This window comes from Candidatus Protochlamydia sp. W-9 (assembly GCF_001950615.1).
Taxonomy (GTDB): Bacteria; Chlamydiota; Chlamydiia; order Chlamydiales; family Parachlamydiaceae; genus Protochlamydia; species Protochlamydia amoebophila.
In genome coordinates this window covers 57,672-106,689 of sequence record NZ_BCPZ01000214.1, presented here as the reverse complement: position 1 = coordinate 106,689, position 49,018 = coordinate 57,672, and the positions used below count along the sequence as shown (strand labels likewise).

General features: G+C 35.3%; 51 protein-coding genes, 1 tRNA gene and 1 other RNA gene (1 of these 53 running past the window's edge). 12 read left to right on the top strand and 41 right to left on the bottom strand.

Annotated elements, in window-relative coordinates; translation table 11 throughout:
- Positions 1–292: 292 nt before the first annotated feature.
- From BU804_RS07035 to BU804_RS07020, 4 genes are all read left to right on the top strand, one after another.
- Entirely contained in the window at positions 293–1,879 is a 1,587-nt protein-coding gene (locus BU804_RS07035; protein WP_075883518.1) for an ABC-F family ATP-binding cassette domain-containing protein, read from the top strand.
- A 48-nt stretch (positions 1,880–1,927) separates the two neighbouring features.
- Positions 1,928–2,641: a TrmH family RNA methyltransferase gene (locus BU804_RS07030; RefSeq protein WP_079988648.1), complete on the top strand. Its 714-nt coding sequence runs from the start codon at positions 1,928–1,930 to the stop codon at positions 2,639–2,641.
- Between the two features lie 34 nt (positions 2,642–2,675).
- Positions 2,676–3,350 carry a GTP cyclohydrolase I FolE gene (gene folE / locus BU804_RS07025; protein ID WP_011174999.1) on the top strand — a complete coding sequence of 225 codons (675 nt, stop codon included), beginning with the start codon at positions 2,676–2,678 and terminating at the stop codon, positions 3,348–3,350.
- Between the two features lie 79 nt (positions 3,351–3,429).
- The gene (locus BU804_RS07020) at positions 3,430–4,104 is read left to right on the top strand and encodes a CPBP family intramembrane glutamic endopeptidase (RefSeq protein WP_075883516.1); all 675 of its coding nucleotides are present in this window, start codon (positions 3,430–3,432) and stop codon (positions 4,102–4,104) included.
- A 40-nt stretch (positions 4,105–4,144) separates the two neighbouring features.
- Here BU804_RS07020 and rnpB read toward each other — a convergent pair.
- Together rnpB and cdsZ are read right to left on the bottom strand one after the other, a co-directional pair.
- An RNA gene (gene rnpB, locus BU804_RS07015) (RNase P RNA component class A) lies at positions 4,145–4,517 on the bottom strand.
- A 64-nt stretch (positions 4,518–4,581) separates the two neighbouring features.
- Positions 4,582–5,352 (bottom strand): zinc ribbon domain regulatory protein CdsZ, encoded by a 771-nt coding sequence (cdsZ, locus tag BU804_RS07010; RefSeq protein WP_075883515.1) that lies wholly within the window; start codon positions 5,350–5,352, stop codon positions 4,582–4,584.
- Between the two features lie 535 nt (positions 5,353–5,887).
- Between cdsZ and BU804_RS07005 the strand changes: the two genes are divergently transcribed.
- From BU804_RS07005 to BU804_RS06985, 5 genes are all read left to right on the top strand, one after another.
- Complete coding sequence (locus tag BU804_RS07005; RefSeq protein WP_075883514.1) at positions 5,888–6,328, top strand: CBM20 domain-containing protein; 441 nt, start codon at positions 5,888–5,890, stop codon at positions 6,326–6,328.
- Positions 6,329–6,717: 389 nt separating this feature from the next.
- Entirely contained in the window at positions 6,718–8,193 is a 1,476-nt protein-coding gene (locus BU804_RS07000; RefSeq protein WP_075883513.1) for a glycine hydroxymethyltransferase, read from the top strand.
- Positions 8,194–8,330: 137 nt separating this feature from the next.
- The gene (locus tag BU804_RS06995) at positions 8,331–8,933 is read left to right on the top strand and encodes an ATP-dependent Clp protease proteolytic subunit (RefSeq protein ID WP_039356797.1); all 603 of its coding nucleotides are present in this window, start codon (positions 8,331–8,333) and stop codon (positions 8,931–8,933) included.
- Between the two features lie 8 nt (positions 8,934–8,941).
- Positions 8,942–9,748, top strand: a complete 807-nt coding sequence (gene dapF / locus BU804_RS06990) for a diaminopimelate epimerase (RefSeq protein ID WP_075883512.1) — start codon at positions 8,942–8,944, stop codon at positions 9,746–9,748.
- Between the two features lie 136 nt (positions 9,749–9,884).
- Complete coding sequence (locus tag BU804_RS06985; RefSeq protein ID WP_075883511.1) at positions 9,885–11,051, top strand: UPF0158 family protein; 1,167 nt, start codon at positions 9,885–9,887, stop codon at positions 11,049–11,051.
- A 253-nt stretch (positions 11,052–11,304) separates the two neighbouring features.
- On the opposite strand, the gene BU804_RS06980 is transcribed toward BU804_RS06985, so the two are convergent.
- The gene (locus tag BU804_RS06980; protein WP_075883510.1) at positions 11,305–12,063 is read right to left on the bottom strand and encodes a CPBP family intramembrane glutamic endopeptidase; all 759 of its coding nucleotides are present in this window, start codon (positions 12,061–12,063) and stop codon (positions 11,305–11,307) included.
- 668 nt (positions 12,064–12,731) lie between these two features.
- Between BU804_RS06980 and BU804_RS06975 the strand changes: the two genes are divergently transcribed.
- Entirely contained in the window at positions 12,732–13,640 is a 909-nt protein-coding gene (locus BU804_RS06975) for a hypothetical protein (protein WP_075883509.1), read from the top strand.
- Between the two features lie 35 nt (positions 13,641–13,675).
- Positions 13,676–14,719 (top strand): hypothetical protein, encoded by a 1,044-nt coding sequence (locus BU804_RS06970; RefSeq protein WP_075883508.1) that lies wholly within the window; start codon positions 13,676–13,678, stop codon positions 14,717–14,719.
- 41 nt (positions 14,720–14,760) lie between these two features.
- On the opposite strand, the gene BU804_RS06965 is transcribed toward BU804_RS06970, so the two are convergent.
- From BU804_RS06965 to BU804_RS06780, 38 genes are all read right to left on the bottom strand, one after another.
- A tRNA-Leu gene (locus BU804_RS06965) sits at positions 14,761–14,844 on the bottom strand.
- A 121-nt stretch (positions 14,845–14,965) separates the two neighbouring features.
- On the bottom strand, positions 14,966–16,096 hold the full coding sequence (locus BU804_RS06960; protein ID WP_075883507.1) for a hypothetical protein: 1,131 nt from the start codon (positions 16,094–16,096) through the stop codon (positions 14,966–14,968).
- Between the two features lie 971 nt (positions 16,097–17,067).
- On the bottom strand, positions 17,068–18,087 hold the full coding sequence (gene gap / locus BU804_RS06955) for a type I glyceraldehyde-3-phosphate dehydrogenase (protein ID WP_075883506.1): 1,020 nt from the start codon (positions 18,085–18,087) through the stop codon (positions 17,068–17,070).
- A 269-nt stretch (positions 18,088–18,356) separates the two neighbouring features.
- Positions 18,357–18,584: a hypothetical protein gene (locus BU804_RS06950; RefSeq protein WP_143298949.1), complete on the bottom strand. Its 228-nt coding sequence runs from the start codon at positions 18,582–18,584 to the stop codon at positions 18,357–18,359.
- Between the two features lie 460 nt (positions 18,585–19,044).
- Complete coding sequence (gene rplQ / locus BU804_RS06945) at positions 19,045–19,473, bottom strand: 50S ribosomal protein L17 (RefSeq protein WP_039356786.1); 429 nt, start codon at positions 19,471–19,473, stop codon at positions 19,045–19,047.
- Between the two features lie 10 nt (positions 19,474–19,483).
- Positions 19,484–20,599, bottom strand: coding sequence for a DNA-directed RNA polymerase subunit alpha (locus BU804_RS06940; protein ID WP_075883504.1), 1,116 nt, complete (start codon positions 20,597–20,599; stop codon positions 19,484–19,486).
- Positions 20,600–20,749: 150 nt separating this feature from the next.
- On the bottom strand, positions 20,750–21,157 hold the full coding sequence (rpsK, locus tag BU804_RS06935) for a 30S ribosomal protein S11 (protein ID WP_011174982.1): 408 nt from the start codon (positions 21,155–21,157) through the stop codon (positions 20,750–20,752).
- An 18-nt stretch (positions 21,158–21,175) separates the two neighbouring features.
- Positions 21,176–21,544: a 30S ribosomal protein S13 gene (gene rpsM, locus BU804_RS06930; RefSeq protein ID WP_011174981.1), complete on the bottom strand. Its 369-nt coding sequence runs from the start codon at positions 21,542–21,544 to the stop codon at positions 21,176–21,178.
- A 118-nt stretch (positions 21,545–21,662) separates the two neighbouring features.
- On the bottom strand, positions 21,663–23,030 hold the full coding sequence (gene secY, locus BU804_RS06925; RefSeq protein ID WP_420885286.1) for a preprotein translocase subunit SecY: 1,368 nt from the start codon (positions 23,028–23,030) through the stop codon (positions 21,663–21,665).
- Between the two features lie 243 nt (positions 23,031–23,273).
- The gene (rplO, locus tag BU804_RS06920) at positions 23,274–23,726 is read right to left on the bottom strand and encodes a 50S ribosomal protein L15 (RefSeq protein WP_011174979.1); all 453 of its coding nucleotides are present in this window, start codon (positions 23,724–23,726) and stop codon (positions 23,274–23,276) included.
- A gap of 8 nt (positions 23,727–23,734) precedes the next feature.
- The gene (gene rpsE, locus BU804_RS06915; protein WP_011174978.1) at positions 23,735–24,238 is read right to left on the bottom strand and encodes a 30S ribosomal protein S5; all 504 of its coding nucleotides are present in this window, start codon (positions 24,236–24,238) and stop codon (positions 23,735–23,737) included.
- A gap of 35 nt (positions 24,239–24,273) precedes the next feature.
- Entirely contained in the window at positions 24,274–24,645 is a 372-nt protein-coding gene (gene rplR / locus BU804_RS06910; RefSeq protein ID WP_011174977.1) for a 50S ribosomal protein L18, read from the bottom strand.
- A gap of 16 nt (positions 24,646–24,661) precedes the next feature.
- A complete protein-coding gene (gene rplF, locus BU804_RS06905) occupies positions 24,662–25,204 on the bottom strand; it encodes a 50S ribosomal protein L6 (RefSeq protein ID WP_075883503.1) in 543 nt (180 codons plus the stop codon).
- Positions 25,205–25,225: 21 nt separating this feature from the next.
- Positions 25,226–25,627 carry a 30S ribosomal protein S8 gene (gene rpsH / locus BU804_RS06900; protein ID WP_011174975.1) on the bottom strand — a complete coding sequence of 134 codons (402 nt, stop codon included), beginning with the start codon at positions 25,625–25,627 and terminating at the stop codon, positions 25,226–25,228.
- 14 nt (positions 25,628–25,641) lie between these two features.
- Complete coding sequence (gene rplE / locus BU804_RS06895) at positions 25,642–26,199, bottom strand: 50S ribosomal protein L5 (protein ID WP_011174974.1); 558 nt, start codon at positions 26,197–26,199, stop codon at positions 25,642–25,644.
- Positions 26,200–26,212: 13 nt separating this feature from the next.
- Positions 26,213–26,563, bottom strand: coding sequence for a 50S ribosomal protein L24 (rplX, locus tag BU804_RS06890; RefSeq protein WP_075883502.1), 351 nt, complete (start codon positions 26,561–26,563; stop codon positions 26,213–26,215).
- Between the two features lie 20 nt (positions 26,564–26,583).
- Positions 26,584–26,952 carry a 50S ribosomal protein L14 gene (rplN, locus tag BU804_RS06885; protein ID WP_075883501.1) on the bottom strand — a complete coding sequence of 123 codons (369 nt, stop codon included), beginning with the start codon at positions 26,950–26,952 and terminating at the stop codon, positions 26,584–26,586.
- A gap of 190 nt (positions 26,953–27,142) precedes the next feature.
- Positions 27,143–27,388, bottom strand: a complete 246-nt coding sequence (rpsQ, locus tag BU804_RS06880; protein ID WP_011174971.1) for a 30S ribosomal protein S17 — start codon at positions 27,386–27,388, stop codon at positions 27,143–27,145.
- 2 nt (positions 27,389–27,390) lie between these two features.
- The gene (rpmC, locus tag BU804_RS06875) at positions 27,391–27,612 is read right to left on the bottom strand and encodes a 50S ribosomal protein L29 (protein WP_011174970.1); all 222 of its coding nucleotides are present in this window, start codon (positions 27,610–27,612) and stop codon (positions 27,391–27,393) included.
- A gap of 6 nt (positions 27,613–27,618) precedes the next feature.
- Positions 27,619–28,038 (bottom strand): 50S ribosomal protein L16, encoded by a 420-nt coding sequence (gene rplP / locus BU804_RS06870; protein WP_011174969.1) that lies wholly within the window; start codon positions 28,036–28,038, stop codon positions 27,619–27,621.
- A gap of 2 nt (positions 28,039–28,040) precedes the next feature.
- Positions 28,041–28,685, bottom strand: a complete 645-nt coding sequence (rpsC, locus tag BU804_RS06865) for a 30S ribosomal protein S3 (protein ID WP_011174968.1) — start codon at positions 28,683–28,685, stop codon at positions 28,041–28,043.
- A gap of 11 nt (positions 28,686–28,696) precedes the next feature.
- The gene (gene rplV / locus BU804_RS06860) at positions 28,697–29,032 is read right to left on the bottom strand and encodes a 50S ribosomal protein L22 (protein ID WP_011174967.1); all 336 of its coding nucleotides are present in this window, start codon (positions 29,030–29,032) and stop codon (positions 28,697–28,699) included.
- 11 nt (positions 29,033–29,043) lie between these two features.
- The gene (gene rpsS / locus BU804_RS06855; RefSeq protein ID WP_011174966.1) at positions 29,044–29,307 is read right to left on the bottom strand and encodes a 30S ribosomal protein S19; all 264 of its coding nucleotides are present in this window, start codon (positions 29,305–29,307) and stop codon (positions 29,044–29,046) included.
- Positions 29,308–29,309: 2 nt separating this feature from the next.
- Entirely contained in the window at positions 29,310–30,155 is an 846-nt protein-coding gene (gene rplB, locus BU804_RS06850; RefSeq protein ID WP_011174965.1) for a 50S ribosomal protein L2, read from the bottom strand.
- A gap of 17 nt (positions 30,156–30,172) precedes the next feature.
- A complete protein-coding gene (gene rplW, locus BU804_RS06845) occupies positions 30,173–30,508 on the bottom strand; it encodes a 50S ribosomal protein L23 (protein WP_011174964.1) in 336 nt (111 codons plus the stop codon).
- A gap of 14 nt (positions 30,509–30,522) precedes the next feature.
- A complete protein-coding gene (gene rplD / locus BU804_RS06840; RefSeq protein ID WP_011174963.1) occupies positions 30,523–31,206 on the bottom strand; it encodes a 50S ribosomal protein L4 in 684 nt (227 codons plus the stop codon).
- Positions 31,207–31,232: 26 nt separating this feature from the next.
- The gene (rplC, locus tag BU804_RS06835; protein WP_011174962.1) at positions 31,233–31,898 is read right to left on the bottom strand and encodes a 50S ribosomal protein L3; all 666 of its coding nucleotides are present in this window, start codon (positions 31,896–31,898) and stop codon (positions 31,233–31,235) included.
- A gap of 1,374 nt (positions 31,899–33,272) precedes the next feature.
- On the bottom strand, positions 33,273–33,830 hold the full coding sequence (locus BU804_RS06830; RefSeq protein WP_075883500.1) for a hypothetical protein: 558 nt from the start codon (positions 33,828–33,830) through the stop codon (positions 33,273–33,275).
- 113 nt (positions 33,831–33,943) lie between these two features.
- The gene (locus BU804_RS06825; protein WP_075883499.1) at positions 33,944–34,969 is read right to left on the bottom strand and encodes a hypothetical protein; all 1,026 of its coding nucleotides are present in this window, start codon (positions 34,967–34,969) and stop codon (positions 33,944–33,946) included.
- A 97-nt stretch (positions 34,970–35,066) separates the two neighbouring features.
- Positions 35,067–35,963, bottom strand: coding sequence for a hypothetical protein (locus tag BU804_RS06820; protein WP_075883498.1), 897 nt, complete (start codon positions 35,961–35,963; stop codon positions 35,067–35,069).
- A gap of 40 nt (positions 35,964–36,003) precedes the next feature.
- Positions 36,004–37,008: a hypothetical protein gene (locus BU804_RS06815; protein ID WP_075883497.1), complete on the bottom strand. Its 1,005-nt coding sequence runs from the start codon at positions 37,006–37,008 to the stop codon at positions 36,004–36,006.
- A gap of 1,031 nt (positions 37,009–38,039) precedes the next feature.
- Positions 38,040–38,981, bottom strand: a complete 942-nt coding sequence (gene fmt, locus BU804_RS06810) for a methionyl-tRNA formyltransferase (RefSeq protein ID WP_075883522.1) — start codon at positions 38,979–38,981, stop codon at positions 38,040–38,042.
- 14 nt (positions 38,982–38,995) lie between these two features.
- Positions 38,996–39,844, bottom strand: a complete 849-nt coding sequence (gene lpxA / locus BU804_RS06805) for an acyl-ACP--UDP-N-acetylglucosamine O-acyltransferase (protein ID WP_075883496.1) — start codon at positions 39,842–39,844, stop codon at positions 38,996–38,998.
- Between the two features lie 46 nt (positions 39,845–39,890).
- Complete coding sequence (gene fabZ / locus BU804_RS06800) at positions 39,891–40,355, bottom strand: 3-hydroxyacyl-ACP dehydratase FabZ (RefSeq protein ID WP_075883495.1); 465 nt, start codon at positions 40,353–40,355, stop codon at positions 39,891–39,893.
- A complete protein-coding gene (gene lpxC, locus BU804_RS06795) occupies positions 40,355–41,233 on the bottom strand; it encodes a UDP-3-O-acyl-N-acetylglucosamine deacetylase (protein WP_075883494.1) in 879 nt (292 codons plus the stop codon). Before lpxC ends, fabZ begins: the two co-directional genes overlap by 1 nt.
- A 135-nt stretch (positions 41,234–41,368) precedes the next feature.
- A complete protein-coding gene (gene lnt, locus BU804_RS06790) occupies positions 41,369–43,081 on the bottom strand; it encodes an apolipoprotein N-acyltransferase (RefSeq protein ID WP_075883493.1) in 1,713 nt (570 codons plus the stop codon).
- A gap of 187 nt (positions 43,082–43,268) precedes the next feature.
- A complete protein-coding gene (locus BU804_RS06785) occupies positions 43,269–45,512 on the bottom strand; it encodes a hypothetical protein (RefSeq protein ID WP_075883492.1) in 2,244 nt (747 codons plus the stop codon).
- 125 nt (positions 45,513–45,637) lie between these two features.
- On the bottom strand, positions 45,638–48,034 hold the full coding sequence (locus BU804_RS06780) for a hypothetical protein (RefSeq protein ID WP_075883491.1): 2,397 nt from the start codon (positions 48,032–48,034) through the stop codon (positions 45,638–45,640).
- A gap of 224 nt (positions 48,035–48,258) precedes the next feature.
- On the opposite strand from BU804_RS06780, the gene BU804_RS06775 reads away from it, so the two are divergent.
- Positions 48,259–49,018: the 5' portion of an RsmB/NOP family class I SAM-dependent RNA methyltransferase gene (locus BU804_RS06775; protein ID WP_075883490.1), read on the top strand. It continues 374 nt past the right edge of the window; only the first 760 of its 1,134 coding nucleotides appear in the window; its start codon is at positions 48,259–48,261; the stop codon falls past the right edge of the window.

The following is a 49,018-nucleotide window of genomic DNA, read 5'->3' as shown; positions in this document are numbered from 1 at the left end:
AAAAAACCTTAAAAAATAAAAAAATTCAATTAATAAACATATACTCTTTTTGGTTTACTTGTTTATATATCTACTTGTCAACGGTACAAACTTGTGATATAATTCATTCAATTTTGTATAAAAAGAGCCGTATTCGAGAAAATTCTCAAAATCGTGTCATTTTTTCCGAGAGAACCATTTTTTACTCAACCTCTCATTAAAAAAACCTTTTTCGCGATTGTAATTTAAATTAGATTTTCTTTTAGACACCGCTAGAGTGTTAAAATCCAAACCCAAGTACTTAGCAAAAAATATGATTACTCTTTCTAAAATCTCAAAAAATTTTGGTAGTCGTGTTCTATTCGAAGATGTCACAATTACTTTCAATGCAGGAAACCGGTACGGTTTGACAGGTCCAAATGGTGCGGGTAAAACTACACTTCTTAAAATTATTATGGGTTTTGATGAAGCCACCTCTGGAACGGTTACTCTCCCTAATCGAGTAGGAATTTTACGTCAAAATATTGAAGCTTTCAAAAATGAAAAAGTTGTTGATACAGTCATTATGGGTAATAAACGACTTTGGGATGCTATAAAAGAACGAGATAACCTTTATGAAGTAGAGATGTCAGATGATGTAGGTATGCGTTTAGGAGAGTTAGAAGGTATCATTGCTGAAGAAGATGGTTATAGCGCCGAAGCAAATGCTGAAGAGTTTTTAGCAGGAATGGGAATTCTTAATGAATATTTCAATGAAAAGATGCATGCCGTTCCTACAGACATTCAATTCCGTGTTCTACTATGCCAAGCATTGTTTGGCGAACCTCAAGCTCTCCTACTTGATGAGCCGACGAACCATTTAGATTTAGATTCAATTGGTTGGTTAGAAAAATTTTTACATAATTATAAAGGAACATTAGTTGTTATTAGCCATGACCGTCATTTCTTAAATTCTGTTACAACTCACATTGCAGATATTGATTACGAAACCATTATTATCTATCCAGGAAATTATGATGAAATGGTCGTTGCTAAAACATCTGTTCGTGAACGAGCAGATGCCGATGCAAAATCTAAAGAGAAAAAAATTTCTCAATTAAGAGAATTTGTCGCTCGATTCGGAGCTGGAACTCGTGCAAGCCAGGTACAATCTCGTTTAAGAGAAATTGAACGTTTGCAACCCCAAGACCTGAAAAAATCCAATATCCAACGTCCATATATTCGATTTATTCCTACAGAAAAAGCGCCTGGGAAAATCTTACTCAAAGTTGAAGAAATAAGTAAAAGTTATGATAACACTCCTGTTATCAAGCATTTTTCGATGGAACTCGATAGAGGAGATAAAATTGGGATCATTGGAAGCAATGGACGAGGAAAAACAACTCTTTTAAAGATGCTCGCACAAGTTTTACGGCCAGATAACGGTCAAGTTGAACTAGGACATCAAGTTCTAATCAGTTACTTCCCACAAGAACACTCCGATATTGTCGAAAAAAAAGGGCAAAAAACGGCCTTTGATTGGTTGAAAGAAAGACGTCCAGGAATTTATGATCAAGAGATTCGTAGTGTGATGGGTAAATTATTGTTTGGAGGAGATGACGCCTTTAAACCTGTAGCAACATTATCTGGAGGAGAAACTGCTCGCTTAATTTTAGCAGGAATGCTTTTATCTGAACATAATTTAATTATTTTGGACGAACCAAATAACCATCTAGATCTCGAAGCTGTTTCTGCGTTAGGCTGGGGATTAGCAGAGTATAAAGGAACCGTTGTGGTAGCCAGCCATGACCGAGACCTTATTTCAACTGTAGCTAATAAAATTATTGCTTTTGAACTAGACGGCATCCATTTCTTTGAAGGCAATCTGGAAGAGTATTTATTACATAAAAGTCATTCTTAATTTCTAATTATGTACAATTTTACTTCCAGGAAGTTTCTAAATCTCCCTTTGGAAAGACAACATAAAAAATGCGCAGAGCTAGTTCGTTACTTATATGAACTTTCTCTGCAAAATCAACTAAATCTTTCACTCCTTACGCTTTATCATGAATTTCTTAATTGGATGAAAGAAAATCCTCTTAATAATTCTACTATTCAAGAACTTTCTAACCGTTACCATTACCACCTAAAAAAAGCAAAACTTCAAAAAAAAGAACATCACCTTTTATCAACTGTACGCACGCAAGATCGTTCTACAGGAAATCCTAGCTGGCCAATTTCTATCTATCTGGACAACTTACGGTCAGCTCATAACGTGGGAAGTATTATCAGAACAGTAGAAGCATTCTCCTTAGGCAGTATTTATTTTTCTACCCAAACTCCTTATACAAATCATAAACAAGTACAAAATGTTTCTATGGGAGCTTATCAATGGGTAAAATGTTATCAAAATGAAGATTTAAATGATTTGGCACAACCTATTATTGCTTTAGAAACTTCTGAGGAAGCTATTAATTTATACGAATTTATCTTTCCAGAACGTTTCACATTAGTGGTGGGAAACGAGGAATATGGTTGTAGCCAAGAAATTCTTACAAGAGCACATTATTTAATAGAAATTCCTTTAAGGGGCAGAAAAAACTCTTTAAATGTTGCCAATGCTTTCGCTATTACGGCAGGTGAAATCTATCGTCAAAGAAAAACTGCGAAAATTTATGAATAACGTGCCTTAGAACCTAATAATGAGTAAAAAGTTCATGACAAAAAAAGAGTTCCCTCAAAAAAAAATTCCTCCTTCTATCACAAATTTTCCTTCACCGATTCGGCGACATCAAAAGCGTTTGTCGGATCAAGATAAAATAAAGCTAATTGCTGAACATTTTAAAGCCATCATGGAGACACTTGAGCTTGATGTAGAAGATGAATCTTTAGCTCGTACCCCAGAACGAGTAGCCAAAATGTACGTTAATGAAATTTTTTCGGGATTAGATGAAGAAAATTTTCCTGAAATAAGTTTTTTCAAAGATGAAATTCATCACGAACATAAAGCCAATATGGTTTTTGTTAAAGTCGGCTTTACAAGTTTTTGTGAGCATCACTTTGTTCCCATGTCAGGTTTTGCTTATGTTGCCTATATCCCTACAAATCAATTAATTGGGTTATCTAAAATTCCTCGGCTGGTGCGATATTTTGCTAAAAGGCCTCAATTACAAGAAAGATTAACTGCTCAAATTGCTGACTCTTTAGCCCTTCTTTTAAATACTGAGCATGTCGCCGTCTCTTTGACAGCGATTCATTCTTGTGTTCAGGCTAGAGGAATTCAAGATGAATGTAGCCATACGATTACAAATGTTTTACGAGGTCAATTCGGAGCTGATGGAAATTTAAGACGCGAGTTTTTTGAAGGAATCAATCGAAGAGTTTTTGAATAAAAAAAATTATTGGATTAATATGAATTAAAATTAAAAGAAATTCTTATTAAATAAATAACAAATCCAGATAGAGGAAAAAATGTCTACAGCAATATTGTCCTCATCTCGTGTGTTTACCACAATAAATTATTATATGGATCAAGTCACAAACTACCAAATTAATGTATTGGTGGAATATTCAAAAATTACTGATATTAAACAAGTTGCTGGCGGAGCTATTTATGGAGTAACAGCAATAGGAACAGGTTTAGGATGCGCTACTTTAGTCTTAGGCTCTTCTAAAGTATTTCAAATACTTAAGCCTCTATTCAATCCAACATTTTTTCTTATTCCAGCAACGCAAAAAACTCTTATTAAAATTTTATATATTCCCGTACTTAGTTATTACATATTTTCTATATGCATAGTTACTCCCATCCTAGAAGAGATCATTTTTAGGGATTTAATACAAACAAAATTACTTAAAAACAAAGTAACACCTTTTCTAAAAAACCATTGTCCAAGCCTAGCTCAGTCTCAAACAGCTTTAAAAATCTCCCGAATCTTTTTCACTTCAATTTTATTTGCTCTTGTTCATGCTCCTCAAAATGGATTGCAACTTTTCCTTTTCCATCAGTTTGGAGCAGGGCTCATTTTTGGAATTGCCAAAGAGCGAGATGGGCTTTTTTCAGCAACAATGGCTCATTCTACATTCAATTTTATATTTCTCATGTTATTTCAAATAGCTGTCGTTCGTCACATTTACTTTCGCTAAATAAGTAAACTAAAGGGGTGCTATTTTTTGAAGATAAAAAAAGTCTGGGAAGATATTAAGCCGGATTCTGTCGACTAACAAAAAAGTTAGCCTAGTCATCATTCATCTAGGGATGGCGTCGCCGACATCCTCAAGCAACTCTTGAGAGCTCTGTGGAGACAGAATATGCTCTTGTCGGTCTTGCTTCAGATAGGGTTTGTCACTGTTTGAGTTTCCTCAAATCAGGCATAGCTCCCAAAGCTAGCATTTCACCCTGTCTATCAAAACACAAAGTGTTTAATAGCGGAATATTTTCTGTTACACTTTCCGTAGCCTTACGGCCCCCAATCTTTCATTGGTATCTTCTCCTGCGAAGTCCAGACTTTCCTCTCCTCTTCTTTCAACAGAAAAGCAGCGATGACTTCTCTTCCCAGACAAAAATTTTGAAAAACATTTGAAAAACCCTCAAAAATCAGCTTTAAGAGGGCTAAAAAGGCTCTAAGCTGTTTTCGTTGTTCGCCGACGCCGTTGTTTTGTGGCAATCACGCTATCTTCTAAAGCTTTACTTTCTTGCCAGTAGTGAATACGTGAACAATGCTCACAAAATACTAGACGCTCTCCTTTGCGAACGAGATTTTCATGTTGAGCTGTTAACATGATATGACAACCACTGCAGCACCGATTTTCTAAAGGCACAACAACCCGATCTTTTTTATTACGGAGAAGCCTTTCATAAATTTGAAAAACTTCTGGGTCAGCTTGTTCGACGAGTTCATCTCGTTGGGCTTTAAGAACCCGACCTTCTTCGTTAATTTGTCGAATACTTTCATGAATTTCAGTTTCAACAATTTTAGAGTTAACAGCTGTTTCTTCTGCACCCTCTTTCAAACTCTTAAGCATATCTTCTTCAACCGCTAACTTATCATAAAAATCGCTTAAACGCTGCTCTTTATTGAGACGTTCACGATCTGCGGCTGAAATCTCATGTGTGATTGCATTATATTCATCAACTTTTTTAATTGAATTTTGTTGTAACTCAAATTTTTTAATTTTTTCTAATATTTCTGCATGTTCACCTTCGGTCAAGCGAATCAACTTTTTCACTTCAAAAATTTCAGTTTCTTTATCTGTCACACGCTTGTGAAGTGATTCTTGCCCATTGTGAATAAGATCCAATTCTTTTTGTCTTTGTCTTTTTAAGAGCATCAACTGAATCATTTTCATGTCTAGTTCTTGAACTTCTAAAATCACTTTAAGGGCTTCTAGCATAGGTATTCCTTAAGGTATAGGGGTAAGCTTGTCTATCTACTAGAAAGTGCTCAACATTTATTTTAAATGATTTAATAATCTCTCAAATTTCATCTCATTTGAGAAATGCCAAATGCTGTGGAACACAATCTGATCATCCCTTAACATGAATTATTTTAGATTTAACACAATAAGGGACTGTTAAAAGATTTCTACTTAATTCCTGCTGAATGAAACACATTAGATTACGTAGTCGTATTTTGTCATACAGCACAAACTATCGCCTAAATTTAGTTTAATTTAGGATACAAATAACATATCCTGTCGAGAGTTAATATTCAATTAAAAACCTGAGACTTCAAACAGATTTGTAAATTTTTAGTTTTCTTATTTCGCATCACAAACTTATCATTTTTTTTATTGACAGAGATTCATCTAATTTACAATACATAAATAAATTCTTTTATTAACGTAAACATCATTTTTAGACGCTTAATTTATGTCTTAAAAGATGCTTAAGAACTATTTTTTACTTAAGTCAACCGAGAGGTGAACCATGTTAACCAAAAAAGACTCACTTAAAAATCCTGCTAAAACTAAAATAACACAATCCCCGCAACCCAAAGAAACCGATGTTTTTGCTTTAGCCAAAGCTCCGACTCAACATCCCACTAAAATTTATGCAAATCAAAAGGATGAATGTGAACATGGATGCTCTCATTTTGAAAAAAAAACCCTATTTAAAACTTCAGTCTTAGTTAAATATGATGTAGGATTTAACAATCAACTGTACATTCGAGGCAATGGAGCGAACCTAAACTGGAACAAAGGGCAACCATTAAAAAACATTAAAGCAGATGAATGGATTTGGGAAAATGAAACCCCTTTTTCGAGCTGTGAGTTTAAAGTATTAATTAACGATAATCATTATGAAGCGGGTGAAAATCACACCATAACTAATGGCTGTTCATTTATTTATACTCCTTCATTTGCATAAAACTATATTTTGAGTCATTGGCCAAATTTTTCTTGATAGCCCTTAAAACAAATCTATCAATATTTATTTTTAATAATTGATTATGAGCATTTTTTGGGCTTACTTTCAAATTTTAACGCTACTAATCAAGTCCATATTATTTTAAAAAATCTCGTATATCTTGCACAAAACAAGCTTGTCAGACACAATAAATCTCACATCAATTTATTTGTTCAAGCAAAAGAATTTAGCCTAGGTGCTAGGTTTATCTACTTGAAAATCAAATTTTACCAAAATATTGCGCTCATCTACTCACGGTAGTCAACGAAAAATAAATGCAAAAGATGTGGATTTAACGAGTAACTGCATGAAACTCAACAGATTTTCAGTCGTCATAAGGAGAACAGCATATGTCAAGACTTAAAAAATATCTCTCGTCTAAAACGAGCAATCAACAAAATTCAGCAGCGATTGCTTATTTAGCCGCTCTTGATCATATTGAAACTGTCTCCCCTGCTATTTCTTCTAGTATTATTCAAGAATTACAAGATGAACGCTCTCATTTAAAACTTATTGCATCTGAAAACTTTTCGTCTTTGGCTGTTCAGTTAGCAATGGGTAACCTTTTAACTGACAAGTATGCTGAAGGATATGCACATCACCGATTTTATGCGGGATGCGATAACATAGACAGCATTGAAGAAACAGCTAATCAAGAATTGATTCAATTATTTGGATGTGAGCATGCCTATGTTCAACCCCATTCAGGAGCTGACGCAAATTTAGTGGCACTATGGGCCATCTTAATCCATAAAATTCAAAATCCGGAAATTGAAAAATTTGGAAAAAAAACTTTAGATGAGTTAACTCCTGGAGAATATGAAAAAATTCGGCAACTTCTCGTTAATCAGAAACTCATGGGTATGTCCTTAAATTCAGGGGGACATTTAACGCATGGATATCGCCATAATATCTCATCTAAGATGATGCGTTCTGTCTTATATGATGTTGATCCCAAAACCGAAATTCTTGATTACTCTGTTCTTGCAAAACAAGTGCAACAAGAAAGACCGACAATTCTTATTGCTGGTTATTCGGCCCATCCAAGGCGACTTAATTTCGCTAAAATGCGTGAAATTGCAGATAGTGTAGGAGCTACTTTGATGGTAGATATGGCTCACTTTGCGGGTCTAGTAGCCGGAAAAGTTTTCCAAGGCGAATTCGATCCTATTCCTTATGCAGATATTGTGACTTCTACTACGCATAAAACATTGAGAGGCCCAAGAGGAGGTTTTGTTTTATGTAAACAGTCCTTTAGCGAAACCATTAATAAAGGTTGTCCGTCAGTTCTTGGAGGGCCTCTTCCCAACGTTATGGCAGCAAAAGCCGTCGCTTTTAAAGAAGCAAATTCCCTTAATTTTAAACAGTACTCACAAAAAATTGTTGATAATGCTCAATCCTTAGCCAATTGCTTTCTTCAAAATGAAATTCGTCTTGTTACCGGTGGAACAGAAAACCATTTAATGATTCTCGATTTATCTAAATTTGGATTAACCGGCCGTCAAGCAGAAACTGCATTAAGAGAAGCCCATATCACAGTTAACAGAAATGCAATTCCAAATGATCTACAAGGGCCTTGGTATACATCTGGAATTCGTTTAGGAACAGCAGCTTTAACAACCTTGGGAATGGGTAAAGATGAAATGAATGAAATTGCTTCTGTTATTTTCTCTGTCCTATCAAACTCTAAACCTGGCATTGTTCAAAAAACTGGACAACCAAGTAAGGCTTCTGTCATCACAGATTCCACAATTATCAATGAAGCAAAAGCACGAGTAAAAAATTTATTAATTCATTTCCCTCTCTATCCTGAAATAGAAATTTAATAAACTTTACTATCAAATTGATTTAGAGTTTGACACAAACAAACATTTTTTCTTATTTTGCGCCTTTAGAACTTGAAAAAGGATATCAGAAATCATAAGATACAACTAAAAAATGAGTTTTGACTCGGGAGACTTCCATGCCCAAACATGATAAAAACAAAAGTGCCATTCCTTCTAAAATGGCAGATCGTATTGAACATGCTATACTAGATTCTAGAAGAATTTTTATTTCTGATGCTGTTGATAGTGGATCGGCAAGTGAAATTATTCGTAAGCTTTGGTATCTCGAATTAACAGATCCTGGCAAACCAATTTTATTCGTCATTAATAGTCCAGGTGGTGCTGTTGATTCAGGATTTGCGATCTGGGATCAAATCAAAATGATTACTTCCCCTGTAACAACATTGGTTACTGGATTAGCCGCTTCAATGGGTTCTATTTTAAGCCTTTGCGCTTCCCCTGGACGCCGATTCGCAACACCTCATTCTAGAATTATGATCCACCAACCTCTTTTATCCGGAGTAATTAAAGGGCAAGCAACAGACTTGGAGATTCAAGCAAAAGAGATGCTAAAAACTAGAAATGGATTGATTGAAATCTACGTACAAGCAACGGGGAAAAATTTTGCTGCCATAGAAAAAGCAATTGATCGAGATACATGGATGACAGCACAAGAAGCCTTAGAATTTGGACTACTCGATAAAGTGATTAATAGCTTTGAAGAGATTGAATCCACTTAAAAAAACTTATGCAGTGGCCTTTTACTAAATATGTGGGATGTGGAAATGATTTCATTCTTTTTGATAATCGAAATGGTAAATTTCCATTTTCCATCCCTCTTATTCAAAAGCTTTGCCATCGGCAATGGGGTGTTGGAGCTGATGGAATTATCCTTTTAGAAAACTCGACAATTGCTCATGCCCGCATGCGCATTTTTAATGCAGATGGAAGTGAGGCCGAAATGTGTGGAAACGGTCTTCGATGTTTAATCGATTGGATGGAATCTTTAAATATTTTGCATTCCATTTATTCTATAGAAACAAATAACCATGTGCTAAAAGCTTGGAAAAGTGCATCTAATATCACTATTGAAATGGGCTCCCCCAACAAATTAAATTGGAATGTGCCTATTTCATTTGAGTCAAAAATCTATTATGTGCACTCATTAAATACAGGGGTTCCACACATTATCTTATTCGCTGAAAACATTGAACAATTTCCGTTAGAACGAATGGGGCCATTCATTCGTTATCATCCGTTATGGAAACCTGACGGAACTAACTTCTCAATTGTACAGCAACTCCATGGACAAACTTTCATGATTCGCACTTATGAAAGAGGGGTAGAAGCAGAGACATTAGCTTGTGGGACGGGAGCAACAGCAGCGGCTCTAGCAGCAGCTTTTCAATATCGTTTAAATGCTCCCATATCAATGCAAACTCAATCGGGAATTTGTTTAGAAATTGGTTTCACGTTGCTTAATCAAAAATTTACAAATGTGACAATGACAGGTCCAGCATTGGCCGTTTTCAACGGTTCAATCAAATTAGAATAATAACCGAAACTTTAAGAAAAAAATTTAACGCTTAATTGATAAAAATATGCTAGTTAAAAAGCTTTTCGATTGCTTGTAACTCAATCAATTCGATACAATCCCAATCTTATATTACTATTTGAGGAAGTAAACGAATATGTGCGCCAGCAAAACTAAACAAGAAGCTCAAAACCCCCTCATTTTACGCTGTCACCGTTTAATGGAGGCTTTTGCTAAATCGGATGACGAACGTGATTTTTTTATTGATCGATTAGAAGGTTTTTTAATTTATGTTGATCTTGATAAACCTCAAAACGAATTAGACGCTTTACAAAAAGAATTGACAGAGAATTCGGATAGATATTGTCAAATCCCAAAACTATCTTTTTATGAAACCAAAAAGATCATGGAAGGATTTGTCAATGAAAAGGTTTACGATATTGATACAAAAGAAAAGCTCCTTGATATTATTCAATCTAAAGAAGCTCGAGAGAATTTTTTAGAGTTCATTTATGATCATCATTCTGAACAAGAAAAGTGGCAGCAATTTTATCAAGAACGTTCGCGCATTCGCATTATTGAATGGTTAAGGTTAAATCATTTTCATTTTGTTTTTGAAGAAGATTTAGATTTACCCCGTCAACTTGTAGAAAAACTTAAACATTCTCTTTTTCAATCAAAAGTAGGTAAGGATATTCTAACAGCCCGCAAAAACTTATTTGCAAAGGCAAAAACTTACTATTCCAACGAAGCTTTAAATCCCCGTCCAAAAAGAGGTCGCCCACCTAAACAAGCTGCAAAACCAGAAATTGAACCCCAAGTAACAATTGATATTTTTACAACTGTTCCCCCAACGGTTCGCCCTTTTCTCTTCGTACCTAACATTCAATCTTCCCATTTTTCAGCTTTTTCGTCAAAATTTGATTCTGAAGATGATCTTTTAACAAACCGTCGACAATCCTTTGATGATGACACTTCTATAAGCCAAAAGCTTGCATCCTTACGCACTCTTTCTAATCGCTGGGCAGAAACTCAAAATCCTCCGACAGAAAAAGAGAATAATCCCTACGCAATGGATAACAGTTTTGATGACGAAGATGATGATGACGATGATGAGGATTTTACTGAAAAAAAACAAAAAAAAACGAAAGAAAAGCCAACTAAAGCTAAGGCTGCCTCTAAGTCGGCTGTCGTAACTAAAGCTGCAAAGCCAGCCAAACCAGAAAAGCCTAAAGCTAAGCGGATTATTCCGAAAGCAAAAAAAGAAGCCATGCCGACGAAAGGGAAAGTTTTAAAAAAAATCATGCCTAAAAAAGAGTCTTAGGCTTTTAGAAGTGCGATGCTGAATTGTTGACGATTCAGCATTAATTAAACTTTAATTTATTAATATGAGCTCAGTTATTTGCTACAAATGAAGCTTGAAAAATAAAAATTAAATGGCGCAGAGATAAAAATCTACGGCACCTTGTTTAACTTTCGTTCCTATCTGGCCCCATACATGTTTTAAAATCACCCTAAAACATGAAAACGGTAAAATTAAAATCTCTTAAAACCTTCAGTTTTTTTGCTTGTTTTATTTAGACAATCTCGACGGTTTGTGAGGCAGATTTTTTTGAAAAATTTGACAAAGAAACAAAACAGCGCTGGTATAAATGCAATAAAGAAGCTTTAGTTGCTACCATCGTTTCATCAATTACATTATTTGAACTCGTGCCTAAAATATAAAAAGCTAGGTTATTAGCCACTAGGGCTAGTGTCGTTAATTTGTTAAATTTGGGGTAAGCCACCAACGAAATCGCCAAAATATTATTGATGCTGTGTGCCAATATACTAACCGAAAGAGTTTGATATTTTTCACTGAGATACCCATATGCGACACCTCCCATATAAGACCATTCTATTTGAGTAAACTTATTAGCATAATTACTATGAGAATTAGTAGCATGAGCTAATCCAAAAATAATAGCTGTCACATAGATACGCCAAGCTCTTTGGGACACTATTTCTTGCTCTGACAGCTCCCTTTTAACCACAAATCGATTCCATCCCGCTTGAGTTATACCAATTCCTCGCTGCAGCATCCCACGAAAAAAAACTTCTTCAACGACGGGCCCCACAACTGTAATCCACCTTACATTAATCCCTGATAATTGTTTGCTAGAAAAAAGGGCTTTTGTTACTTCTTCCAACAAAATTTTTACAGCAACTATTTTCACCATTTCAGCAAGAACTGAGGCAATTATAACTATTGCTTTTAACCCAATTTCTTTTGCTTGAATAGCGACTGGAGAAAAATGTGCACTCCATGCGTGAAAATCTTCAGAAATTTTATTCATACATTTTCCTAAAGTTTTTTTATTATTAGCTATTTAAGCGCAAAAGTAACAATCATAAAAATAGATAAAGAAGCTTTTGTTTGCGTTACTATTTTATCAAATATGTTGTTGGAAGTAAACTCTATATAATCATTCTTCGGATCAATTAAAGTGCAAATAGTAGTGCTATTTTTGCATAAAAATCGCCGGTAATGTTGAGAGATTACTCATTCCATTTACTAAAATTTTTAAATGTTTTTCGCTTAAACTTTCATAGCTAACTCCATGCAAATGAAATCAACCACTTTGTCCAAACTTAGTATAGCAATTGGAGTGAAAATTCTTGATATAAATAACCTCAAAAAAAATTTTGCACAGCAACCATTTTTACAAATTTCACAGTTATTATGGGTTTAGCGAATTCACTCATTTTCATAGTTATCTATAGGGGGGCTACTTTACCCTGGAGAATATATTGTGTTTGAAAATCATAAAAGTCCCCTAAAATATAACGCACAAATTTTTTAATAATAAAATTTAATAATGAAATATCAATCAATTAATAGTTGTCTTTACAAAGTAAATTCTGCCAAAACATGCTTTTAATCCCTCTATATTTGATTGACAAAAAAAACTTCCGCTTAAATTAAAATAAAATTAGGCCCTCCTCAATATAACGGAATGTGAATATGCAACCTTCCTTAAATTATTCTTGCCAGACAGAAGCTAACTGGATTTCGATTGAAACTTACGTAATGACTGAACCCCCATCAGAGCAAACATCCCAGCAATATTTAGCAAAAGTAACCATAGCATTAGAAACTTTCAAAAAGTTAGAAAAAGAACAAATCCAAAATTTCCTTTTAACTAAAAAGTTTTTTCAAAAATTAGTCCAAGAAAAAACAATTCCTAAAAATGTCATTGATATATACAAAAAGATCTGGAAAAAATACGGTTCATCCATTTCCTCCGATCCCACTCATTTTGTTAAAATTAAGATCAAAGCTTTTAATCCATTTCCTAATATTCCCTCCTATATTCAAGTCCCTAAAAATTTATTGGAGACTTTAGCTCCTTTATTAAAAACTCAATCAGAAGGTGAATGGAAAGATCACAAAGAATTAATAATCGATTTTGAAAAAATAGCGGATATTATTGACACCGACAACCCAGATCTTGCTTCTTTAATCGCGATAGACCTAATTCAAATCCTGTTAGGAAAGAATGTATTATTCACAAAAGACAATTTCATTCCTCTGCTCAAATTGTCTCTCTATTACTTTATTCCTATAAACTACACGCGATTAGCTATTTTACTTAAATCAAGACGAGAAGATGTAAAAAATATTATTTACCTGATGGCAACTGGAAATTTAAACTTAACAAGCAAAAATTTAGAAATAGCGGACCAAAATCTTCTCCCTATTCTTCAATTGTCACATTTTTTAGGAATTAAATTAGATTTGTCTAAGCATTCTAGAAGAAGATTGCCAGTGGATTCGCAAACATTACTACCCCAGCTGAATAAAGAAAATTTTGAAGCGATCTTTGAAGCATTGAGCGAACATATAGATGGTGTTGAACAAAAAAAACGTTAAATACGACTTATTTTTGTTTTTTTATTCTAAGCAAAATGCAAAAAGCGGAAATTTTAAGTCAAAACTGTAAAAGCATTCATGAGGTATGGAAAACGTTTGGTTCAAGTTTAAGCTTAGATTCTGATGGTTTGGCATATAGCCTACAACCAGGCTGCGCGGAATTATTTAACAAGTTAAATTACTTAATTGACATCGTTAAATTTAATTTGTCTTCGCAAACGGGCAATGAGAAAGTGTTAATCAAATACGAGTCTATGCTAAAAGAGGTATATCCAAATGCTTTACTCGTCTGGAACTGCAAATCAGCCAGACAATTTCAAGTTTATTTAGCTCACGAAGCACCTTTTCATAACCTTCGAAAAAAAGTTTATTTGAGAGATGTATCCGATTCAGACATGGAAAAAATCTTTCAGGCCACCTCTCTATTAACAAAGGTAGAGTTTACCCTTGTTTCATCTCACTTAATGCACTTAGTTTATCTTGGGAAAAATCCTATTTGTTTAACCACTAAAAACTTAGAATTTTTTCATGCGCCTAATGCTCGAAGCATCAGCCTCTATTTCTATGATAAATTATTAAATTGGAAAGCAGATAATAGTCAAGACATCGTATTTGGCTGTAACAAAGGAGAAAATAGCTTTTTATCTGATTTTGAATTTAGGAATAAAAATTCCGTTAAATTCCTCTTTTCGAATGTTGCAAGTGTTAAAGCAACTCATATTCAACATCTGGAATTTCAAAACTGTAATAATCTTGACCAATTGACTTGTCAGAGTGTTCAAAATTTGAAGTTAATCAGCACCGCTATCATCGAAATCCAAATCCAGGATAATCATAAAATAGAGTGTAATCATTGCTTCAATCTAGAAACATTAACCGTTGATTCTCGTCAGTTACTTTTTCATCGATGTACACGGCTGAAAACAATTAAAGCTCTTCAAGCTGAAGTTATTGACATTGATCAATGTCCAAATATTAAAGAAATTATTGCTCCTAAAAACACACGCATTCATGTTGAAGGTAAAGCAGTATTAGCGACTGATTTTTGTATTACGCTCGTACACAATGAAGCTGCTTAAGAGAATAAAAAAAGCCGTTAGGGACTCCTAACGGCTTTAAATGCTCGGGAAAGGACTCGAACCTTCACGCCCAAAATGAGCAAGAGATTTTAAGTCTCTTGTGTCTACCATTCCACCACCCGAGCGAAATAGAATAAACAATTTAACTTTTCAATTGATATTTTGTCAAGATTTTTCTATCTTAGCTTAAATGGCCATTCAATTTAACCTCCTGAACTTAATCAGAAGGTTTTGTTTAAATTAAAATTATACCTCTGTTTTATTTTCAGAATGAACTATCTTTTCATTTTCCTCTCGCTTTTGACTTTCTTCGAAAAATACTTCTTCTTCATTCTCAGACTCTTTTTTATAAGCGGGAAAAGATAATTCTCCAGAATATTCAGCAAGATTAGACTCACTTGTTAATGCGATTTCATCGGAAGTTGTATTTTCAGACGGAATTTCTTTGAAAATTTGTTCTTGAGTTTGTTCTTCTCGCTTCAACCCTTGTTCAATAATATTTTCAAAAAGCTCTGTTTTATCACCCGAGAGCTGCTCTGTAGCCCCAGAATTAGAACTTTCTGGTTCCTTTGCAAATGTTGGTTCTTGCAAATAAGGAGCAAAATCGACATCATCATCTTCATTCAGGAGTTCTTGAACCTTGTCATGAGGCTTATACTGTTCCTCTTCAGTTAAGAAAAAAGCATTTTTAAATAACGCATTTTCTCTATAACGGTTAATTGTCTCTGAAATTAATGTAGGTGGTGGTTGTAACAGAGAAGATAGCAAACTAGGCGATAGCGTCGACGTTTGCCCATTTTCTATCACCTCTTCAGGTGGTAAAAGATTAATTTTCTCGTCTTCCAACGATGGAATGTCCGAAGGAGATAAATCATTGATGGCTTCTTTTGCATTTTCTTCTCGCTCTTCCCCCTTACCTCCTCTCCGTTTCCGATAATGGCGGCGTCTATCTCGTTTTTTATCGACTTTAACTTCCTGCCTAGATTCTGGATTTTCGGAAACTTGAATATTCGTATCTTCTTGCTCGGCAACAATTTCTTCCTCTGTTACTCCCTCATTTTTGTCAAATTCTCGATTAGTTGCTTTTAAGTTTCCTTCACGCCCTCCCCCAATTTTAATTGAACGATCTAAACCTGCATTTTTTAAGACCATGCGAGCTTCCCTGACTTCTAAAATTTCATAGTCAGCTACGGGAACAAGGAATGATTTAGGCCTTTCCATGGAACGGAAAAATAGAGCATGACTAAAAGAGACAACTTCTACAGAATCAACAAAATACTCTTCTTGTGCTGATCCTTTACTGCTTCTAACGACTAATTTATATCCTTCTTTAGGAGTAACAATCGTTTCTATGATGGGTTCACGTGTAAAATCCACTTTAGTTATCCATTGTTAAGTGTTTCCATCTGATTTATATTCAGTCAACTTAACAAGTTTTATTAGCTAAAGACTAAGACAACAATATTTGAAGGATAGACTAAAAACTCAAAAATGAGCTGATTAGTGTATTTATATCATGTCTTTAATCTAGTTTATTCAATAAAGAAATCTACTAAACTAAACATACTCTATACACTTTTTAATCGCTTTCTTGATCTTATAATTTTAAAACGATACATTTCTAGTTATTTAGCTACTTCTATTCATGCATTCTCTTCCAGTTTATTTAAAAAGAATTCACTTATCAAAATAGGAATTCGCAATCACCCTTCACATTTGTTTCATCAATTATCTACACTGAATGAATTTCCCAAATTCATTTGTACCATTCAGTATTGATATAATTCGTTCATTAAAATTTATTGATTCAAATCAAATAAAAAAATGGCGAATTTTTTATCAGTTCAGTTAAATCGATTAGAAGTCTTTAAGCCAATAAACATCTTATTAGTTGTTTTTCTTTATTCATTTCATGAATTTAGTGATCTTAATTTTCCTGAGAATCAAACGATTTAAAAATTAATCTCTACATTAAACGAATTATTCATCTAAAATTTACTAGTCATCTTATTCGATGAGCTCGTTGTCCTAAAATTTATTTTATGACAACTATTGTACTATTATGCTGTCACCTAGTAAAATAACTTGCACAAATAAACCGAAAAGTAAAAATATTTCAAATTTTTATTTTTCAAGGTTTTGGACAGATCGATAAATATTCAAAAAATTTATATCTTTACCCTTACTGTCATTAAAAAAATATTCGCACTTTAGTTTACCTATCTTGCTATTTGAAGGCAAACATCCTTTTACTGCGCAAATAGTTCCTGCAGAAAAACAGCAGCTATGTGATAAAAACAAGCGGGGTTTACCTTACGATAGATTCATAACATAGCTTAATCTGTTTTTTAAAGAGAATTGTTGTTACAACAATTCATATAACTCACTAAATCAATAACTCGGCAAGCATATCCCATCTCATTATCATACCAAGCAATTAATTTATAAAATTTCGAATTCAAGGTGATTCCCGCATCTTTATCAAAGATAGCGGAATAGGGGCTACTGATAAAATCACTGGATACAACTTGTTCATCGCAAAATGCTAAAATTCCTTTCATTACTCCTTCCGATGCATTTTTCATTGCTTGGCAAATATCCTCATAGGATGTCTCCTTGCTCAGACGAACCGTTAAATCAATCGCAGACACATCTGCATTAGGCACACGAAAAGCCATTCCAGTCAATTTCCCTTTAACTTGAGGCAAGCATAGGGCAACTGCTTTTGCAGCACCTGTAGAAGCCGGAATGATATTTTGGCTAGCCCCTCTTCCTCCTCGCCAATCTTTTTTTGAAGGCCCGTCAACGGTTGGTTGAGAAGCTGTGACAGCATGTATAGTGGTCATTAAACCTTCGTCAATTCCAAAATTATCTAATAAAACTTTTGTAATTGGAGCTAAGCAATTAGTTGTACAAGAAGCATTAGAAACAATCCGATCAGTTGCTGGATTATAGTTTTTTTCATTCACTCCCATTACAAATGTCGGAACATCTCCTTTAGCTGGAGCAGAAATAACAACACGTTGCGCCCCGGCAATTAAATGTTTACCTGCCAATTCAGCAGTTGTAAACAAGCCGGTAGACTCAACAACGTAATCAATTTTCAAATCATTCCAAGGTAAATTTTGGGGATCTTTCTCAGAAAAAATTAGTATTTTCTTTCCATTCACATGGATAGCATTCTCTTCTACCTTTATCTCGCCCTTAAATCGGCCATGAGTTGAATCAAACTTTAATAAATAAGCTAAATTATCTGCAGGAACTAGATCGTTGATGGCAATAATGCGAATATCTTCTCTTTCAATGGCGAGACGACAAACCAATCTCCCAATTCTTCCAAATCCATTGATAGCTATATTGACCGCCATAAGACCTCCTTTTTATTATTATTTGAAAATAATGTATCGCAAAGAGATTGTAAAGCAAAGAATAGAGGAAGATAATTATTAATTTAGAGCATTAATGGCGGGATAAGATTTATTTACAGAAAAATCATTCAAATCGTTAGTTAATTTTTGATTTTATATTAAATAAACCTAAAACTTGAAGTATTCGTTTCTAAAATGGGTGTTCTCGTTTTTTAAAAATAATCTCCACAGCCGCTTTCTGTCACGCTGTTGAGAATATTCAGACTGCATTAAAAATTACTAAGGAATAAATTGACAAAAACATCTGTCATATATGCTTCAAAAGGAACCATCGTTTGCGTTAATAAAATGCCCATCTGAGCTACATCCATTTCAGTAAAAACTAAATAAGTAACAACAAGAGCATTGAGGATGTTACAACGTATCCCAAATGTAAGTCCTCTGCGAAGAAGTTTTCTCTTACTCTTTTGGCTGAGCAATAGATGATATAACAACAATTGCAGTCCCTAAACCGCTATAAATTCGAAAAGCTTTATCTTTTGTTAAAGAACATATCACTCCTTCAAATTTTTTTTAAAACCTCCTAAAATTCCCAGACTTCCCTTATTTGCGTCATTTGTTTTGTCTGATAAAAAAAAATAAATATTTAACAATTAAACGTTATTATCAAAATTCCCTTTATTAATCTAAATAATTAAAAAAAATAACGTAAAACGCAATTTTATAAAACATGTTGATTCATTGTTAAATAAATTCTGAATATTAATAAAAAAAAGAAATATAGAAAAACTTATGGAAGTGAAAAACTTATCAAGGTATAGAGAGATAGAAATGAATAAGTATATAAGCCAATTTAAATGATTAAGAAATCTAAATAAGAACTTAAAATGGCAAAAAATTAAACAAATTTGAAAAAAGACAGATCTATTAACAGATCTGTCTTATAAAAACTAAAAATTAATCGGTGAGATATTCAATAATACAAGTTTGTGCATTGTCTCCCACACGATGTCCTTGCTTCACAATACGAGTATAACCACCTTGACGGGTAGCAAATCTCGTGCCTAAAACATCAAATAGCTTACCGATGACAAGACGATCATCATTATAAGCTTGTGTATTTCCTTCTTTAGCCGCTCTTTGTTCTTTTGGGGTCAAAGAATTAAAACGGATCATCAGCTCTGCAATCGCTTGACGACGTGCAGACAATGTATTCTTCTTAGCTAAAGTAATCATGCGATCGGCATAGCGGCGCAATGCTTTAGCTTTCGGAACTGTTGTTTCAATACGCTCATTCGATATTAAAGATTTTAACATGTTGGCGAACATGCAACGTCTATGAGACGTGGTTCGATTGAGCTTACATGTTTGATTGAGGTGTCTCATAACTGTTTACCTACTTAGCATCTTCGTGTTTAACTAATTCTTTTTTCTTTTTCTTTTCTTCACGGTACTGCTTGATTTTATCCTTGACATTATCAGGTGAAACCCCAAAACGACTCAAGTCCATGCCTAAGTGCAATGACATTTCATGAAGTTTAGCTTTAATTTCATTTAAGGATTTTTTACCGAAGTTTCTGAATTCTAACATCCTACGTTCTGGAATGCAAACCAATTCTGCGAGTGTCTCGATATTAGCACCAGTTAAGCAGTTAGCTGAACGAACTGATAACTCGATTTCATCAATTCCTAAAGAAAGTTTATCCATTAACTCATCTTGATCACCGTTACGATCTCCATCTTTTTCGTCAAAAGAAAGGGCGTAATTATTAAATTGATTAAACACTTCAAAATGTTTAAGCCCAATTTGAACTGCAAAACTCAAAGCTTCAGCAGGAGTAATACGCCCATCAGTGGTAACTTCCATGATGAGTCGATCAAAATCAGTATCTTGACCTACACGTGTATTCTCGATAAAATAATTGATTAAACGAACAGGTGAAAAAGCTGCATCAACTAAAATTTCATCGGATGTTTTATCACGTACCACGTGACGCTCAGACGGGACATAACCGCGTCCAAAGGCAATTCGAAGATCTACTTGACGACGCATAGGCTTAGTCACAGTAAAAAGATGTAATTCTGGATTAACAATTTCAAAATTGCCTTCTTGAACGACATCTTGCAATGTAACGCAGTATTGCCCTTGATTGCGATCTAAGTCGTCTTGTGTCACTTCGACGACTTTTGTCAAAATACGCGCATCTCTAGGAGTTTCTTCAGTAGGAAGCTTGCGTAGCAAAGCTCCTTTAAAGTTGAGGATAATATTAGTCATATCCTCAGAAATTCCTTCAATAGCCATATATTCGTGAGGAATGCCCTCTACGCGAACAGAAATGATAGCTGGAGCTTCTAAAGACGACAACATCATTCTACGCAATGCATTTCCAATTGTATGTCCAAATCCTCTTTCGAAAGGCTCAGCCACATAACGGGCAAAATTAGATTCAGGAGACTCTTGATCTACTGTAATCTTATGAGGCATTTCAAATTTGCCGTATTTTACTGACATGAAGTGACTCCTAAAAATAGTAATAGTTGAGATGAACGTTTGGCTCTTGATCGTATGAAGCAAATGAGCAGTCTATTAATAAGCCTTTTAATGCTGATACTAAAAATATCAACATAAAAGGCATACCAAACCGTTCATCATAATTTTTCTTTATACACGACGACGTTTACGCGGACGACATCCATTATGAGGTACAGGCGTTGTATCTCTAATTGCAGTAATTGTTAAGCCCGCGCTTTGTAATCCTCGCACAGCAGACTCTCGACCCGCTCCAGGTCCTTTCAAATTTACTTCAACTTCTTTCATACCGAGAGAAGAAGCTGTTTTAGCAGCATCTTGAGCAGCTACTGTGGCTGCAAAAGCTGAAGATTTACGAGAACCTGAAAAGTTAACTTTTCCGGCAGATGCCCAAGAAATCACTCGACCTGATGGATCAGTAATCGCAATAATGGTATTGTTAAAGGTAGCTTTAACATGCGCGATTCCTGATGGAACATTTTGAAAAGCTTTTTTCTTAGCCTTTACAGGTTTTTTATTAGTGGCAGGTTGCTTACTCAAAGTTGAGAACTCCTATTCTTATTTTTTCTTATTAGCAACAGTCTTACGTCGACCTTTGCGCGTTCTAGAATTTGTTTTTGTACGTTGACCGCGAACTGGCAATCCAAGGCGATGGCGCATTCCACGATAAGAATGAATGCTAATTAAACGTTTGATATTATTCTGAACTTGACGACGAAGATCTCCTTCAACCATATATTCAGATGTGAGTAAACCATTTAGACGAGCTAAGTCATCTTGGGTAAGTTTATGAGCACGCATGTTTGGATCTAAACCCAATTTAACAATAATCTCATTTGACAAATGACGACCTATTCCATATAAATAGGTTAAACTGATTTCTAATCTTTTGTTATCTGGTATATCGATACCTATGACTCTAGGCATTGAACTCTCCTAATTTTTCCGAAAACGAACTGTAAATTGTATTGAACTTTTCTTTTTATTGCAACTTTATTTAATCATATTTTGAAGCTTTACACTAATGCTTAAAGCTTTCTTAACATTAACGGCCGCGTACTCGCCCTTTCTTCATGAAACCATCATATCGCTTCATTAAAAGATGCGATTCTACTTGTTTCATTGTATCTAAAACAACTCCAACTAAAATCAACAGAGCTGTTCCACCAAAGAAATAACTAATAGTTGGAGGTACTCCCAGCACACTACCAATCATTGTTGGTAAAATTGCAATTAATGCCAAGAATACAGCTCCTAGTAGAGTCACTCGATTCATTGTACTTTCTAAATAATCTTGCGTTGGTTTGCCTTGTCTTATACCTGGAATAAATGCACCATTTTTTTTCATATCAGACGCAATTTGATCTGGCCTGAATTGTGTTGCTGTCCAAAAGTATGTAAAAAATATAATCAAAGCTACAAATAAGACAAGATATAAAGGTCCACCAGGCGATAGCCAATTAGCCACTTCTCCTAACCAATTTCCTCGTCCAACAAAAGTTCCCAGCGTGGCTGGAAACATTAATAAGGATGAGGCAAAAATAACAGGGATAACACCTGCATAATTAATTTTTAAAGGAATATAAGAACTTCCTCCCTGAACTTCTTTTCTACCTACAACACGTCTTGCATGCTGAAGGGGAATCCTTCTGTGCCCTTGAATTACTAAAATAGTCGCTAGTGTCACAACAACGAAAACGCTGATCAAAACTAAAATTGTTGAAAAATTCATTTGGCCAGGTTCTTGTGAGTCCAGATTAAGTTGTTGAAAAATTAATCCCATTGCTGTAGGGATTTGAGATAAAATACCTAAACAGATGATAAGGCTGATTCCATTACCAATTCCACGTTCAGTAATTTGCTCTCCTACCCACATCAAAAACATCGTTCCAGTTGTCATTGTAGCAATAGTTATCAAATAAAAAAGCCATGGTAGTCCAAATGCAGTAATATCTAACAATTCCCCAGCCACAATACCAGGTCGTGAAAGATTTATTTGAAGCGCATATTTAGCAAAAAGAGCAGATTGTAAGAAAGAAAGGACAATCGTCAAAAAACGAGTCCAACGATTAATTTTTCTCTTTCCTGCATCACCATTTTCACGCAAATCTCTTTGTAAGCTAGGAACAAGAGCAACTAGCAATTGCATAATAATGGATGCTGAGATGTAAGGTGTTACGCCAAGAGCAATCACAGTCATCTGAGAAAAAGCACCGCCAGAAAAAATATCGACCATCTGAAAAAGATTTTGACTTCCACCGGTCGCATGTCTAAAAAAGCTAACTGCAACTTCTCCATTAATTCCAGGAACTGGAATAAAACTTCCAAGTCTGCAAACAGCAAGTAAAAGAAGCGTTATAAGAATTTTCGTCTTTAGTTCAGGTATTTGAAAAACACGTCTTAATCCATTCAGCATCTCTATATCTTTGGGTAATAGGTTGCTTTTTTTCCTCAAAAGAAAATTTCTTTTGCGTGATTTGAATATAAATTCATCCAAAAAATCACTTATAAAAAGTGAACTTTGCAAGAGACCTAATGAAAACCACAAAAATAAATTTTTATTTTTGTGGTTTAAATTTATCAACGTTTCTTTAGTAAAAAGAAATACTTTTATCTTAAGTTACGTTATTAGATGAGCATCAGTCTATAAATTAAGCTATTTTACAATTTCAAATGAAACTTTAGCTTGAGTTAATTTCTCACGAGCGCTTTCCGAAATTGCATGAACATGAATCTTAACTTTTTTTGTTAAATCACCATTTCCTAACAATTTTATCCCGTGAGTTCTGCCGCTGATGAATCCTCGTTCTCTCAAAGAAAGTTCATCAACAGTTTCACCATCTTTAAAAACAGCTTCGATTTGATCTAAATTGATTACGTCAAATTGACGACGAAATTGTGCATTGCTAAACCCACGCAAAGGCAATTTCATAAACAAAGGCATTTGACCGCCTTCTTTACCTAAACGTCTTTTATAACCAGAGCGAGCACCAGCACCTTTTTCACCACGGCCACAAGTTTTTCCGTGTTTAGAACCAATACCACGACCAACTCGTTTGCGAGGTTTACGTTTACGCGTAGAATCTTTGAGTGTATTTAAAGTAATCATGAGTCTTTTTATACCCCTCTTCTCTGCTTAATTTCATCACGTGTAAGCAACTGCTGAATAGCTTGAAATGTTGCCTTCACTTGGTTAATTGGATTGCTTGAACCTAAGTTCTTCGCCATCACATCTTTGATACCAGCAAGTTCAAGGACGGCACGTACTTTAGAACCAGCAATCACACCTGTTCCAAAAGGAGCTGGTTTCAAAAGAACACTTGCTCCATCCCATTGAACAGTTACTTCGTGAGGAATGGTTGTACCTTCAGTTGGGCAAGAAATCATATTCTTACGAGCGGCTTCTCCGCCTTTACGAATGGCATCTGTCAACTCATTTGCTTTTGCAAATCCATAACCAATACGGCCTTTACCATCACCGACTAAAATAAGAGCAGAGAAACTGAATTTACGCCCACCTTTAACTACTTTAGAGCAACGGTTGATGTGTAAGACTTTTTCAGTCAAATCACTTTCTGCTTTCTCTCTCTCTTTTTTTGGAGACTCATTATTTTTTGCCATGACTCTTCCTTACATCTTTTTTCATTGTCATCCCTCTAGAATTGGAGACCACCTGCGCGAGCTGCATTAGCTAACTCGGCAAGGATACCATGATACTTAAAGGGTCCACGGTCAAAGACCACTTCTTTAATATTTTTGCTTTTGGCAATTTCGGCAATTTGCTCACCTAGTTTGCGAGCAGAAGCCTTATTTTTTTTGCAGAACTCCGTGTTCCGATATTCTTTAGCAAATGTTGCTGTTCCACCAAGTGTTGTGCCAGTTTCATCATCAATTAATTGCGCTTGAATATGGCTATTGCTTTTTACAACACATAGACGCGGCTTTAGGCCTGTCCCACGAAGATGCTTACGAACTCTAACGGCACGTTTAACACGTAGTTTTGCAGTTTTATTAGCTTGATTAATCATATCATTCCTTCAGCGATTACTTCTTAGCAGCAGCTTTACCTGCTTTCTTACGTACAAATTCTCCTGCATAGCGAATCCCCTTACCCTGATAAGGTTCAGGTGGACGTTGGCTGCGCACAGTTGCGGCAAATTGGCCGACTAAATGTTTATCGAAGCCTGAAATAGTAATTAAAGTATTTTTATCTACTTTAACGGCCAATCCTTTCGGAATAGGTAACTTACATGGATGCGAAAATCCTAACTGTAAATCAAGCAGATCACCTTGCACAGTTGCACGATAACCAACTCCAATCATTTCTAATTTTTTCTCAAAACCTTCAGTTGTCCCAACTACCATATTATGGATAAGAGTACGGTAAAGGCCGTGAAAATGAGCAAGTTTTGCTTCTTCATCAGCTAACGAAACGAGAACCTCGTTTCCTTCTACATTAACGTTAACTCCAGGAATTAGTTTTTGTGTTAAAGCGCCTTTAGGCCCTTTAACAGCAACTTCTGTGTTAGAAACTTTAACCTCTACACCATTTGGGAGAGAAATAGGAAGTTTACCTTTACGAGACATTGTCACTTTCTCCTTCGATCATTACCAAATCAAACACAGAAGTTCACCACCGATTCCACGCTGAGTAGCTTCATTGCCTGCCATGACTCCTTGCGAAGTCGAAACAATGGATAAGCCCATATTACCGTAAAAGCGTGGGATATCTTGGTGCCCAACATATTTGCGTAAGCCGGGTTTTGAAATTCTTTTTAGGCCTTGAATAACAGGACGACGTCCGTTAGTATATTTCAAAAATATACGTATCGTTCCGCGCTGACCTTCATCAACTTTTACCAGATAATTTTCGATAAATCCTTGATTTTTGAGGATCTCAGCAAGCGTCTGCTTCATTTTGCTCCAGTTTACATCGACATAGCGATGTTGAGCTTTTGTACCATTGCGAATTCTTGTGAGGAAATCGGCTACTGGGTCGCTGACTACCATGATTTCGTCTCCTATTAAGCTGCTACCGAAATCGGTAAGTTTTTAAATGGAATGCCAAGTAACCTTAAGAGCTCAACACATTCTTCATCTGTTTTAGCACTTGTTACAAATGTAATATGCATTCCTTGCGTTCTTTTAACTTCGTCTAAATTAATCTCGGGAAAGATTTGCTGATCATCCAAACCTAATGTATAATTTCCCATTCCGTCGCATTTAGAAGGAAATCCTCTAAAGTCACGAATACGAGGACAAACAATGTTAACAAAACGGTCAATAAAATCAAACATTCTTTGACCACGTAAAGTTACTTTAACACCGATTGGTTGATCTTCACGTAGTTTGAAGTTAGAAATCGCTTTCTTTGCTTTTGTGATCACTGGTTTTTGACCAGAAAGCATTGTCATTTCTTTGACGCAATCCTGGATAGAATTTTTGTCTTTTGATGCTTCTGCAATACCCATATTGATCACGACTTTGACTAAACCAGGTACCTGCATCAGGTTCTTATATGCAAATTTTTTTTGCAATTCTGGTTTTACATCAGCTAAATATCTTTTCTTTAACCTGGACATTGGCTTTTTCTACTCACTTAGGTTTTTTGACTGAACGGTAGACTACTTCTTGATCGTCTTTGTGATAAACAAATTGACGATGTCCTTGTTCATTAGTACGAATTTTCAACTTTGCCGTTGTTTCTCCTTCCACACAAACTTTCAAATTTGAAATGTGGATCGGTCTTTCAATTTCAACAATTCTGCCCTTAGGAGCTTCTTGGCTTCGTTTAACGTGTTTCTTGCGTACATTAAGGCCTTGAACTATTACTCTATCACCCTTACATGATTGTACAGTTCCTATCTGACCTCGGCTGTTACCAGCAATAGCAACAACTGTGTCACCTTGGCGAATTTTTTTTGATCCACTTGGCTTATTATCCATTTTCGTCATTGCCTCACTTATTAAATCACTTCTGGTGCGAGAGAACTAATCTTTAAAAATTCTCTATCGCGCACTTCACGTGCAACAGGTCCAAAGATACGAGTTCCCTTTGGGTTCTTCTTGTCGTCAATTAAGACGCAGCTGTTTGTATCAAACCGTATTTTCGTACCATCTTTACGTTTAATGTATGATTTTGTACGAATGATAACAACTTTAACAACATCCCCTTTCTTAACACTTCCTTCAGGATGAGCATCTTGAACAGAAGCAACGACAATATCCCCAACATGGGCATAACGACGCTTTGATCCACCTAATACTTTAAAGCATTTGACTCGTTTTGCACCCGAGTTATCAGCTACTTCTAGCTCGCTTTCTTGTTGAATCATGGTTTACAAACTCCAACGATAATTAACTTTTGCTTAGGTGTAACTTATTGTCTTCACCTGTTTCGGATTTAGGCCTAACTTTTTGATACCAAGTTTAGAGAGTAGTCTGACAATGAATGCTTATATTTCTCTATCCTTTTACCAAGTGAGCGTAACCTAAACGCTGAGTTGATACTCATAGAATTAAATTCTATGCAACTACACGCCAACGCTTTAATTTTGATAAAGGGCGTGTTTCCATAATTTTTACTTCATCACCGATCTGTAAATCGCCTGATTCATTGTGAGCATAATATTTCTTGCCACGAGTGACAATTTTACCATACTGAGGATGAGCAAAAGTACGCTCAACTTTCACAACAACGGTTTTTTGCATTTTATTAGAGACGACGATGCCTTTTTTAACTTTACGGCTTCCTCTTTCTTCTTGTTGCATGATTATCCTTGATTAGTCTGATTTTGATTTTCGCGACGCTTCTCTGTAATCACTGTTAACAAGCGAGCGATATCTTTGCGAGTATGTTTCATCTCATGTGGTTTTTCTCTCTTTTTTTGAGAGCGAAACTCGTTGTTGAGTTCAAACAATTTTCTGCGAGACTCGTCGTGGGTTGCTTCGAGTTCTTCTAAACTTTGATCTCTTAAATCTTTCGCTTTATACATATAACCTCAAACTTGTTCTACGCGTTCAACAAATCGTGTTTTTAATCCCAATTTAGCCGCTGCTCTGCGTAAAGCACTTTGAGCCATATCTTTGGGCACATTAGCCACTTCAAAAAGGATTCGGCCAGGTCTGACGACTGCTACCCAATGGTCAACTGCACCTTTACCTTTACCCATTCTCACTTCGGCAGGTTTCTTTGTAATTGGTTTATCTGGAAATATTCTAATCCAGACTTTACCACGTCTTTGAAAGAAACGGTTGATTGCAACACGGCAAGCTTCGATTTGTTGGTTTGTAATCCACCCTCTTTCTAAAACTTGAATTCCATATTCACCAAAGTGAACGAAATTAGCACCTTTGCTTAATCCAGCAAATTGCCCTTTTTGCATCTTACGATGCTTTGTCCTTTTTGGCATTAAAGGCATGTTTAAGCCTCCTTCTTCGCTAAGTTGTCTTCACCGCGATAAATCCAAACCTTCACACCTATACTACCATAAGTAGTTTCAGCTCGACCTGTTGCATAATCAATATCGGCACGAAGCGTATGAAGAGGCGTGCTACCTTCTTTATACCATTCTGTACGAGCAATCTCTGCACCACCAATACGGCCAGACAACTGAACTTTAATACCGAATGCACCAGCATCAATTGATGATTGCATCGCTTTTTTCATTGCGCGACGAAAAGGAATACGTCTTTCAAGTTGCTTTGCTATACTATCTGCAACGATTTTCGCATCCATGTCTGGCCGTTTCACTTCTTCAACAGCTACCCAGACTTCTTTTCCTGTTAATTTACTTAATTCCCCTTTCAATACATCGATCTCAGCACCTTTTTTCCCGATCACAAGACCTGGACGTGCTGTCACAATTGTGACTTCGACTTTTCCGCTCATGCGCTTAATTTTGATTGCTGAAACACCTACTAAGGCAGGTTTTTTCAATAAATAAGCACGAATGATTTGATCTTCAACTAGAAGATCTCCAAATTCTTTCTTATTAGCAAACCATTTGGAGCGCCAATCACGTGTACGAACAAGGCGGAAACTTATTGGGTTGACTTTTTGTCCCATTCCATGACTCCTTAAAGATTGCTTACAATCACGGTAAAGTGGCTTGTTCTTTTCATAATTGGATGACGTCCGCCTCGGTTTTTAGGTTTCGCTCTTTTTAGCGTAGGACCTGCATCCACACGAACTTCTACAACTTTGAGATTTTCACGTCTCATATCTAATTGCGTTTCCGCATTTGCCACGGCACTATCTAATGTCTTCTTTAATAAGCGTCCACCCTTTAGACCGCTAAATGTCAATTGAAGGGAAGCGTCAGAAACAGATAGTCCGCGGATTAATCCTGCAGCTAAACGAGCTTTGCGAGGACTGATGCGTATATATTTGCTTATTGCTTTAGCATAACTCATCTTAGCAACCTTTACTTCTTAATTGGATGTCCTTTAAATGTACGCGTGGGAGAAAATTCACCCAAACGATGACCAACCATGTTATCTGTAACAAAAACAGTGAGATGTTTGCGGCCATTATGTACTTCAAACGTATGTCCGACCATATCAGGTGTAATCATTGAACGTCTTGACCACGTTTTGATCGGCTTTTTTGTTCCTTCTTTATTTTGAACGTCCACTTTTTTTTGTAGATGGTGGTCAACAAAAGGACCTTTTTTCAACGATCTTGCCATAACTACTTCTTCCTTCGACGTTTCACGATAAGCTTGTTAGACTTCTTATTGGATCTTGTTACAAGTCCTTTTGTATAGAGACCCCAAGGAGTTTGTGGTGTGTTACCTTTATGTTTACCTTCACCACCACCGTGTGGGTGGTCAACAGGATTCATAGCAGTACCACGAACAGTTGGACGAATCCCCTTCCAGCGCATACGGCCAGCTTTTCCTTCAACGCGCAAATTGCGCTCTGGATTAGAAACTGCGCCAAATGTTGCTCGACAGTTTTCATTGATCATACGCACCTCACCTGATGGCATACGAATTGTAGCATAACCACCACTTCGTGCCATTAGCTGTGCAGATAATCCAGCTGAACGAACAAGTTTTCCGCCTTTTCCAGGGTATAATTCAATATTATGTATAACAGAACCAAGTGGCATAAGTCTTAATTTCATGCAGCAACCTATATGAAAAGGTGGCTCATCACTTGTCTGCACTTTATCCCCAGCTTTTAAGCCTTGCGGAGCTAAAATATATCGTTTTTCCCCGTCAGCATAATTTAGCAAAGCAATATAAGCTGTGCGATTTGGATCATACTCGATAGAGGCAACTTTAGCAGGAATATTTTCTTTATCCCGTTTAAAGTCGACAATACGATAGTGTTGTTTATGTCCTCCACCTTTATGGCGGCAAGTAATGTGACCATTGTTATTACGCCCATTTGTTCGTCTTTTTGGTAATAAGAGCGATTTAGTGGGTTTAACAGTGGCACGTGAGTTTTCGCATGGACGAGTCAATTGCTCATTAGTTGGAAGTGCTAATTGACGAGTTCCAGGTGTTACAGGTCGATATTTCTTAAACATCTACTCTCAAGCTCCTATTATACATTGTCTAGGCTATCGCCAGCACGAAGCGTGACAATCGCTTTTTTGAAAGCATTTTTGAAGCCGGGTCTCCCACGTACACGTCTAGCTTTCGCTTTTACGTTAATGGTGTTAACCGCCATAACTTTTACATTTTCGTTTTTGTAAATTTCTTCCACAGCTTGCGAAATTTCTTCTTTATTGGCATTGCGATCAACAATAAAGACATATTTCGGAGATTCACAACGTTTGACTGAAGGATTGCTTTCTGCAGTTTTCAACTGTTGAAGCACCATAGACTTTTCAGTCACATATTGATATTTTACTACTTGGTATGGGCTTTTTTTTGTCATGGACCTTTACTCCCTCAATTCAACCACTGATTTAATTCATTCAGCGCTGATTCTGTTAACACAATCTCACGAGCAATCATGACATCATAGCCATTAATATTCGAAGCTAACATAAAATTTGCACGTGGCAAATTACGCATGCTTTTAACAAAATGGTTATGCTTGTCAGTGCTAATGCTAACGCGCTGAACTTTTCCTTCCGTTTCGACATCGGTAAAGGTAGTTTCACCTAAAAACAGCACACGTCCTCGCAAGTCAAATCCCCTAAGGAATTGAGCTAAAGTTTTTGTTTTTGGTGCATCCATTGCCGTATCTTCAATCAACCAAACTTTATTTTCTTTTAATTTTTCAGATAAAAGAAAACGGATAGCTGCTTTTCTTTCTTTTTTATTAATACGAACATGCTGATCAAATTTTGGTCTTGGCCCAAATGCACGACCACCACCTCTATATTGTGGAGCAACAGTTGATCCGTGACGAGCGCGACCTTGACCTTTTTGAGGATGAGCTTTTTTCGTCGTATGCTTAACTTCAGCGCGCGTTTTGGTACTAGCTGACCACTGTCTAGCATTTGCTCTAAGTGCAACAATATAATCTTTAATCATCTGTCCGTTGGCTTCAACATTGAGCCAGGTATCATCAATATTTACCTGTCCAATTTCTTTACCAGCAAGATTGTACTTTTTTAGTGTAGCCACAATTTAACTCCAGAAGATCTTATTTCTTATGACTTTTTCTTTGCCAATTTTTTGGCTTGAGTAATATAAACCAAACCATTGCGTGGACCAGGAACCTGTCCTTTTACCACAATCACATGGTTTTCAGAATCAACTTTTACAATACGTAAGTTCTGAACAGTTACTCTCTCATTACCCATCTGACCTGCTTTTTTCCCACCAGGTAATCCACGTCCAGGAGTAGAACGCATCCCAGTTGAACCTGCGTGTCTGTGATGTCCAGAACCGTGGGAAGCAGGGCCTCCCGCAAAGTTGTGACGTTTCATCACCCCTTGATATCCTTTACCTTTTGAGATCGCTGTCGCATCAACGAATTCGATACCATTAAAAGTATCGACGCTAATTTCTTGACCTAGTGTATACTCTTCAGTTGAATCTAATCTAGACTCTACTAAGAAACGTCGAGACTCCACCCCAGCTTTTTTAAAATGTCCTAACCGAGGCTTACCTGTTCTCGCTTCAATTGTGTGCTGCGTTTTACCAGTCACTTTTTCAAAACCAAGTTGTAGAGCTGTATACCCATCTGTTTCTTTAGTTTTGATTTGAGTGATAACATTTGGCTCAGCCTGGATCACTGTGCACACGATTGCGTTACCTTTTTCATCAAAAAGCTGAATCATGCCACGTTTTTTACCCATCATTGTAAGCGCCATATAATCAATCCTTAACCAAATTAATGATCCGCTATTTCAACAAACACTAAGCTTGCTGTACTTTTAAAATATAAATTGCGGCTTTGTTTCATGTGGCAAGTTACGTACGAGATACGTTCTCACCAGAGCTAACAAAGCAAATATGAATGATCAGCGATCTTTTTAGAAAGCTAAAACAGCGAGGTTAGCAAATTCTGCCAATTTAATACAAGCGAAATTCCATCTTTTATTATAATCCTCACCATTTCTTTCTGTGGGGCGTTGCAAGACAGAGATAATTTAAAGCGAAGTAACAAAATACGAGTTGAAAATAGCAACGAAATTTTTAGTCATAAAAAACTTAAATTATTTATCACGATCAATTTGCATTATTTTTAATGATTTAAACACATTAACGCTTTACTTTTTTGCTAACAATACAGCAAACAGTGGTCTGATATGTTCTTTCCATATCTTATTTTTAATCAACACAAAATAGATGGAATCCTTTAAAAATCAAAATAATAAATCCTGGGCCTTCTTCTAGATTCTCCCTCTTCTAACTTTTGTACATTCTTAGACGAGTTAACTTTTTTATAAAAAAAACAAACCTTAAAAAGCCGTTCTGAAGTTTCCGCAAAACCTTCCATTTTCATTTTTGAGTAAATTTTTTATCCCTTAATAAATTGGATAACTAAGATTGAAGGAAAAATCTTACAACTTCCTCATATTCAAGCTCATGTAAAAACTGTGAGTACATTGCCAAATGATCTTACTGGCTTTCCCTCATATCATTTGAGGGAAAGAAAGAATAAAAAAATATTGCAAATTTCTGATTTTATAAACTTATCAACTGATTAAAAACGTCAAATTTTTATTTGCATTTTCTATTTATTCAGCATAGGGAAAATTTTTTACTCACCTCATATAAAAAAATTGTGCAACAAAACTTCAAATCATTATTAAGAGAAGCAATCTACTATTGCTAAAATGTTCGAAAGGGTAGAATAATTTTTATATTTATTAATTACAACTTGTGAGTCATTTAAAGGCCAAAAAAACGTCAAAAAAATAGCAAAAATGACTCCTCTCTTTTTGATCTGTTAAATTGATTTAACTTTTATAAATGGGCAAGCAACCTTTCTTCTCGGCATCACTCAATAAATTTTATTAAAATTCAATAATTGAATTACATCACGTTGGTACTCTCGTTAAAACTTACCACACCAAAATCCGCAATCTGCTAATCGTTTCTTCTGCAACTTATTTTTTTGGTAACCTTCCTGGTAGGAAGAAATTAAAAATCAATGCCTTGGTTCCCAAGAACTCTCAAAAATGATTAAAGAAGAGATTCAGTTTTTATAAATTCAATTACCTTTTTGACGTCATTGTTATTCACTCAACTTTAGGTTCCACTTTTTTATTTAATATCTTTTGTGCATTTTTAGAGATTTTTTTAGATCGAATGTGAATGACTTCTTGATCTTTTAAACGACGCTTTGCATTTAGAATTTTGATATCCGCATCTCTTTGCAGCACAATCATGTCTTTAAGATCTTTGAGCTGAGTTCCTTTTAAAACGTGAAGGGCCTCTTCTTGTTGAACGGCTCCCTTAATATAAACCGTCAAATATTCTTTCAAAGGAATTTTAACCACTTGTCCATCACGCAAAAGTTGATTAGGTTTAAAACTGCTTAAATCAGCATCAAAAGTTGGTTTACATAAGCTCCAAAGATCTTTTATCCTAGCTCCTTTACGGAGTTCAAAAATCCCTATATGCTCGGCAGCTCCCTGAACAGTAACATCCACCAATTCTGTTGTTAACAAGTGTTCTGTCCGAGGTATTGGCAAAACTCTTTTTTTTGAAAAAAAAGCCATACCAATCAATAAAATTAGAGTTGTGATAAGAATAGAGACGATTAGCCATTCATGCCGTTGTAGTTTTGAAGACATAAGATTCTCTCCTCTGCAAGGTTTTGCAAAGAGTCTACTAGATGAATTGTAAAAAAACATTAAGTTTTTTTTGAATAAAATATCTAAATATTTTTCTTAGTAATCGGTAAGCCTCAAGTAGAATGATTTTCAAAGAAAGGGGTACTGGGCCGATAAACCAGACTTGCAATCCCAATAGATTTTGCTATGAAAGTCAGAAAAATAACGGCGGGTTCTCGTACTTGGCTAAAAGCAGAAATATTAAAAGCAAATTCTGTAATAGAAACAGCTAATTCCCAATATGCACGTTTCTTTGTGCTTTCTCCTAGACGATCGTATTTTAATGTTCGACAGGTTTCTAAAAATCGAACAAAAAATCCTACACATAGACCCCCTCGTACCCAAGTATCTAGACTCTGTCCAGGCACCCAAGAAAAGAGTTTAAATCGACCTAAAGAATTGGCATAAGAAGCAAGTTCAAGCAAGTTTAAATCTCGTAGAAATGTAGGTACGCACATTACATCTACAGTTAAAAATGTCAAGTCTGTGAGATTTTCAAGCCAGGTATTTTCTTTTTGAATCACTTTAAGGTTTTGTAAATCAATTTGATGAGCAGCGCACCCGTTAAGTAAACGATCAGGCTGGGCAGTTAATTCTCCAACCATCCATTTTTGTAAAACTTGACTAAATTCTTTATCGTCTATCCAAGCTAAATCATACGCAGACATTTGTTTTAAAAAAGTTTTTAAAGAGGCCTGAGAAAAATCGTGAACAGTAGAATTTTGCTTAAAACCCTCTTCATTTTCTTGACCGATTCCCCAATTTAAACATAGTTGGTGCTCTAATTGTTTTTGCGTACGAAATTCATCAATTTTATTGGAGTCTATCGCATGAAAAAGTTGATAAGGAATTTTAAGAAATCCATAAAAATCAAGCGTGTTTGAAATGTCTAAAATAGCCACTAATTGAGGTAAATACGGACGCTCACAATAATAATTAATTCCTTGCAAAATTGATAGTGCCACAAGGCAAATTCGTTGAAAACCTTCAGGATCCAATCGAATTTCGTTAATTTCAAGAATGGTTGTTAATATAGTTTGTTGAGCTTTTTCACAATAATTTGTTAAAGATGTGCATACTGCGTGGCAGTAAGTCTGCATGCAAACTCCTTTTTTCTGCCTTGTACGAACGACGTAAGAATATTTACGAATAATCACTCAGAATAAGAGTCTTATTCTGAGTGTAAATAAAAGCAATTTACGCTGCTACTGCTGGATTATTAAAGCGAACCTCTCTATCTCTAGAGCGATCTTTCCAATATCTAATTAAACCAGCATTTTGTGTAATTACATCCACTAATGTGAACCAAAATGCAGTTCCATAGCGACTTCCACAACCAATTAAGATCATTTTACCAATGCTGCCAGTCAATTTAAGCCAGATACTTACATCCGATAAAATTTCTTTTCTCTTTCTTGTACGATCTTCACCTGTCTCTCCTTCAACATTAACGAACTCTCTAACAAAGCGCGAAATCTCAATTCCAGAGGCAGCAAAAATAAATATATCTTTTGGCGAATAAAAAACATTGCTAAGCACGGGAATTTGATCTAAAGAAATTTGTTCTAAATGTTTACCTTTTAAGTAAGATATTTTAATAGAACCAATTGCAGCACCTAATCTAGAAACAGTTTGAAACGCAACAACTTCATGTTTTTGCAAAAATCTTGCAGTATCTAAAAAATTGCCTATTCCATAGAGAACCGCGACCCAATTTGTTCCTTCTTTATATTTTGGAATTGTCAAACTAACTTTTTTTGTCAGTTTATCACGCTGAATAAAGTCACAGGCTGACCCAATAAATTTTGTTGCATAGTAGAGGTTTTTTTGACCCTCTAAAGTTTCAATGGCTGCATTAAATACGTTTGTATGCTTTATGCGCCCAATTAATTTTAAATTGGCAATGGCGGCTTTTGTCCATTTTTCAAACCCTTCGTGACGTAAGTCATAAATATCGTAAGCAGCTCTGCTCGGACCTTCTCCTACGTACCTAATTCCTTTTTTAACTTCACTGGAAACTAGACTAACTCCCTCACCAATAGTGAAAAGAGCGGAGTTAACCCCATGAGAGATATGGGAAGTGATGGCATTCATATTAAATCCTTATATCGTTATATTTCTGATGATTAACCGCCTAAGCAGTCATTGTTTCAAAATAATTTGGTTTTGGTCTTGCAAGGATGCAGGCAATACCAACTCCTTTTGTAATAATAGCCCCTGCATAAAAAAGTCCTGGAGAAACTTTTAAAATATTTCGATGATTTAAATAGCCAACTCCTTGGTAAACAAATTCAAAAAGAGAGCTGATGGCGTCAATTTTAGTATTTTTTCTTTCTGTTGGCGTGAGTTTTTCATCTAATAATTTACGCGTTGCTTCAAATAATTTAGCACCGAAAGCAAACGTTACACCACCTCTCACCCAAGTTTCTAATGACTGATATTTTACCCAGCCAAATCCACTATTCTGTCCAATGCGCATTGCCCAAGCACCTGTATCAACTAGATTCCAAACTCTGGTATAAAGACCTACGCAACCCATATTAATAAAAAGCCCTGTCACATCAACAATTTTATCTACAAGTGTTCGATGGTTAACAGGGATTGTCACACCGTTTAAATTGACTACATTCAGAGTAGGGCTACTTGTTAAATCAGCTATAGGTTTTTGCAAACGATTTTGCAGTGCTAACGCAAAATCTTCTGGGGAAGTATAAGCATCGTCATTAGCAACCATTGTGTCTAGCTGAGCTTGCAAATGCTTCTGAACAGTTTGTCTTAAAGCCTCCTTATCACAATCTGGAAAAATTGCATATAGCCTGTTTAAGATATTTTCTAAAGCTTGCGGAGCATTAATCGACTCAGCTTTTATAGGACATAAAAAACCACGTGGTTCTTTTAAAATCTGATAAAAATCATGCATGTTCGCAGTGGATAAAGTTCGTTCTAATTTTGGAAAAACAACTACCCCATAATGCCAATTATAATATTGGATAATACTGATAGCTATCTGCGCAGTTTTTTGAAAAATTTCTGGATTATTTCTATATTCATTGAGCTTAATAACACCTTTTCCTATTGACTGTAAGGCAGCCTGAGGGAAATCTATCACTGCATTTGAGCATCTACTTAAGAGATTCATTTCTTACTCCTCGAGAAATTTTGTAGGAATTTTATCATATTCAATCCCTGGATTAAAAATCAAGGTACTGATTAATTTAAATAAATACCAAAAAATTATAAATCGTTCTATGTTAGTTAGAATTTTAATATAAAATAAAAGTTGGTTATCAATATCAACCGTTTTTGGAAGCAAAGATGTAAATTTTTGTATTATTTGTCAATGCACTTGCACAGAAACTGGATTTATTAAAAAGTAGGCCTAGCTTGTTAAACTTATAAATAAAACTAATTAATTAATTAATTAAAATGGAGGCAAATTTCCTTTAAAAGAATCCCACTTAAAAGTGAGATTTGATTGGCACAAGATAAACGTCAGTTCTAAGACGCAGCTTTTGTTTATTCTTCCAAATTAAAAGCTTAATAATGATCCATTGCCAACACCCTATACAAAAAATAGTTCTCATTGCTATCCAGATATACCTAGATTGAACGGTTAGTATTTTCCAAGTGACTTTTAAAATCGAAAATTCTTCTCATGAAAAAGGCTGACCATGACTCCAAGCAAACTGACGACAGTAAAACATGCCATAAAAAAAATTTATAAAATAGATTCTGATTTTTTCGAATTAGCACATAAGAAACAATTTGGGATGCTTTTTTTTATTTTTGATCTAAACAAACTCTTTTTAAAGCATTTAACACTTCAATAGAAATATCATAATTTTTTATCATTATTTAATAAATTCATGATTAATTGTTGAGATTTTGCTTAATCTCTCCATTAAACAATTCTTCTTTCTTATATGCATGTGCTAAGTGTTTTTTAAATCGATATATTGCTTTAAGGAATAGATATTTGACAAAAGCGTCTTATTACAGCAAAAATACTACCTGTAAATTGAAATACTTTTTCTTCCAGGGCTGCAGCAGGATTTCGAACTATTCTATTTGAATGCTATATTCAAATTAGAAGATAAAAAAGAATAGAAACATTAGATTAATTAATAATTAAAAAAATTATATAAAATAAATTATATTAATTCGCTTATATTAATTAACTAAGAATTTTAACTGATTTTTTGACATCCCTCGGATCCATTGTTCAGAAGACATTGTTTTTTTTCCTTCCAGTTGAACCTCCACAAGTTCTAATGCTTGATCGCCAGTCAAAATTTTCAAATTTCCCTTAGAACTATCTAAAATAGTACCAGGACAGTTTGATGGATAAGGGATTACTCGCGTACGGCTGATTTTTAATCGTTTTTGCTCTCCATTAACTTTGACATAACACCAAGCTCCAGGATAAGGATTAACTCCTCTCACCAAATCGTGTAAATGTTGAGCTGATTGGTTCCAATCTAACTCGCAATCCTCTAGTTCAATCTTTGGTGCGAATGTTGCTAAATGAGAATCTTGAATTTGACGAGATGGTTCACCCCGATCAAACTGCTTGATTACTTCTAGCAAGGCATGCTTTCCTATTTGGCAAAGAACTTGTTCGAGCTCACCATAAGTCATTTCCGAAGTGATTTGCACTGATACTTTTTTGATCATGTCACCTGCATCCATTTTTTTCACCATATGCATGATCGTTACGCCTGTTTCCGTTTCCCCTTCAATAATCGAGCGTTGAATAGGAGCAGCACCTCGATATTTTGGCAATAAGCTAGCGTGTAAATTAATGCAAGCCCGTTTAGGCATGTCTAATAAATGTTGTTTAATAATTTCTCCATAAGCAACAACGACAAATAAATCTGCTTCATAATTTTTTAAAACAGGCGCGAAATCTAAAGATGACACTACTTCAGGTTGATAAAGGGGTAAGTGATAGCTTTGAGCAATTAATTTAACTGGAGTAGGAACAGGTATGCTTGAACGCCCTTTTGGTCGATCAGGTTTGGAAATAACAGCGACCACTTCCACCTGATTTTGCAAAAGGAATTCTAGGACTTGCGCAGCAAAAGGAGGTGTACCAAAAAAAATAACCTTCATTTTTCTATTTCTCATTACTTGCTTGCATTTAAAGGCTCAGTGGGTTCTTCCAAATTCAGTCCCTCCTCTTCCGTCTGAAGGCACATTAAACCCCTTTTTGTCAAACGACAAAAGTTGACAAAATGTTGAATTTCGGGAAGCGGCTTTAATTCTTGTTCAATTTGATTAAGTGCTTCTTGCATACGAAAACCTGAACGATAAAGAAGCTTAAAAGCTTTACTCAATTCTTGCCGAACTTCTAGTGTATATCCCTGTCTTTTCAATCCAACAATATTTAATCCCCCAAATTTATAAGGAATTCCAGCTCCAATTGTAAATGGAGGGATATCATGAGTCACACGACTCATTCCTCCAACCATTGCATTGCGTCCAATTCGAACAAACTGATGGATAGGAGTCATACCTCCAATCACAGCATAATCTTCCACAATCACATGTCCTGCTAATGTAGCATTATTACTCATAATCACTCGATTTCCAACGACGCAATTATGGGCAACGTGGCAATAAGCCATAATGAGGCAATTGTCCCCCACTTCTACTACTGATCCTTCTTGGCAAGATGAATTGATCGTGACAAATTCCCGTATCTCACAATTTTTACCAATCTTGACGAATGTTCTTTCACCTTGAAATTTCAAATCTTGTGTTTTCGTTCCGATACTTGCCATCGGATAAATAATGGTCCCTGCTCCAATGGTTGTGTAACCATCAATATAAGTATGAGATTTAATAACAACATCATCTTCTAAAATCACATGAGGTGAAGCAATCACAACATAAGGTTCAATGACGACATTTTCTCCGATAACCACTCCAGGCGCAATAATAGCTGTTGGGTGTATTTGACAAGAACTTTTCATGCAACATTCACTTAACTTAAAATATTTTAATTTTTTGAGATGTGTATTAAATTTGACTTTTGTCTACAAACACAAAGCCTATTTCAGCCTCAGCTGCAATTTTTTGGTTCACTAGTGCTTCAGCTTTAATTCGTCCCCCTTTGCTACTAAAATGCAATCCTTCGCCTTTCAAATGGAGAACATCGCCTGGTTTCACGGGCTGTCTAAATTTAGCGTGATTGACATTAAGCAAAATTGCAATTTTATCTCCCGGCCCTCTTAAATGAACCAAAATACCACCCGCCTGAGCTAACGCCTCTAAAATCAAAACGCCTGGCATGATCGGAGCATTAGGAAAATGACCTTGAAAAAAAGTCTCGTTAATTGTTACGTTTTTTTGCGCTAAGATATATCCTTTTTCTACATCGATTTCTAAGACACGATCGACAAGCAGAAAAGGATAACGGTGGGGTAAAATATTGATGATTTGATTGATATCCAATGCCTGTGGGTTATCTGAAAGATTAACCATCAATGACTCTCCATAGTGATATGTTTTAATAATTCTTTAGCAAAAAGAAAGTTTGTCAAATGTCCCGATCGAATCGCAATGATGTGAGCATGGAAATCATATCCCACTAAAGAAAGATCGCCGATCAGGTCCAAAATTTTATGTCGTGCCATTTCATTTGGAAAAAAGAGCCCACCTTTACTCAAGATCACTTCGTCTTTAATTACAACAGCATTATCCAAACTTCCTCCTTTAATTAACCCTCTATCCATTAAAGCAGATATTTCTTTATAAAGAGAAAAAGTGCGACAAGGAGCAATCTCTTTTTTAAAATTTTCTTCATTTACTATAACAGAATGAAATTGACCGCGCAAAAAGGAGGATCCTGGATAACTCAAGGTGTAGCTAATACGATAACCATCGAAGGGTAAAGCCACTAAATGAATATCACCTTCAGATAAGTATACAGGGTGTTTGATCTTTACAACGGGTATCGCTTGTTCTTGTGTTCTTATCCCTACTTTTTCAATCATTTCTACAAAAACGTCAGAACTACCGTTTCCAACTGGAGGTTCTATACTTGTAATTTCAATACATAAATTATCAATTTGATAAGCTTTTACAGCAGAAAGGACATGTTCAACTGTGTGAATACGAATATCATTAATTCCAATCGTCGTGCTGCGCGCAGTATCTTGAACATACTCAACAGTCGCTGGAATAATCGGTTGTCCAACCAAATCAATACGCTTAAAAACAATTCCTGTACCTTCTTTAGCAGGACAAAATCGAAGTCCCACTTCCTTTCCAGTATGAATACCAATACCAGAAAAAGCGGCAACATCTTTTAATGTACGTTGCTTGCGAACAATTGTTTCCAATGCTGGATTGACGGTCACGCATCAACCTTTAGTTATTTGTAAGAAGTTGAGTATGTTAATTATAAATTGGTTTTAAAGCAAGAAAGTAATCATGGCACTCAACAAAGTTTTCTATTAATTCTAATCAAATAATTCACCAATACAAAGATTTATTCAAAAAAAGAAACGTCGGAAAAATTTGTCTGCAATTGTCCAAATCATAAGTAAACTACTCAGGCATAAAATAAATAGGTCACCCCATTTTGCATATAGGGTTTTATAATGATAAATAGGGACTTGTACATAAAGAGAATCGGCTATTTCTTGTGTTTTCATCATATCTGGTCCTAATACATTAATTACTTGACCTAAAGAATCGATTGCTCCAGTGATTCCGGTGTTGCAAGCTCTCATCAAGGGAATTCCATTTTCAACTGTACGCAATCTCGCATGATCAAAATGTTGTTTAGGAAGCTTAGAATTAGGATACCAACCATCGTTTGTCAAGTTGACTAGCAATTCGGCTCCTTTTTGTCTATTTTCACGGATTAAATCGCCGTAAGTTTCCTCATAACAAATTGTTGCTCCATAAGGAACTGGTCCATTAAAAATTTTGGCTCCTTTCCCGCAAGTAAAAGAACCTGAAATACCATACCTGGCAGCTAATTCCCGGCAAAATTCGAAAGGAATATACTCTCCCATCGGAACAAGTATACGTTTTTCATACCTTTCAGCAGGACGCTGATCAGGAGAAAAGTGAAAGGCAGCACTATAAGATGCATGATATGTTTTTTCTTCATCAAGATAGACACTATCTTCAAATCCCACGACAACATAAGACTGAAATAAATTAGCCAAGGATTTCACGATAAAAGCGTTAGAAACGAGCCATTGATTTCCTCGATCAGACGATAAAAATGAAGCATAAGGAGATATTAAAGGAGCAAGGGACTTTAAAGCTTCAAATCCAAATAGCTCTTTCCACAACTTCTTGATATTTTCTAAAGGAAAAACTGGGTGATATGTTCCATAAGGAACTACATATTCGGGTAGAACAATCAAATCAATTTGGCGACCTTTTTGTTTTTGCATCGTCGATAAAATCTGATGCCATTCTTGTAAAACAAAGTTACGTGCCTCTTCCGCACTTTGAAATCCCAAATTTTCTTCGATCGGAAGGGCAGGTTGCACAAGTACCGCAGAAATGGATCGTGTGTTTTGATTCATTTGATTTAAGTGGTAATAAAAATGGCTTCCCCCCATTAAATAAGGACTCAAAGCACATCCAATCGCTAAACTTATTTCTATTTTATTCCATCCAAAAAACCAGGCCCTTAGCATCCATAAATTGGTTAACATTACCCAAAAAGAAAGAAAATAGACTCCTCCGATCGAAGCAAATTGAAGAGGATAAATGAATCCTGATAAAGCAATACCTACTGGATTAAACGATAAACCTGATAAAATGAATAAACGTGACCATTCTAACCAAACCCATAATCCTGCTAAACCAAATAAATAAGAAACTCTTTTTAGAGTAGAAGGTTGAATGGCTAAAGCCAACAGGCCAAATTGTGCTCCCATCAACCATGCACAAAAAAATAGCACCCCATAGATGTAAAAATAAGGATGAGAGACAAACCATCCAAGCTGCACCATTTGTACTGCTGCATACCACCCCATTGCTAAACAAAAGCGCTCTTTTTTAGAAGAAATTGTCAGCAAAATGCGCCAAAAACAGGTAAACCCACCAATCGACGCCAAAAGCCCTAAAGATATACTCCAAGCAGGTTGACCAAAAGCCACAATAAGGAAAGAGAAGAAAAACCCTCCCCATTTCTGAAGAGGGCTTAAATTTGTATTTTCAGAAGAAAAAAAAGCTAGCATACGAATTACAGACTTTTGTCAATTATTTTGAAATTGACATCATTGCATATCAATGAGAAAAGATCGATTATAAAGATATTTATCCAAACGTGATCTATTAAAAAAAGCCCGCTGATGGCAATTTGGATCAAGCAAACAGTCTTTCTAGTTATTGTTTTTTAATTTCATTCAATGAGTTTTTATTCTGCTAGCTCAATTCAAATTCTTTAAAAGGTTTTTTACCTTTGCTTGTTATCTCGGATATGAATTTAACAATATAGGATAACTTTTTAAATAATCCCTTGTCATACTCATTTTTTATTAAGCTCATTTCACCAAGTAATTTTACAAAATCTCGATAATTTGTCTTAAATTCTTCAATGTCTTTGAAAGGCCCTCCCCAGGTTTGATATTGAGACTTGCTAAACTCTTTATTTCCTTCTACAAATTCCCTTTGAATTGAAATTAAAATAAATGGAGTAAGTTTATCAAAGAATAAATCAATATCAGTAGTTTCTTGATCACTAATTTTAAAAGAAATTTGCTTTATTAAATCTTTTCTTAATTTTTCAATTCGTTCTTTAGCTTGTGCAAGATCTATCTCTCGAACTCTAGCAAGGTGTTCTTCTATGGATCGTTGACCGTCAGCTTTTCCTTTTGAATTTTCGCGATGTTTTTCTTTTAATTTTTTTAAGTAAAATTCAAGATAATTTTTAAACGGTTCAATTTCGTTTTCTACATCTGGGGTTTCTTCAATCATACTTCGCATCATTGAATTTTTCTTTACAGGCCCAAATTTTCCCCATTCCAAAGCTTCAATAAGCCCTTCGATTTCAATGATAAGTTCATGTAAAGCAGGGCCCATATATTTATCTAGCGAGCTTTTATGTTTAGGACGTAGCTCAAAATTCCCCGATTTTACCCTATCCACAGTTGTTGACGTTGATTTAAGTTTTTCATAGCATCCACAAATTTGCTCAAGTAAGTTAGCTCTATTGTCATGGTCATTTGGCAATTCTCCATTTTCCAAAGTTGAAACTGTAAATGCTCTATCATTTTGTGCTGAGGATTCAAATGTCGCAGAACAAGCTAAAACGTTCAGGATAGAAATTTCAGCAACTGTTTCCATGTTTGAAACGACAGATTCAATTTGTTCCAAGGCGTTTTTGGACTCTTCTTCTTTAGCGATAGTCTCTTCTAAAACTTTAATTCTATTTAATAACTTTTGCTTCTCAATTTCCAAACTATTAATCTTTTCTTGCAACTGATTAGCATCTATTTTTGAAGATTCAACTTGCAATGATAAAACTTGCTTTTGTTCTTCTGCTGCCGCTAATTCTGTTTTTATAGATTGGATTTGTTGTTCTAATTCTTTTTTTGATTCTATGAGACGTTGATTTACTAATCTTTTACCCTTTAACATTTTCAACGCATCTGCTGAAAACTCGGTAAGTCGATTTTTCTCTTCCTCTATTTTTTTTTCTGCTTCTATAACTTTATTATTTGCCCATAGTGTTGCTTGTCTTTCCTCATTTAATTGTCGCTTGAGGGTTTCTAGTTGATTTTTTAAATCCTCTTTTTCTTGATCTAGATGCTCTTGATGGTTTCGATTGAGAGTAGATAACTGCTTATTCAACTCAGTTAGCTGACCTTGAAGATCAACAATTGTGTTTTCTTTACTAGCGTTGTCTTTCCGTTCTTGTTCGACTTGTTCTAAAGCCTTTTTTAGGGACGCTTCAATCTCAGCAATTTTACTTAATAACGTCGTTTTTTCTAATTCTAAATCCTCAGCCTGAGCTTCACGTGAAGCTTTTTCTCTTTGTAGATTTTGCAAAGCTTGATTGGCTTGTTGTAAAGCCTGCTCATCTTGACTTTTCTTTTCTTCTAAAGATCGAATATCTTTTTGCAATGTGTTAAGATTAGGAGTCAAACTTCCCAGATCTCTTCTAGCCACTTCTAAATCAATCTTTTTTTGATTGAGCTCTTGTTGTTGCTTGCTAAGTTGATTTTTTAAAGATGTGATCTTATCCTTTAATGTTGAGTTTTGCTTTTCAGACAAATTTTCTAAGCGTGAACGAACAAACTGATAAGCACTTTCGGCATTAATAAGGTAAATGAAAGGCAGAATGGCTGCAGTAAAAATACTTTCAACTAGACGATTGAGGTGAATGAGAGAAGAAGCTAAGCCGGAACTACGAGATGTTGACAAAGAAGCGGAAAAAGGGGTTACAACAAAATTCCAAGGGAGTGTCAACCCACCTAGAATAAATTTACTAGCAAATCCTGTTGCGTGAACTATTACATCAACGGCACTAGCACTAATAATAGCAACAGGACTCACAAGCTTAGCACCAAAAGCTTTTAAATAGCTTTCTTGGTTTAAGCTATATAAATAAGTTGTTGTTTGAGCTGTCAAATTAAAATTTTCAAAAGAAGTTAATGGACTTGGCATTAGAATCTCCTAAAATAGAGATATTATTAGGCTTATTTCTGCAAATCTTATTACAAGGAAATTAAAAATAAATAAAAATCTTATTAAGAAAAAGTTAACAAAGGATTATTTATCTAATCAATTTTTTAATCATTGAATATTATAGTTTCTTTGTTCAACTCTAATTTTGAACTAATTATGGCTTCTAGAAGGCTTAAAGGATTCAAAGGTTTTTTTTCCGCTAAACCTTGTTGATAAAAAACTGTCGATGGGGTAAGCCCTGGAAGGGTATTAGCTTCAATAACAACCATTTTTTTTGTCTCTCGATGATAAAAAATATCAAGTCGAGCATAATTTTGAATTTGCAAAGTATCTGCTGCTTTCTCAATTAAAAATTTAATTTGAGAAACATCTTCAGAAGTTAGAATTTTTTCTGGAGGTGGGGTTAAATTAACTCCCGTCCCCCCTTGAAATTTTTCTTCCAAACTTAAAACGGCTCCTTCAGCAAGTGTAATGCTTGGATTCAATGAGCGATAAATTTGATTATGCTCAAGTACTCCGACAGTCAATTCTACCCACCCTTCTTTTATTTCATAAATTAGCTCTCCTTGATCAAGGATAATTCGATCTGTTTCGATATAAGGTTCTAATAAGTATTCAACACAAGTTGATGAAGGCATTTCAATCACGTCTTTTTGTTGGTTAAAAGAACCTTTTGGAATTAACGAAACGTTATTTTGAATAAACGCAAAATACCTTTCCAAATCTGCCCCAGATTCTAATAAAACAATTCCGGCGGAACATCCATCTTGACGTGGTTTAATAATTAGTCGATTCGATCTTAATGAAATACAAATTTTATTCCATTTTTCCAAAAAGTATTTTGTAGATTGACCGAACAAATTGGCAGCTTCTACACATTCTTTAGGAAGCGAAAATATATTTGGATGTTTGAGCTGTTCAATCATCTGACCTGTTAAAAATTTATCCATACAAATGGAAGAAGTTTTTGCACAAGAGCCATTATAATTCAGTTGGTTTTTTTCCAATTCTTTTTGCAAAATTCCATTTTCCCCTTCCCCTCCATGCATAGCAATAAAAACAAAAGCGTGGTTAGAGGCAGAAAGTTGATAAAAATCTTGTAGACACATGCTAGAAGGATTTTCTTGAAAATTACATGGAATACCAAGCTGCTCGCAAATAGAATTAAAATAGTTCGGAGGGTTTTTGTTCGATGCTTCTCTAGTTAAACACCTATGTAAAATTTCTTCAACTGTATGATCCAATGTATAAGCATAAGGTAGTTGCCAGATTAAGTCATTTTTTCCATAGAAAAAAGGGATAGGATGATACTTAGATGATCGTAAAAGTTTTAACCAAACATTTGTTCCACTCATTAATGAAACTTGTCTTTCTGCATTTTTGCCTCCAAACAGAACATGAACCTTTTTTTTTTCTAGTATCGATTCATCAACAAAGGTTGGAGGAGTCAATTTACATCTCAAACACGCACTTGTAATGATCAAACGAAACACATCGCGATGAGTTAATCCAAGAAGAGAGGCTTGCCTAAAAAGAAAACTGTTCTGCTCCATTCCACTAATTGGATTAAGATCAGTAAAATAAATTGTTCCATCATTTAGTAACCAACCATCTAAACGAGCGAAATCGCGCATATGAAATAATGTAAAAATTGCTTCGGCTTTTTGTCTAATGCCTTGAATAATCGTCTCATCAAAGCGTGCAGGGGTATGATAAGTTGTTTGGTTTGTAGGAAGATATTTTTTTCGATAATCAAAAATCTGATGGTTTTGATAACTCATTTCAATTTCAGTCGGAATTAAAGCGACAGGTTTACTTTGTTGATTTTGAAGGACAACAACGGTAAATTCTGTCCCTTCACAAAAAGGCTCTATTAGGGCTCGTTTAGCTATTCCTTGCTGGAAAAGCATTTTAATTTTTTCAAAAGCATCTTCTGGAGTTTGAACAGAGGTCACACCTATCGAAGATCCACCCATGGTTGGTTTAACAATAGCTCTTTTTAACTGATGCTGTTCAAAAAAAAATTTAATAGGTGCCAAATCATTGGTTTCAGGACTCACTTCTAATTTCATAAAAGTCGGAAATCGATTTTGATGTAGGATTTGCGAAGCATGATATTTACAAAACATTTCTGCACAGGCTTGACTACCTGTTCCTACAAAAGGAACATCTATTTCTTCCAAAATTTTTTGTAATTCTCCATCTTCACCAAATATTCCATGAATAACAGGAAAAACCAAATCTATATTTCTTAAAATTTTTTTCAATTCTTCTCGATTCATTGCTTGCGCTGACTTTTTTAATTTAAAATCAAAATCCGCCGGAGTATTTGAATAAAGTTGAGCTGTTGAAATAAGATAAAAAAAATTTTGATAGTCTACGTAAATAGGAATAATCTCTATAAACTCAGAAGCCAAATGATCTAGAACAGAACGAGCAGAATTCAGAGATATCCCTCTCTCTAATGAAGGACCTCCACAGATAAGAGCTATTTTAAACATGAACCTTTAACCTGATAGTCAAGAATGTGAAAAATAAGTGTAATAAACTTAATATAATTAGTCGATGATGAATTATTCTAGAAACCATTTTTAAAGAAGTAAGGGAGATAATTTTTAATTAAACTGGTTTTTCTCATTACCTAATTCGTTTCATCATTTATCAAACAACAGTTTATGAGATAATTCTATTTAGAATAATCTTTGCCTTCCTCTATAATCATTTTATGACACAAAAAATTCCTTTCCGTGATTACCATTTATTTTCTTTATTAGAAGCCTATGACAGGCAAACTTTACCTCTTGATCTTTTCATCAGTCATTATTTTAGAGAACATTCTTCTTTAGGGTCAAAAGACCGAGGGTTTTTAGCAGAAACCATTTATGCGTTAATACGCTGGAAAGGATTGCTAGAATATCTTGCCCCTTCTTCTTCCTGGCAGGAAAAATATATTGTTTACCAAATAACAGACTTATCTAAAATGCAGGCTCGTGAAGATATTCCTCTTCATGCACGAGTCAGTTTTCCTTCCCATTTATTTGAATTATTCGAAGAATGTTATGGGGTAGAAAAAGCTATTAAATTATGTTTAATCAACAACACCACTGCCCCTACAACAATTAGAGTCAATCGAATCAAGACAACAAGAGATTCTTTATTTAAAAGATGGGAAGGTCAATATAAAATCTCCCATACACGCTATTCTTCAGAAGGAATCATCTTTCATAAGAAAATTAACTTTTTTAGTCTCCCCGAATTTAAAGAAGGCTTATTCGAAGTACAGGACGAAGGAAGCCAACTATTGGCACAGCTTGTCCGGCCTAAACCTGGTGATCAAGTATTAGATTATTGCGCAGGATCAGGTGGTAAAACGTTAGCATTTGCTCCTCACATGGAACATCGAGGGCAAATTTATCTTCATGATATTCGCCCTTTTGCCCTTCAAGAAGCAAAAAAAAGGTTGAAACGAGCAGGCATTCAAAATA

Coding starts and splice junctions, on each gene's coding strand:
- BU804_RS07035 (WP_075883518.1), top strand. CDS start 293: ATGATTACTCTTTCTAAAATCTCAAAAAATTTTGGTAGTCGTGTTCTA.
- folE (WP_011174999.1), top strand. CDS start 2,676: ATGACAAAAAAAGAGTTCCCTCAAAAAAAAATTCCTCCTTCTATCACA.
- BU804_RS07020 (WP_075883516.1), top strand. CDS start 3,430: ATGTCTACAGCAATATTGTCCTCATCTCGTGTGTTTACCACAATAAAT.
- cdsZ (WP_075883515.1), bottom strand. CDS start 5,352: ATGCTAGAAGCCCTTAAAGTGATTTTAGAAGTTCAAGAACTAGACATG.
- BU804_RS07005 (WP_075883514.1), top strand. CDS start 5,888: ATGTTAACCAAAAAAGACTCACTTAAAAATCCTGCTAAAACTAAAATA.
- BU804_RS07000 (WP_075883513.1), top strand. CDS start 6,718: ATGTCAAGACTTAAAAAATATCTCTCGTCTAAAACGAGCAATCAACAA.
- BU804_RS06995 (WP_039356797.1), top strand. CDS start 8,331: ATGCCCAAACATGATAAAAACAAAAGTGCCATTCCTTCTAAAATGGCA.
- dapF (WP_075883512.1), top strand. CDS start 8,942: ATGCAGTGGCCTTTTACTAAATATGTGGGATGTGGAAATGATTTCATT.
- BU804_RS06985 (WP_075883511.1), top strand. CDS start 9,885: ATGTGCGCCAGCAAAACTAAACAAGAAGCTCAAAACCCCCTCATTTTA.
- BU804_RS06980 (WP_075883510.1), bottom strand. CDS start 12,063: ATGAATAAAATTTCTGAAGATTTTCACGCATGGAGTGCACATTTTTCT.
- BU804_RS06975 (WP_075883509.1), top strand. CDS start 12,732: ATGCAACCTTCCTTAAATTATTCTTGCCAGACAGAAGCTAACTGGATT.
- BU804_RS06970 (WP_075883508.1), top strand. CDS start 13,676: ATGCAAAAAGCGGAAATTTTAAGTCAAAACTGTAAAAGCATTCATGAG.
- gap (WP_075883506.1), bottom strand. CDS start 18,087: ATGGCGGTCAATATAGCTATCAATGGATTTGGAAGAATTGGGAGATTG.
- rplQ (WP_039356786.1), bottom strand. CDS start 19,473: ATGAGACACCTCAATCAAACATGTAAGCTCAATCGAACCACGTCTCAT.
- BU804_RS06940 (WP_075883504.1), bottom strand. CDS start 20,599: ATGTCAGTAAAATACGGCAAATTTGAAATGCCTCATAAGATTACAGTA.
- rpsM (WP_011174981.1), bottom strand. CDS start 21,544: ATGCCTAGAGTCATAGGTATCGATATACCAGATAACAAAAGATTAGAA.
- rplO (WP_011174979.1), bottom strand. CDS start 23,726: ATGATTACTTTAAATACACTCAAAGATTCTACGCGTAAACGTAAACCT.
- rpsE (WP_011174978.1), bottom strand. CDS start 24,238: ATGGCAAAAAATAATGAGTCTCCAAAAAAAGAGAGAGAGAAAGCAGAA.
- rplR (WP_011174977.1), bottom strand. CDS start 24,645: ATGATTAATCAAGCTAATAAAACTGCAAAACTACGTGTTAAACGTGCC.
- rplF (WP_075883503.1), bottom strand. CDS start 25,204: ATGTCTCGTAAAGGTAAACTTCCTATTTCTCTCCCAAATGGTGTAGAG.
- rpsH (WP_011174975.1), bottom strand. CDS start 25,627: ATGGTAGTCAGCGACCCAGTAGCCGATTTCCTCACAAGAATTCGCAAT.
- rplE (WP_011174974.1), bottom strand. CDS start 26,199: ATGTCCAGGTTAAAGAAAAGATATTTAGCTGATGTAAAACCAGAATTG.
- rplX (WP_075883502.1), bottom strand. CDS start 26,563: ATGGATAATAAGCCAAGTGGATCAAAAAAAATTCGCCAAGGTGACACA.
- rplN (WP_075883501.1), bottom strand. CDS start 26,952: ATGATTCAACAAGAAAGCGAGCTAGAAGTAGCTGATAACTCGGGTGCA.
- rpsQ (WP_011174971.1), bottom strand. CDS start 27,388: ATGCAACAAGAAGAAAGAGGAAGCCGTAAAGTTAAAAAAGGCATCGTC.
- rpmC (WP_011174970.1), bottom strand. CDS start 27,612: ATGTATAAAGCGAAAGATTTAAGAGATCAAAGTTTAGAAGAACTCGAA.
- rplP (WP_011174969.1), bottom strand. CDS start 28,038: ATGCCTTTAATGCCAAAAAGGACAAAGCATCGTAAGATGCAAAAAGGG.
- rpsC (WP_011174968.1), bottom strand. CDS start 28,685: ATGGGACAAAAAGTCAACCCAATAAGTTTCCGCCTTGTTCGTACACGT.
- rplV (WP_011174967.1), bottom strand. CDS start 29,032: ATGAGTTATGCTAAAGCAATAAGCAAATATATACGCATCAGTCCTCGC.
- rpsS (WP_011174966.1), bottom strand. CDS start 29,307: ATGGCAAGATCGTTGAAAAAAGGTCCTTTTGTTGACCACCATCTACAA.
- rplB (WP_011174965.1), bottom strand. CDS start 30,155: ATGTTTAAGAAATATCGACCTGTAACACCTGGAACTCGTCAATTAGCA.
- rplW (WP_011174964.1), bottom strand. CDS start 30,508: ATGACAAAAAAAAGCCCATACCAAGTAGTAAAATATCAATATGTGACT.
- rplC (WP_011174962.1), bottom strand. CDS start 31,898: ATGGCGCTTACAATGATGGGTAAAAAACGTGGCATGATTCAGCTTTTT.
- BU804_RS06830 (WP_075883500.1), bottom strand. CDS start 33,830: ATGTCTTCAAAACTACAACGGCATGAATGGCTAATCGTCTCTATTCTT.
- BU804_RS06825 (WP_075883499.1), bottom strand. CDS start 34,969: ATGCAGACTTACTGCCACGCAGTATGCACATCTTTAACAAATTATTGT.
- BU804_RS06820 (WP_075883498.1), bottom strand. CDS start 35,963: ATGAATGCCATCACTTCCCATATCTCTCATGGGGTTAACTCCGCTCTT.
- BU804_RS06815 (WP_075883497.1), bottom strand. CDS start 37,008: ATGAATCTCTTAAGTAGATGCTCAAATGCAGTGATAGATTTCCCTCAG.
- fmt (WP_075883522.1), bottom strand. CDS start 38,981: ATGAAGGTTATTTTTTTTGGTACACCTCCTTTTGCTGCGCAAGTCCTA.
- lpxA (WP_075883496.1), bottom strand. CDS start 39,844: ATGAAAAGTTCTTGTCAAATACACCCAACAGCTATTATTGCGCCTGGA.
- fabZ (WP_075883495.1), bottom strand. CDS start 40,355: ATGGTTAATCTTTCAGATAACCCACAGGCATTGGATATCAATCAAATC.
- lnt (WP_075883493.1), bottom strand. CDS start 43,081: ATGCTAGCTTTTTTTTCTTCTGAAAATACAAATTTAAGCCCTCTTCAG.
- BU804_RS06785 (WP_075883492.1), bottom strand. CDS start 45,512: ATGCCAAGTCCATTAACTTCTTTTGAAAATTTTAATTTGACAGCTCAA.
- BU804_RS06780 (WP_075883491.1), bottom strand. CDS start 48,034: ATGTTTAAAATAGCTCTTATCTGTGGAGGTCCTTCATTAGAGAGAGGG.